Genomic DNA, 57,671 nt, shown 5'->3' on the forward strand with positions numbered 1-57,671 from the left:
CCGTAACAGTGAGTTCGGCGGCATCTCCTGCAGCATTCTCACAAACGCCGTCACCGCTTACGGTCACATAATAGGTAGTCGTTGTTGCAGGGGTTACGGTAAGATTCGTAATCAAAGTGGTCAACGCTTCGTCCTCATAGAACTTGAACACCGGGTTGGTTACCGTACTGCTGCTTGCAGTAAGCGTGGTGCTCTCCCCTTCACAGATATCAACATTAACAGGGTCGATATCCGCTTCTGTTGCCGGAGGCAGTACTGTCGCCGCAATTCGGGTACGGGTTGCGCTCTCACAGCCTGTGCCGCCCATCACTCCTACAAAGTATTCCACATCGGAATCCACAGCCTCAAGGATGATTTCGTTGCCTGTAATCTGGATGCCGTCTGTCACTATATTTCCTCCTGTTGCAGCGTCATAAACCGTGTAGGTCAGTCCGCCCGCAGCATTCGAGATTTCAAAGGTCACATCGATTGGGATGCCACATACCTCCATTTCGTCTTCTACAAACTCCGGTGCCTCCAGGCTGTTGGTAACCGTCACACTCACGGACTTGCCTGTTTCATTTTCACAGAAGCCGTCACCGCTTACCGTTACAAAATATTCGGTAGTCGAGTCTGCAGCAAGACCGCTCACGGTCAGTGAACCGTCGGCTCCTATCGTATAGGTAACCCCTGCTGTCGTTCCCGAAGTAATCGGGGAAGCCTTGGCAGCATCGAAGTACCAGGTAAATGTTGGGTTGGCAATATCGGTAGTAGGTGCAAGAACCACGTCCTCACCCTCACATTGGGTTACCGTTTCGTTGATGTTGATATCTGCATCAACGGCATTTGGATTTACAGTTACCACTACCTCAGCCGCTTCGCCTGCTGCATTCTCACAAACTCCGTCGCCGCTTACGGTCACATAATAGGTAGTCGTGGAACCTGGATTTACAGTTAGATCAAAAATCTCCATCGTCAGGTTCTCATCCTCAAAGAATCTGAATACCGGATCCGTCACCGTGCTGCTGCTGGCGGTTAGTTCAAAGGTATCCCCGGCACAGATCGTGCCGCCATCTGCTGTAATGTCCGCCGCCGTTGCCGCAGGATTAACCGTCACATCAACAGGGATTCTCACAGGATCCTCGCAGCCGTCCCGCAGTACCGCTATATAATAAGTTACTGTACCAGGCACCTCCAGTGCCGGGGTCGTGTAACTGTTTCCTTCTATCAACAAGGTGCCTCCCGTAGGCGCATCATACCATCTCAGGCTCGTGCCCGCAGATGGAGTAGCCTCAAGTATCGCTGTTCCTCCCTGGCAGGCTTCCGCATCTTCAGTGACCGCTGTAGGCGCAGGATAGTTGATCTCAGCCTGGTAGATTTGCCAGCCGCTTTCCAATAATCCCGCCAATGCACTATACGCAATCCTTACCCTGTCATATGAAGCTCCTGCGATAAACCTTACCTGCCCTTTGTCATCTCCTCCAAGTAAAGAAAGGCTTACTAAACTGTTGTCTACTTCACCGCCATCTCCATTTGCAGTAGATCCATTGTAGGATTCGAATGTAAGTCCACTCAAAATCCCTACGTCAAGCAGTGATCCGCCTGTTCCCAATGTAACCACAATAGTATCCCCTGCCTCACCAGTTTGTCCAAAAATCAATTCCTGCCATACGCCTCCTTCAAGTAATGACACAGGTGCAACCAATCTTGAATAGGTATCCACATTGCCGTCAACCGCATTGCCAGGGTTCTCAACTGAGCAGAATGCACAAACAGGCATTACCCCGTTACTCTGCGCATTCGCCACCGTACAGTCAGAATCATCCGTCACCGGAACCACCGTTACCGTAACCGCTGTAGTACCTATTGAAAGACAACCAGTGTCTGTATTTATTGTGCCTGCATAGTAAGTATATACACCTGCCGCAAGTACTCCAGTATTATAAGAGTCTCCTCTAACCAGTTCCACCATGCTTTCATTGTACCATACAATCTCAACGCCTGCAGGCTGTGGATCTACCGTCGCTGTCAATACCGTACCGAAGCCTTCTGAGATGATCACATCTGAACTCGTAGATGGAACCGCAGGAAGTTCATTTACCGTAACAGTGAGTTCGGCGGCATCTCCTGCAGCATTCTCACAAACGCCGTCACCGCTTACGGTCACATAATAGGTAGTCGTTGTTGCAGGGGTTACGGTAAGATTCGTAATCAAAGTGGTCAACGCTTCGTCCTCATAGAACTTGAACACCGGGTTGGTTACCGTACTGCTGCTTGCAGTAAGCGTGGTGCTCTCCCCTTCACAGATATCAACATTAACAGGGTCGATATCCGCTTCTGTTGCCGGAGGCAGTACTGTCGCCGCAATTCGGGTACGGGTTGCGCTCTCACAGCCTGTGCCGCCCATCACTCCTACAAAGTATTCCACATCGGAATCCACAGCCTCAAGGATGATTTCGTTGCCTGTAATCTGGATGCCGTCTGTCACTATATTTCCTCCTGTTGCAGCGTCATAAACCGTGTAGGTCAGTCCGCCCGCAGCATTCGAGATTTCAAAGGTCACATCGATTGGGATGCCACATACCTCCATTTCGTCTTCTACAAACTCCGGTGCCTCCAGGCTGTTGGTAACCGTCACACTCACGGACTTGCCTGTTTCATTTTCACAGAAGCCGTCACCGCTTACCGTTACAAAATATTCGGTAGTCGAGTCTGCAGCAAGACCGCTCACGGTCAGTGAACCGTCGGCTCCTATCGTATAGGTAACCCCTGCTGTCGTTCCCGAAGTAATCGGGGAAGCCTTGGCAGCACTGTAACAGAAGTAGAAGCTGCAGGAGTAGTGAAGCAATAACCATCAGCCGACACAGTAACATAGTATGTCGTAGATTCTGTTGGGAACACCTCATATTCAGCCCCCTCAAAAACGGATCCTGTCAGGTCTTCATTGGTGTACCATCTGAACACGGGATCTGAAATCGAAACACCAACCAATGAAGCGGTAAGCATTGTACTTTCTCCTTCACAAATAGCATCTTGATCTGCTGTCAACTCAATGTTTCCTGCATCAAGTGCGGTACAATCCGTAAGCATAGTATGCTGTGCAGTTTCAGATGCACTGTCTCCTGCCTCATCCGTATAAAATGCCTCTGCATTGTTTATGATTGGATCTGAACCAGTCACTGCATCCACCTGAACAGTAAATGTGAATTCTTCCTCGACACCAACTGCCAAAGATGAAATATCAAAAGTCAATGTGCCTGCTCCAACAGTTCCTCCTCCATTATCTACTACGGTGGTATTTGCAGGAATCTGATCCACTACTGAGATATCAGTAAGTGTTTTGTTCCCGGTATTGGTAACTGTCAATGTATAGGTGATGATATCTCCGACTATGGCTTTTCCATCACTCTCTGCATTGTTGCTCAGTCCTATTTTATCAAAGTCAATCGCATGTTCTGGAGTAACATCGACTACAGTTCCTGGTTCAGCGGCTGTATCAGGCTCAGTAGGATTGGTATTATCCACAGGAGGATAAGATTCAATTCCTATAGGTAAGTCAGAAGAGCTAAGAATTGCAATATTTCTGATCTCATCTATTCCAGTCAGATCTGAATCCACGGTTGCGGTAAATGAGCTAACAGAGGATGTCTCGCCAACTGCCACTCCTGCTACAGCGAATGTTACCGTATTCCCGGCTAAAGTTCCACCGGAAACGTATGTCACTCCTACTGGTAGCTCGTCATTAATGACCAGATCCGTCAGGTCTTGATTTCCTGTGTTTCTTACAAAAATTGTATAAACCAAAGTCTCTCCACCACTTACAGCGGTCAATGTTGCATCTCCGTCAACGGTAACTGATTTCCAGATCTCTGCTGAGAAAATAGGATCTACTGGAATATCCGTTCCTGTATCACCACTTTCGTCAGGATCTGTAGGATTTTCATTATCCAATGGAGGGAATGTCTCAGTTCCTGGATCTTCAGGAAGCGATTTAACCAAGGCTACATTGGAAACAAATTCAACATCTGTCAGATTTCCTTCAACCAACACACTGAAACTTACAGTCTCGGTAGCTCCAGGAGCAATGTCAAGGTTGCCAAAAGTAACAACGCCGGCATTAAGCACTCCACCACTTCCATCTACATAAGTAGTATGGGCAGGAATAGCATCCGTAACGAGATAGTCTGTCATCGTTACAGTTCCTGTATTTCTTACATGGATTGTATATTCTACTGTCTCGCCGCCTGATACCGAAGTCAATGCAGGATCCCCATCGATGACGTAGCTTTTCCAGCTTTGGAAATCAGGAGTCTCACAATCCTGCAAGATGTAAAACAATCTAATAGAAGGATTCACTGAAACACCGGCTAAGGATCTATATCGAATAGCTATTTCATCAACAGCCACGCCTAAAGAAACTCTGATTTCTTCATTCGTACCATTGTTAAAAAGATCTACCAAGTTGATATTTCCAATAACCGCGTTTTCCAATGTCTCATCATAGACTTCTTCTCCCTCCAGATACCCTACTACATCTATTCTTCCAATTAAACCTAAATCAAGAGTACCTGATCCTATACCAAGTTTGATTTTGAATGAACCGTCTGCAGGAATTGTTTGTCTGAACTGAACATTCTGCTGTATAGAACCTGCTACAGACAATGCACCCAGACTTATTTCCGAGTAATCATCATTATTGTTGTCGTCAAGTACTCTCTCCGGATTGGTTACACCATAGTTACCTAGGGAACCAACTCCCAAAGTCAATCCCGATCCATCAAAGGAGGTAGTAAATCCTGTAGCACAGGCTTCGGCTCCAGCATCGTAGCATAGGCCATAAATATTTATGCTGCTATCCTCTCCCAATAATGAACCATCGGTATGATCTTCTATTCTGATGCTATTGTAGTCAGCATCTGGAGTTATGGCTAAATAATATCTCCCCTGCGCATCCTGAACAATTTTTATCTGATCAATACTACCCGCGAAGCTGTTATCACTACTGGCAGTAAGAATTGGATTTCCTCCTGTGTCATTTACCGAAACGGTGAAATAATGGTCTCCAAGTACGATGTTATCCAATAGGTCACTTAATATCCCTCCTACACTTCCACCTAATAATGCATCCAGCAAGCCAACTTCTGCATCTATTCTCATATAAGACGTGGTCCCCGCAGGAACAATTACCCCGTCACCAAATCCTAAAGTTACATGTCCCGAAAATGCACCAGCTCCAGTTCCAAGTAGCCCAGCACTTGAGTTAATGGTCGCAAAGCTGTTGAAATTACCATCAAATAAATTTGAAAGATTATCTGCAAACGCTGCATCTATCAATTCCTCAGCACATACTGGACTCAAATATGGTGGTTCTGCAACATCAGGATCCGGACAGTTATCTGAGATTCTGGAAACTCCATATAGTCTGATTGGGGCACTTGTATTGATAGCAACTAGCGCATCAAGTCCAAAGCTTACCCGATCATACACCACTCCCGGCTCAATCAATAATTCCTGAATACCTCCGGAATTAAGCAGTCCCAATAAATCTATGTTATTAATCAGTGCATTCTGAAGGGTTTCATTATAAACTTCCTGATTACCGTTGTAGAGAATCACACGATAAGAGCCGGCCAAATCAAGATTTAAGATTCCTGGCTGATCCAATTGAACTCTAAGACGTAAAGCGTCAGTTGTTTGAGACTTTGTTTTAAAGTAAATATTCTGATATACAGAGGCTCCTACTCCGGCTACACCTAGGTTGATGGTAGAATAGTTTGAAGTATTCCCATCGATCGCATTCTGTGGATTAAATACTCCTCCTTTAGTGATATCCACCAAATCCAAGGCAATTCCTTCTCCATCAAAATCAGTAAAGGTAGCCTGCTCGCAAAGGTTAAACTCCGTTTCTCTACACATGCTATATACCTGCATGGTTGCGGTATTTTCCAATCCGATCAATGCAGTCAAGAAATGATCAATTCTTACAGACTGATAAGCCTGATCGGCAGTGAAAGCAATATAGAATCTACCGGAAGCATCCTGTACTACACGTACATCCTGATTCCCAAAACCGTTTTGGCTGCTGGCGGTATAAAGGTCTGTTCCACCGGCTGTTTTAGGAGTTACAGAGAAATAATGATCACCAAGTGCCACCGTCCCGAGCAAATCTGCCAAAGCAGAACCCAAGTTTCCACCAAGTAAAGCATTCAGTTCATCATTTTCGAATTCTATCCGCACATAGGAAGTTTCACCCGCCGCTACCGGAGCTGCGTATCTCAATTCTATATGACTGCTGTACGCTCCCAATCCCAAGGTCGTACCTGCACTTGCAGATAATGTTGCATAGGTATCGTTATGTCCGTCAATCGCATTCAGCGGGAAGTTGGTATTTTCCCAGCTTACTACTTCTCCGGCGCAATCAGAAACATTAAATGGTGGATCCGTTTCCGCAGGAGGAGTCAATTCAGGATCAGGGCAAGCTGCACTGAAACGCTCTATACTAAATACACGTACCGGATTCTCAGCTAGATTTAAACTTATTATTGACTCTATCCCAACTGCAACTCTATCGAAGGCAAGTCCCGGTCCAAATGGCAGATTAAGCGTTCCTCCACTTTGAAGTAAGCCCAGTAAATCCAGACCGGAGATCAAACCATCCCTTAGTTCTTGGGAGAATACTTCAGTCTCTCCATCAAATGCTTTGATCACTATACTGCCAAGCACTTCTGCAGTCAGTGTGTTTTCTTCTTCCATTGCCAGTTTCACTCTGAAATGATCCTGCGGAGCAGAAAGCGAATGGAAATCTACAAACTGGTAGATGCTTGCCCCTACTCCCGCAGCTCCAATGCTAATCTTGGATGCGGTGAGTGGATCCCCGTCAATTGCAAATCCTGCATCAGATACTCCTACTTCTCCAAGTTCTAGAATATCGAGGCTAATGCCTGTTGACTCAGAATAAGTCGAAAATGCCTGCTCGCATTCTTCAAAACCGGTAGAGCTACATACATGGTAGACGTTCATGCTACGCACTTCGCCCAATCCCAGTAATGCATTAAGAGATTCTGTAATACGGATACTTGTATAAGGGCTTTCAGGAGTTATCGCTACATAATAATGGTTGTTCTTGTCCTGAACTATCTTAACTGGCTGATTGAAAAAGCCGTTATTGCTTGAACTTTCAAAAACTTGCGATCCGTTGTTTTTCACCTCGACGGTGAAATAATGATTACCAAAGAGAACGTTATCCACCGCTCCACCTAACAATTGTCCTACTGTGCCATCGATTAACCCCAACAATACTTCCTCGTCAAAATCAATCCTCACATAGGAAGTAGTCCCTGCACTTCTAGCATCAAATCCCAATTCTACAAAACCTTCATATCCTCCTACTCCATTACTAGCACTTAAGGTTGTATAGGTGTCATTGTAGCCATCTATTGTATTAAAAGGGAAATTTGCATTTTCAAAAGAGATTAATGTTGCTTCGCAATCACTATTGCTCAACATCGGGTCAGTGGCTGTTGGCAAAGGAATAGGATCAGGATCAGGACAAAGGTCACCAAATCGTTGCACATCATAAACCCTAATCGGCGAATTAGAAAGTGCGCTAAGTGAGACTAAAGAATTGTATCCTACTGTAATTCGATCAAAGGAAACGCCCGGACCAAAAGGAATCGTAACTGCTTCTCCACTTTGAAGTAAGCTCAGAAGATCAAGACCTGTTACTAATCCACCCTGCAGCTTTTGGGTATAAACCAGCTGTGTGCCATTATAAGCACGTACTTCAATACCTCCAATCAAATCAGCTGTCAACACGCCACTATTTGCTACAGCAAGTTTAACTTTAAAGTAATCCTGAGGTATTGAAGGAGATCCGAAGTAGACAGACTGGTACATTGAAGCACCAACACCCAACGTTCCGATACTAATTTCTGAATAAGAATTCTGATCTGCATCAATTGCATTTTCAGCATCGCTGACACCAGATCCGGCTAAATCAAGAGAAATCCCCTCTCCATCAAAAGAGGTAAATCTGAATTCCCCGCAAGGATCTTCACCATCTATATAGAAAGCATTATATACATCTAAATTAAACTCTGCTCCTGCTCCCAGAAGAGAAAAGATAGATGTGTTGGTAACGCGAAGGCGGTCATAGGTTGCATTTGGTCGAATAGCTATGTAATAATTTCCATTGCCATCAACCTTTAATTTCACTCTATCTGTGTCAAAACCTTGGGCGCTTGTGCGTGACAATACGGGAGAAGCCCCGTTTCTTGCCTCTATTCCAATTACCTGATGCCCTCCGACAACTGTTCCCAACACATCGGTAAGCAACTCACCGAGACTTCCTCCCAATAAAGCATCTAAAAGTCCTGTATCACCGTTCAGTCTAACATAAGACCAAGTGTCTGTAGGAAGTGCAGAAGGAAACTTCAATTCAATTACCCCATCATAATCACCAATTGTCGCCAAGGTCCCGGGGCTTGCCAATAACCGGGCATACTGCTCGTCATCACTTAAAGCATTATTTGCATCAATCACTGTAGGCTCACAAGGAGGTTGCAACAAACCTCCACATGCAGATTGCTGGTTACCACTGGTGAAGGTGACTTCATTGGCTAAGATTTTCGTCTGTCCATGGGATTCTATCCCTATGCCCAGTATCAAAAGCACTAAAAAAAGCATTTTGAAACGCCGGCTTTTTGTAATTAGTAAACTATTCATCATCATATAATTATGAGGCAAAATTGAAATTCAAATCCAATATTTAATGAATTCAAGCACTAATAAAAAGAGCCTTAATAAGCTCCACATTACCAAATCAAGAATCCAAAAAAACCAAAATAAAATCTAAGGAAACATCCAAATAATCCTTCGAAAAAGGATAGTCTACTACCTGTGTAGCTGTAAAAAAATACAAATAGCACTTCTCAGAACCCCAAAACCTGGAATGAAAAATGCACTATATTTTTTCGTAAATATGCTCTTTGAAGTAGTTAAAAATATCCTCAAAACAAAAATAACGCATTATGAGAGCATAAAATATGAATATCCTACATCTGTAATTAAACAGTAGTATAGTGTTACCCAATGTAGTCTGAGTGTAATCTAAACTAAACTAGAATTTCAAGTAAACAAGAGCTAAAAAGTGATTGAGGGATGTTCTAAAGCAAAACTGCTATATCAAAAAATAAGAGTGAGAGTTAAAAATTTAAATTTTATAAACCCATCACCCATTTTACAGAAAATATCATGCCAACTAGAGAGAATTCCAAATAAAATATCACTACAAAAAAAAATTATTGGAATCACAGAATGTATAAAAATAATGACTAAACTGGGCAAAAATACACCCCATCAGAGAAACGCTAGGAATAAACTGTTTTAATAATATAGGAAATAGTAAATTAGCCCTGAAAAAAATACAATTAATCCGAGATGAAAACAAAAATACTCCTATTGGAAGATAATTATAGTATATCGGAAAATGTAGATGAGGTTCTAACAATTCATGGCTACGAATTAACAGCCATCCTAAGCCAAGCAGAATCAGCTATGAAGGTGATTCTCGAAAACAAACCCGATTTAATCCTTGTTGATATAAAACTCAAAGGAAATAAGAATGGGATAGAATTATCCGAAGAAATCAGGAGAACCACAGATATACCGATTGTATTTTTAACTTCCTCGGTCGGGAAAGATATAATCAAAAGAGTTGAACACCTGAAGCCTGATGGATTCATAACAAAGCCTTTTACTATGGAAGGACTTATAACGAGTGTTGAATTGGCTCTCGCTAATTCAAAAAAAAATAGGAATAATTATAATTTAGAGCAGCCTGTTTACGAAAAACCAGTTTTATTCATTAGAGAAAATGGTTGGCTACGAAAAATAATAATTGATGAGATAGATTGGATCAAGGCGGAAGGAACCTACACTCATCTTAATGTTAACAATAAACAATACACCTTGAGAAATACCGTCAAGGAGTTAATGAAAAAACTACCCATTGACCAATTTGCCCGTGTACATAAATCCTACATTGTTAATCTTAAAAATGTGGAAGCTATCAATTCAACTGGTGTAAAAATAAATAATACTGAGATTCCCGTAGGAAAGCAATACTATCAGGATTTTATGAAGAAAATCAATAAAATATCTGACTAAGACCTATCCGGAATTAACATCAACCTTATTATTCCTTATAAGAGGCATTGATAAACAAATATATCAATTTCACTTTTCTAGGGTTCTTTCAGAAAAAACTTCAATCTTCCCGTCTAACTCTTTGATTTCAGTGTCGATTAAAGAAAAAATCTCAAAAGTTGACAAACGAGAATCAAAAATACCCTTTTCGTTATTGACCAAATTCATCAAACCACGAATATTTGCCACAGGCTTTCTAAATACATGAGAAACTATCCATGGGGTACTTTTCTTAATCCAATCATTTTTAAGAGAATTAACGAAATCGCCTGTGACATCACTTAAATAGATGAGATGATTATTTGCAATGACATGGTGATCAATTTTTTTGAATGAGATTTCAAACACATAGTAAACTGACTCATTATTCAGTTGAAGAATGATCTTTTTTGAAATATCTTCAAAAACAGAGGTCAAATCATTCCTTAAAATATTAAAAACCAGTATCATACTATCTCTATCAACTGCATTCTTAAGAAATAATACAAGTTCCAAATACGTGTATTGCTTTTTAGTAAAAATTAGGAAACGCTCTAAAAATCTATCATTAAATATTACCTGTTTCTTAAGAATATCAATTTCTAAGAAATATGAATTTGGTACTCCATTTAATCTCTTGAAATTTTCAAATGAGTTCATAAGTGAATTTTTCATTTGAAAAAATTTCGAAACATTTAATCCAAATACAATCCCTCCTTTTGTAACAGTATTATCATGAATTGGATAACACATAAATTGAAAATTATCATTTCTTATTTTTTCCTCAGATATCAGCACTTCATTATCCTTTACAGAATTGTTCCAAGAAGAATTAGATTTCAAAAATTTTGAAACAGTATCCAAAAATTTAGACCCCTCCTTAAAATTAAAGATGGAATTAGTGTCTGGGTAATAGTTTTTAAAAATTCTATTTCCATATGAAATAGAACCCTTATCGTCAAATATAAAAACGATAGAGTTGATCTTGTCAAAGATTGAATTAAAATTCTCATTTTTAAAATTCAGAAACATGAAATTTTCTCTAAAAATAATCAAAGAAAAAAATGAAAAACCAGATAGTAGTATAGTTGCCCCTGGGATTTCAAACCCATGAGAAAACGGGAAATATATTTGAAAAACCAATTCGTACGCCAAAGGAATTAGTAGTCCTATAAAAAACAATTTCAATTTTTTAAAATTGGTCTCATCTACTAACAGAGCATACCCAACTATACAAATTGATACGGTTATACCAAGCCCGATCCAGATCCGTATTAATTTATCCAAGGATCCTTCCCTAAAACCTAAAACTAATCCAAAAGTCTCTGATTCAAGAAAAATCCTTGGTATTGGAAATGTTATATAGGATATAAATAAAAATAAGCTAATTATAAAAAACAGGAACCTTATCCAAAAAAAATACTTGATTACCACCAATTTTGTTTCGTATACAGCATCTAAGAGAAACGCTCCTAATGCTATCCAAAAAAAAGACAGATATAGATCTACCTGATTTATCACCTCAATAGAAATCGACAGTCTTAAGAGAAGATACTCTACCTGGCACAATAGCAATACAACGTTAAACACAAGGATTTTTTTCTCAAACGAAGTCCCTAACCCCTTAACAATTAATATGGCAATAGTCACCACGTTAATTAGAATGCTGAAAAAGGTTAGGTATGCTAGTAGTGTCACGTAAATAGGTAATCCCCTTAGCGTTTAGTAATTGTTCTGGGGGTATTTGTTGGTGAAAAATTATAAAAGCAATCTACTACCTGCTTTGCTTTGGTAATTTCCAATGGTTTTGAAATGTAACAATCCACCCTAGGCTCGGTCAATGACATAGAAATATCATCTTGATCTATTGAGGAAGAATGCATAATCACCCGTATTCGTTTTTCAGGGTCATAAGTATTTAATCGTTCTAAAAATTCAAAGCCATTAATCTGCGGCATATTTATATCCAGAAGAACCTTCAAGGTGCTTCCTCTAGTTTTATCATCTTGAATTAAACGTTCAATGTGTGCCAACCCTTCCTGTGGATACTTAAATGAAGTGAGCTTGATTTTTTTCTCTGAAGCAAATAATTTCTCTAATAAAAACCGGGACAACAGAAGAGAAACCGGATCGTCATCAACTAATATTATCTCTGTATCCATTATTCTATCACCTCCTGCACTATCATTTGTTTGATTGACACCTCTCCTTGTTCCTTTTCCATTATTAAAAATACTATCAAATGGACCTATGTGCAAGCCAAGAAAAAAAGGGTAACTGACAAATAATTTTCACATACCTGTTTTTTTACTTTCACATACGTGAAAATATATTTTGATATTTTTAAAAATAATGATTAAAAGTAATGACATAACATTACTGTTCAATTGAGTAACAAATCTTACACTAGCCATAACAAAAAAAAGACTAGCGACTCATATAATTTCGAGACTTAAAATCTGTGTTCATGCCATCCTATAAACAGCTGATAAAAACTACATTTCTCCACTAATTGGGGCAGCAATTCCACATCAGCCATCGTTTTGCTTTATGACCCGATATGCCTTACTCCCTCTGGATGTTTCCATCCTGAGAATATAAATTCCCTCAGGCAAATTACTAAGATCTCTAAATTCTATTAGTTCTCCATAGGAAAGCCTGTCCATCCGAAGCTGTCGAATGACTACACCATTTGTATTCAGAAGAGAAGCTACCACCGGCACATCCAAATCAAGGGTAGATTCCACAGTAAAGTTTTCTACAAAGGAATTTGGAAATACCAAAAAAACCGGAAGATCAAAACTATCGATTTCGGCCATCCGTACCTCGCTATAAAAATCGGAACCCTCAGTCCCCTTGATAATAAAAAGCCTATAGTAATTACGGCCTGGCAGCGGGTGTTGATCTGTAAACTCCATAGGGATTTTCTCCATACCTGTATCAATAGGCAAACTGCCGATGGCAGTAAATTCAAGATTTGAAGAAGCCCGCTGGATCATGACAGATCCCTCAAGCTGCTCATTACTCAGTTCCCAAACTAACTTCACCTGTCTCCCCTCTTTTGCCTGAACATTAAATGTATGGACCATAGAAGGTAGGATAATAAAGTTATACAGCAAAAAGTCCTTTATTGCTTTACATTCTGAAGATGATTCGTATTCAAGTGATAACTCATAGCCCTCTACAGCAGCAGTAGTATTGCTTATGGTTAGCCGTCCATTTTCATCCACTTCAAAAGTACCTCCATCAGTCTCAAGACCATCCAACTGAACCCCCTCTTTATACCATGTAAATGTTCCTGTTCCTAAAAATGGTGCAGCGATATTAGGATCTATAACAACGTCCGAGCCTACAGGATAGCTAATCTTATTACCTTCACCCATAGTACCTCCCTGAGGATATATTGATATGTCATCTTCCTGAGGAAGCGGATTAACTATAACTTGTATTGAGCTCAATTTAGTTTGATTAATACATCCTGAACGTTGGGTTCCAAGTCTGAACTGGTGAATTCCCGGCGATAGGTTTTGGGAAATTGTATAATCAGAGACATTTCCTGATAGTAAGTCTCCATTTTCATCATACCAAAAAAATTGATCACCAAGTTCAACAGCTGAAGGCTCAAAAGTCAACTGCTCTCCTTCACATATAATCAAAGACTTTCCATCTGATTCTAAAATGGAAGGTGAAGTCAATGTCCTTGAGATTTCATATACTTCTAAATTATTAAGAGCACTTAACAACCCTTGACCTAAAGAGACTTCAATCCGATTAAAAACAGCCGATGCAGGGTAAGTCAATTCATACTTGTTTCCAGCTCCTCCTAATAAGGTAAGACGTAGAAATGATGCATCTAAAGCCAAGGGTTGAGCTAGTGAACGATCATTGTAAGTAGTGATAGCTAAATTTTGAGAAATTAAGTTAGCATCTAACAATCCTCCTGCCGGATTTCTAAGAACAACTCTTATCGAATCTCCAGCCCTACTAAGGTCATCAAAAAGTGCTGTCACATGAGTTTTATCTGACAAAAGAGAAACATTTGACCTCAAGTTTGCGTAAGTACCCGCATTACCATCAATAGCGAGATCTGAATCCTCCACAGGATTCAGTCCTCCGACCAGAGGAGCTGTGCTCCCGTAAATCACATCTTTCACACCTTCGCAATTAACTGAGCCTGCTGTAGTCAAGTAATATGCAGCATAAACTCTAAAATATCCACCCAGGCTCAGTAATGAAGAAAAATTAATTCTTATTCGATTAAAATCTGGTCCAGTGATAGCTGGATTTAAAACAATTTCCTGCACATTATCTCCTCCCAAAACACTCAGTAAATCAGAAGCAGGATATTGGGGACTAACTGATATCGTATTTCTATATGCTCGAAAATTTATGTTACTAAGAAGACCAGCCAACCCAGGCGCATAACCTACCTTGATTCTAATAGTTGTACCGGCAGGTATTGGATTAGTAAAACTTAGTTCTAAATACCTTGACCCTAATAGTAACGGGAGGTTAATTTGGGCGTAGTTTTGAAGGTTGTTCCCAATTGCATCTTCAGGATTATCTATCACAATAGGATTACAGGTCAAACCATTTAAAATATTACATAATTCTCTCGCACTATTTGAAGCATAAACCCTAGTCGTTTGCCCTGACACCTTACCAAAACCTCCTCCAAAAAACAAAGTCCCGAATAAACACAGTGCTATAAAAGCAGCTTTCAAAAACAGCTTCTTTAGAAAGATCTTGCGAGGCTTTTCAAGAGCCCCCTGCCATCTCCCAACGCGAAATTTCTCTGCTCTAAGTAGCATCATCCTTGACCCTTGTATTTGCTTTAAGGCACTTGGCCTTATAGTAAAATACAAAAATACAGCAGGCTAAAAGCATATTATTGTATAGCACTTAAACGAATCAAAAAACCGCTAGTACAAATACATTTTCAAATAACTAAAATACATTTATACTGTTTTAAAAAAATATATCAAGAAAGATAAATACATTAAAACAACATATTTAGATCTTTTGATAACAAAATACTACTTTTAAATTACGTTTATTGATATATTTGAATCAAAACCAGTAAAAGCTTCACATCCTCAATAACGTCAACAGAATTCCCACCAAACAATCAATCGAAACCGTCGGAAGTATGATCTCCCTGAAAGGTAACAACTACAATAGTCCCTTTATTCAGTTTGGAATATATCGCAACCTTTCCTCCGTGCATCTCCACAAAATTCTTCACTGCTACTAACCCAAAACCTGTACCTTCTATTCCATTTACATTTGACCCTCTAAAAAACGGCGTAAATACATACGGTAACTCTTCCTCTGCTATCCCTAATCCAAAATCTCTCACTTCAATTCCAAAGGTGTCAGTGGTTTGGAACAACCGGACAACAGGTTTTCTGATATTCCCACCGTATTTCAAAGCATTGCCTACTAAGTTGATTATACTGGTTTCAATTAAAAACTTATCCCATTCCACAGTAAAATCACCTTCAATCTCCGAAATATATTCGACCTCATTAAGATAGCCCTGGGTTCGCAATGCGCTTTCTACAAAATGACCTAGATAGACTACCTCCTTCTTCAACGCATAATTATTATTCACAAAGCGCTCATAATCAAGAGAATGAATTACCAACTTATGAAGATTTTCCAGTTCTCGCTCAATTTTTCCATAGTGTGTTTTCATCTTGGCGGTTCCAAAACTATCAGGTAAATTCTCCAGGTAATACTTAGAAAGCTCCATACTGGAGATGATGGTCGCCAAGGGAGTTTTGAATTCATGAGAGACAATATTCATAAAATCAGAGACAAATGAACTGAACTGTTTCTCTTTCTTGAGCGATTTGACTAGTTGTTGCTCAAAATCCATCTGGGATGAAACATCCCTTATTACTGCAATTACCTTTTGATTGCTTTCTTCATGTAGGATATTGACATTGGATTCCACCCAATAACCACCATTCTTTTTACTGTTTAATTTAAGCCGGGATCTGTATCGGTCTTCGGTTAGCTGGAATTCGGAGGTGATCGTCTTTTTCAACAGGGTACTGATCTTGCTTTGAATTTCCTCAGGTCTAATCCCCTCATCAAAAAACTGAGAGGCTGCAGGGGAAATAAATTCAAAATCAGAAATGCCGTCCATAACCACTATCAAATCGGGACTATGGTCTGCCACCTTCGCCAGTATTTTGGCTTTTACTACAGACTCTTTCTCAAATCGTATTTTATTCTGTTCTGATTTAAATGCTTCGATAATTACTGAATAGGTAGAAATAAAAGGTTTCAAGTCGGAAATGTCCTGATCCGTGAAGCCACTGGTTTTATTTCCCAACCCAATCAAGCCAATAACTTCGGTCCCTTTGAAAATGGGAACACCCAGGAAATTATCAACTGAGGGGTGTCCAGGGACATTCTTTCCTTTCGTATGAGGATTTGATCTGGGGTTATTTTCCAGAATGATTTTAGATTCCACAATACAGGCACCAAATAGATTATCCAAATGACGGAACAAAAAATTATCTTTAATATGATTGTGGTACAACTTTCTTGCAGCTTCTCCTTGATGGGAGAAATCAGTAGCCGCATGAATCTTCAAAACTTGTTTTCCTTCAGAATTGAGATTTACCTTCCCCACAAATCCAAGTTTGGCATCTATTACCTTTAGGATATTAGCCAATAATAAATCATATGGATTAGCCCCTTCGGATTGGGACAAAAAATGATTTTGTACCTCTACTACTCTGGACAGCAATTCATTTGTTCGTGTCAGCTTTTCTTCTGTAGTTTTCTGAATTGAGATATTCTTAAAACTGCAAAAAATCAACACATCTTGCTCCGGGATGGTTTTATACAAACTCAGCTCAAACCACGTTCCTTCCTCTTTTCCTGAATAAAGCTTGGTCTCAATGGAAAAGGTAGAGGAACTCGCATCTAATACCCAGTCAATCACTGCATTGAATTCTCGTTTGTCCACAAAAAAATCTTTTATGACAAAACCTGTAACCAATTCCGAAGCAGGTTGACCCAGAAGTGAGGTAGCAGCAGCATTCACCACTATTGCACGCGTAAGCCCCTTATCAAACAGAATAGCGGGGTTATCCATTTTCTCTATGACCTCTACCAGTGCAGGGTATGAGACCTCAAAAATATTTTTTCTTACCAAGAAATTGAGTACCGTGTGAAAGCTATTACTTTCATGATTGACCCAACTCAACTCATTTATCTGGAATTTCACCCCTTTCCAATGCAGGGTATAGTTAAAAAACTGTTCTCCTTTTTTATGAAAATTTCTAGATATAATGTAATTTTGATCAAGGGAACTAGCTAAAGTAAATTTTTCGAACTCATCTAGGGATTTTACTATAGAAGTAAACTCTTTGCCAAAATGTTTTTCAAGGCGATTACTGACTTTGAGGAGTCTTCTTGACCCTAAATCGAAAACTAAATCCTCATTTTTAAAAACTGTAATTTGTGATTCGTTCTCACTCATTTTCTTTATTATCTTTTGGCAGCAAAGTCTTAAGTAAAACCCAATATTTAATATATTTTGTTTAAAAAATTCTTACCAGCTACATATGCTTGAAACATTTACCAAGACCAAAATATTATTAGTTGAGGATAATTTCAATCTTTCTGAAAATATCAGGGAAATCCTAAGCCTAAACGGGTATGAAATATTGGAAATCTTAGATGAAGCTGAGACCGCCTTGTTAACTATAGAATCAACTTCACCCGATGTGGTATTAGTGGACATCAAATTAAAGGGAACAAAAACAGGAATTGAGCTGGCTGAAGAACTTCGCCAGAGTATGGATGTCCCTATTGTTTTTCTTACTTCGGCTTCTGGGTCTGATGTAGTACAAAAAGTGAAGCATATTCGTCCTGACGGTTTTATCACCAAGCCATTTACTACCAATTCATTGATTACAGCTATTGAGCTGGCAATGGAAAATCACAAGAGTGAAGCAACCGAATATTCTAAACCAGAGAAAAACAACTCTGCAGATTTATTTATCAGAGAAAACGGCTGGCTTAAGAAAATCATAATTAATGATATTCACTGGATAAAAGCTGAAGGCACCTATACCCATATATTTGTCAATGGAAAACAGTATACCCTACGTAACACTGTAAAGGATCTGATGCAGAAACTACCTTGTGATCAATTCTCAAGAATTCATAAATCTTTTATAGTAAACCTGAATAAAATTGAGGCCTTTAGCTCTTCTATTGTAAAAATCGAAGATGGCGAAATTCCAATTGGAAGAAAATACTATCAAGAGCTATTGAAAAACATCAACAAGCTTTCAAATTAGTTTCTTTTCCGAGTGATCCAGCACACTCACCTTTCCCCTATCCGGGCCAATGGTTATCCCCATTTCAATTAATGGCCGGGCGATGGATTTTGACTGCTTTTTCCTTTAACCAATGCTTAATTTTTAATTTCGTTTTTAAAAATTACCACAGTTTAAACCTAAGCGCAATCAGCCTTTTAAAGAAGAGTCCAAGTGCTTTCCCAAGCTTCTTCCCCCATTTTCCAATTCATTTTATGCTTAATCTTTCCCAAGAAAGTATCACTTCCATTTAAACGCAAAATAGGAAGTAGGCAGGTCTGCCGTATTGCGAATACCATGAACCAACTGGGATTCTATAAAATAAAAGTCTCCTGCAGTAGCACTGTACTCCTTGCTGTCTATTGTCATTGTTGTCTCGCCGGATATCATAAGTATCATCTCCGACTCTCCATGTGCATGCGGTTCGTGACTTGGTCCTCTTTTATCCAGTGTCGTCACATGCATCTCTAACCTCTCGCACATGGCTGTAGACCTGTCAAAATAAGATCGGCTCCCACCATTTTTACCAGGTTTGAATGCCAGAGAATCTGCATTTATCATCAGGGAATTCCCAGAGACAATACCTCTTTCTATATCCATTTTATTTTTGGACCGATATCTTATCACAAAATAGGTAAGAGGGCCATCTCCGGCATTAGAAAGGGAATGCATCTGCTGTGGCATTAAGGACACCACCCCATTTACTCCCAATATTGTACTCTTCCCCTCAATGGTTACTTTCATAAGTCCCTCCTTTACGATAATAATCTCTTCAATATCTTCATTGGCATGTGCAGTACTGGGCTTGGCACCAGCCATCTGTGTGGTCGCATGCATTTCGAAGTATTCCAGGTGAGGGGATACACCCTCAACTATAGGACGGGACACCCGATCTCCATTCGAAACCACCTCGTGGTCACTCCATTTGAATACACCTGATTTGATTGTTGGGAGTTGTGCAAACGTAGAGAGTGTCATAAGGCAAAAGAGGGAAACAAATAAATATTTCATAACAAAAATCCGAGATGGCATCAAGCTAAATATAAGCAATAGTATTAAAATAACTGGCATTTATGATAATCAGACAGGTGCATCAACTTTTACTGCCGCATAACACCTAAGAACACATCTGGAGTAACAGCACTATAAATGATAATCAATCAGAACCTTATACCATCTTGTTCCGTCTTATTTTACTCTTACCAAATCACTTTATCAACCAAACATCTAATACGTATGAAAATCTTTACTTTACTAGCCACATTGGCTTTTACAGCATTCTCCCTTACACCGGAAGTAGCAACAGTGAATACCGCAGAAAGCACGATCACCTGGACAGCCAAAAAAGTTACAGGTCAACATCATGGAAAAGTGCCTATCACCTCCGCAACACTGGATTATCAAAACAGCAGAATCCTTGGCGGTACTTTCGAGATGGATATGACCGGCTTGACCGTAGAAGACATTACCGATCCAGATATGAACAAAAAACTAAGTGACCATCTTAAATCAGATGATTTTTTCTCTGTAGAAAAGCATAATAAGTCAACTTTTAAAATCACTGATGCAAAAACAAGTAATGGAAAGGACTACGATATCACCGGAGATCTCACCATCAAAGGCATCACCAAGCCCGTTACTTTTCCAGCCACAGTGGAAGTAAATAGTGGTAAAATCACTGCGACAGGTAAACTGACTTTTGACCGTACGCACTATGACATCAAATTCCGCTCAGGATCTTACTTCGAAAACCTCGCCGACAAAATGATCTATGACGATGTGGAACTGGATGTGAAACTAGTTGCCAGCGAGTAACCATCATTCGAGTCCAACAGGAAAGGCCGGGAAGTCTCGGCTTTTCTTGCTTAAAATTTTCGCTAACTAATGCATTTGAAACCCCTGTTTTCTAAAGCTTTAGACCAAAACCTAAATAGAATCAGCTAAAATACTGGCTATAAGTCCTGTCACGTCCTGATTTTACCAATACGACACCTACTTAGACATTCCAACTCCAAGCCTTATCAAATATTCCACTTTACTGTGAACAACCCATATCTCGGCTGGACCAAATAGGAATAGGTACTGATCAAATTCTCAGTAAAACTATCCCGCCGGATAGATCGGGTATCTAGAATATTCCAAACTGTCAGCCTAAATTCCCATGGACTTGACTTGCCCTGATAGCTGAGAAAAGCATTGAAGAAATCAAACTCGCTTTTCGTATTCGAAGCCTTGTTCAAATAGGTATTGTAAGTATAATCGGCATTAAGTTTCAGTCCATTCCAGATATCCCAGTCAACTTCGATTTTTGGACTGTGCGTGCTAAATGTATTTCTGGCATTGGTGGATTTATAAAAGTTCTGATCCCAGGAATAGCCCAGATCTACTTCTACAGTTTTCATAAATGTACTGGTGAATTTAAAAAAGTACGAGTGCGCAAACTGGCTGTTATTGATCAGAATATGATCCACAAGGCTATTGGTAGAATAGTTGTTCCAATTCCCTCCACCGCTGATTTTGAACGATTGAAACCGCTTATCTGCCTGCAAACTGGCCGTCAATGTCTCGTTAACAGGAGCAATGTTCTGGATACCCAATATACGATTGATGCCTATAAAGTTTGTGGTATTGACTAAGTCCTGATGCTTTCTGCTCCAGGTGAGACTACCAAATAAATTAAGCGCAGAAAAGAAATCAAAATGGTTGTATCCCAGCGTCTGGGTGAAAAACAGCCCATTGTCCAACTGCCTGTTTCCCCTGAAAACAGAATTGTAATCCGATATCACCAGTCCTTGGGCAAGTTTCTGAATATCCATGAAATTCGCATGGCTACTAAACCTATATGTCAGCGATCGATTTGATTTGATGCTCCATTTGGCATACATCCCCGGAAGCAGCAAGAATTTGTCATCGCCCAATTCCTCTTCCATTTGTATGTCATTCCAGGCATATCTATGCAAATAAAGCGAAGGGCTGATCACCACTGACTTCCATTTGGTTTTGTAAGTCATACCCAGATACAAATCCTGAAAATCAAACCGGGAATCATTCTCAAATCCCCCCATATCTACTTGAGTTGAAGTTTTTTCCTGCACCACATTTCCCACCAGCTCCTGACGTGTTTCAGTATAGCCCAGACTCCAGTTGATATGATTGGTAGGATTGAGGATCGCATAGTAGTTGATGACACCTTCGACAGTCCGGGTTTTGATGTCCTGATTTTGCAGAAAACTATAGGTCTCCTGATCCAAAACAGGCATTATCCCCGCAAATGGTTTTTGGTTGGTTGTCAGATCATAAAGTGGGTTTTGGTATTTTTTCTCCCAGTTCACCTCCATGGAAAAGACGCTTTTATCTGAAGGTGCATGGTACCATTCCGCTTTTTGCTGAAGGGTATAGGGCTGTCTGCTTTGGTAACTTATGATCTGCTGGCTGATTTGCCCAAAATCAGAATCCAGAAAGTTCTCATTGGCTATATCTGCCCACTTCCCGAAAGCACTATATTTCACGTAAGTTTCCTCCTTCGGAGTGAAGGTCACAGCATACTTTATCAGGCCGGATTTATTCTCCACAGTACTTGCCGAAGCGAGCGTTTCCTGATTGTTTTCATCCGTTCTCAAATAAGTTCTCTGGGATGAAGAGCCCAGTTTATTTTCAGATGACGAGCCTATCGCAAAGCCAGAATGTCTCCATCTGGAAGATGGATTGAAATTCAGGTTTACGGCCGCAAGTTCTGTCTGTAAACTAAGGGCATTATTCCGCTGCGCCATGGGAATCCCCAGATCATCTGGGCTTACATTAAGCGTGGAACCTGACTTTCCAGCCAAATCTGCCAATCCTCCGCTGAACCTAACATAATCCTGTAGGGTAAAAGCCAGCTCTCCTACGTTATTGGCATCGGCGATCAGATTGATGTTCATTTTTGGAGAATAGTAAAAAGCATTCGCATGCCCCAAATAGCGTTCTTCTGGCCCGGCACCAACAGACAGATCTCCAAAAACCATGTTCTTTTTACCCTCTTTCAACTGGATATTTAGTGCCAGACTCTCATCATTATCCAATCCACGAACTGGCGCTATTTCATTGAAATTCTTAAGAACCTGAACCCGGTCAACCGCATTTGCCGGTAGGTTTTTGGTAGCAAGCTTGGTGTCCCCATCAAAGAAGTTCTTACCGTCCACCATCACTTTATCTACCTTCTTGCCCTGGACTTTCACTTCCCCATTGTCATCTACTTCGAATCCGGGGAGCTTTTCCAATACGTCTTTGAGCTTCCGTTCCGTACCCGTCGTAAATGCATCGGTCTTGTAAGTAAGCGTATCGCCTTGCATGGTGATGGGTAGTTCTGTCACGACTTCCACCTGGTCCAACATGGTTTCATCCTGGCTAAGAACGATTTTCAACTGTTCCTGATCTGACCATTCGGTTATCTTCAGTTCAAATTGCTTATACCCTACAAAAGATACACGCAACAAATATTCCGAACCCGGGACCAATCCTATCTTGAATCTCCCCTCCCCGTCGGTAATACCAAATCCCCCGATCTTTTGGGTTGTCTGATTGATAGCTACCACATTGGCATAGGCTATTGGCTGATTGAGGCTATCCAGTACCTGACCTATGAGGTTTTTGTTTTGGGAAAAAGAGGGCAAAGCAATCAGAAGGAAACATCCGATTGACAGAAAGTGCTTTAGAAATAACATACGTATGATTTTCGAAGCGGTTAATTCCCTATTCTGATAGTCATCTTGTTGCCCTCTCCTGGTTTGCCAGAATACCTCTTCATCATCTCATTCATTTTTTCCTCTGAAAGGGCCTGATAATCCTCACTACTGATCATCTCCCCTTTTTCGGGGATTTCTAGTCGTACAGGCTCATTGGGATTCAAGACTATCCGTTCAGCAATGTAGGTTATACCCTGGTTCTGAAGCTCCAGAATTAGCCCTGGCAATCCCCAAAAATCTTCCGGTCCATGGCTTACCGGAATCTGCATGGCAAACCACGCCGTCACATTCACTGTATCAATACTTGCTTCCATTTCATCCTTTCCCACAGAAAAAACCTTGCTCTCCATAGTTCTGGAATAGACAGCCTTTTGACAGGTATATTCCCCGATTTTCTTGCTTTCTCCAGTCAACTCCCAGTTGTAATTCTTCAGACTGTCTTTCACCAAAAAAACTTTTCCCATTAGGTCTTCTTCCCTGATGTAATTTTGCCCGGCCACATTTTTATAGAGTAATCTGTCTTCATTTCCTGCCTGAATTACGATTTTAGCTCCGCCTGAAGATGCTGTAGCGGGTCCGGAGCCCAGGCTTTCAACTTGTTTCCAGTTGGATTCTGTCTGGGAAAAAGTAAGCACATATTCGCGTTCCATCTGCTTTTTCAATTGCTTTTGGAGATCAGCCATGACTTCTGGAGCCATTTTGGTGCTGTCCATGGAAACTTTGAAACTGGAGGAAGATTTGTAAAAAACCCTACCGGTAAGACCTTGGGCATTTACATTGGTAATAAAGCCCATCAGAGCAAGGGAGAGAACTAGTATCCGTATGTTCATAGCTGTAAATTAGTTGCTACAAACCAAGATAAACTGATCCTAGAACTCAGTTAACCAGTGTTAACGTGTGTTAACATTCGATTTTATGTAGTTCATAGCATCTACTTTAGTCCTGTGAAAAAGCTACAGTTCAAGCGGATAGGAATACTTATTGCCCTCACATTGACGGTGAGCATTGCTGTGCAGATTTATAGAAATTACACACAGTTTAAGCAAAATGAGACACAGCTGGCAGCTGATATACAGCAGAGCCTGGACAATGCTTTGGAAGTATATTATGCCGATTTGGCTAAAACGGATGTGATTGCACTGACCAGAAAACGGGGCGCAAATTTAAACCTGCCTAACTTCAGTAAAACAACAATTGACAGTCTTGGCGATACTTTCTTTAAAAAAAGAGGCAGAGGCCGCAACTTGTTTATTACCCTTGATAAAGAAGAAAAAGATGGGGAATTGAAGGAAACTGAAAGCCTCAGTTTCCAAACCCGTATAGATACATTGAGAAATATTACCGGAATAGGGGAATTTCATACCATCAATATTATTAAAGGCATGATTGCCTCTGACAGTGTCAATAATCTAAAAAACCTGACCCATCAAATCATCATATCGATGGCAAGGGATTCACTTGATTTTGACAAAATAAATACGCTGGTAAAAAATGAGCTGGACAGACGGGATATTGCTGTCAAGTATGGCTTACTCCACTACGAGGGTGACAGTATAGCGGGATCGTTTAATTACCCTGCATTGAAGAAAATGCCTTTTTCCACAGTTTCAAAATCGACTTTCTTGCCGCATGGCCAAAAGCTGGAAATGTACTTTGAGAATACGGCTCTGACTGTCATGAAACGGGGAGCCGTGGATATCCTGATGTCAGTCATCTTTCTGCTGATCATTGCAGGGGCTTTTTATTACCTGTACCAGACCATCAAAAACCAAAAGGAAATCGCTGAAATCAAGGAGGATCTCATCGGAAATATCAGCCATGAGTTCAAAACACCTATTGCCACAACGCTCTCGGCGATAGAAGGAATCGAGCAATTCAACCCAGAAAACAATCCGGAAAAGACCAAAAGATATCTGGGGATTTCAAAAGGACAATTACTCAAGCTGAACCTGATGGTAGAAAAACTGTTGGAAACTGCCGCACTGGATTCTGACCAGTTTCTATTGCAAAAAGAAGAAGTAAACCCTATTTCTATTCTTAGCACATTGGTGCAGAAGTTCCAGACTTTATTTCCGCAAAAAGAAATTGAACTGGTAGTACCAAGCAAAATTTCTCCTATACATGTAGATCCTTTTCATTTTGAGAACACGCTCTCCAACCTGATGGACAATGCGCTCAAATATGGTGGTGATGAAGTAAGAATCACCATAGACCAGAGAACGACTACCCGTATCAATATCTGGGACAATGGAGGGAATATCAGCGAAGATCAAAAAGAAAAGGTTTTCGAACAGTTCTATAGAATCCCTAAAGGAAATCTCCATGATGTCAAAGGCTTTGGCATAGGGCTATACTATGTGAAGAAGATCATCGAAAAACATGGAGGAAAAATCGAGCTGGAGTCGGCATCAAAAAGCACCTCCTTTAACACAACTTGGCCATGAGCAAAATCAGAATTCTTTTAGCTGAAGATGAAATGGCGCTTGGCATGATCGTCCAAGAAAGTCTGGAAAGCCGGGATTTTCATGTCACTCTTTGCCCCGATGGTTTGCAAGCCTGGGAAAGCTATCAGCAGTCCAAACCTGATGTACTGGTTCTGGATGTGATGATGCCAAAAAAAGATGGATTCGCTCTTGCCGGGCAGATCCGCAAAACTGACCCTTACACGCCTATTATCTTTCTGACTTCCAAATCCCAGACCGAAGACGTGCTCAAAGGTTTTGGGCTGGGAGCAAATGATTATGTACGAAAACCCTTCAGCTTGGAGGAGCTTATCGTGCGGATCAAAGCCCAGCTTAACCGACTTCTGTTGCGCCAAAATCAATCAGACTGGGTACAACTTGGAATGTATGAATTTCATCCCACCAAACAGCTTTTAAAACTAGAAAAAGGAGAATTCCAGCTCACTTCCCGAGAATCGCAATTGCTGAAAATTCTTTTGGAGAATGCCAATCAGATCACTGACAGAAGTTTAATCCTTACGCAGATTTGGGGATCGGATGACTTTTTCAACGCCAGAAGCATGGATGTTTTTATTACCAGACTGCGCAAAAAGCTACAGGAAGATCCTCAGATTCAGATTTTAAATGTTCGCGGATTCGGCTATAAGCTGGTCTGCTAAACTGACAAAATCAAGCTTAACATTTTTTAAAACTTTTTTGGGGTGCTCCCAAAAAATTATCCTTCCAGACCGTACGTTATAATCCCGAAGAGAATCTTGACCCTACTAAGATTTTGTGTGGAGAAAAGTCAGGGGTAAGGCTGCGTGGATTTTCAAGAAAAAAAACCACTCAGCCCCTCTGCACCACGCGACAATCTTCACACAAAAGCCTGAAAATCCCGGTAGTCTCTCCTTGCTTTTATTCTATTTTCACCCATCGGGGAATGGCCTGCTCTGCTTTATCATATTCATTACTTTTTATGAGGTCAGGATAACGCGGCCCCTTGCGAACATAGGGAATTTCCCTAATTTAGCCTCCCAAACCAGTCTTCCCACGTAAACTTAGGTAATTGTAGAGAAACAAGTTACCCTTTAAAACAGCCACTTTTTATGGATAACAGCCACTTCGAGAATGAAGAAACAGTAAAAGAAGATTTGGAGGAAATCAAAAAAGTCTTTAACACGGATTCCATACTCAGGGAAAACTTTACTAATTCAAGGGTTCAGAAATATTATAAGTACAGCAGTTTCGCATACTCCAGGTACCATTCTAAGGAAGGTTCTGTACACATTGCTTTGAATTATGATGGGACTTATAGCCCTGAAGGACATTATAGACAAGCAGATGAAATCAATGATTTGATAAAAGAAAACAGCAAAGTCCTGGAACTGGGTTGCGGCAAAGGATTCAATACCTCCCGGCTGGCAAATAAAAACAAAACCTCACAATTTTACGGAATCGATATCTCTGATGCTCAGCTAAATTACGCCAGAAAAACAATTAAAAACACCACCAACTTATCCTATTTTAAAAGAGATTTTCAAAACACTGAGTTTGACAATGATATGTTTGATATCGTCTTTGCGATAGAAAGTGTATGCTATTCCGAAGATCTTGATGGCCTGATAAAAGAAGTAAACAGGATTATTAAAAAGGGCGGTAAATTTATTATTTATGATGCTTTTAGAACCCCAAATCTTGAAAACAGAAGCAATACAATAAAAGAAAGCGTTTCACTATGTGAAAAAGCGATGGCAGTCAATAGTTTTTTTCCGGTTTTGGATTGGATAAAAACCTCTGAATCAAATGGTTTTGAAGTCACCCAAAACGAGGATATATCGTTGGCCGTAATGCCTAATCTTAAGAAGCTTTATACTAGCTGCAAGAATTTTATCAAGAATAAATTTAAAGCCAGGATTATCTATAAAATTGCGCCTTCAGACATTATCAAAACCTCAATCTCAGGCATATTTATGCCTCATACTATCATGCAAAAGACAGTAAGCTACAATAGAATCATAATGACCAAGGTCGCTGAGAGCAAATAATACCCCAGATCCTTCATCTCATTTCAAATTACCGAAAAGCCACCTATTTCAATACCACTTCCTCCACTTTAGATTCCGGTTCACCAAAGATAGCAGTGTAATCCATGATCATTTCTTCCAACTTTTCGGGGTTAGACTCGGCAAGGTTATCCGTTTGTCCAATATCATTTGTAAGATTATACAACTGGTAGTTTGGATCATTTCCGATTTCGATATTAACTGACTCTATTTTAGCCGCTCCCCGGTAGGGAGGGATCATAATCCACTCGCCTTTTCTTAGCGCAGTTCTTCCAGTAGCTTCCAGCACCAATTCAGTTCTTCCTGTCTTTTCCTTTCCTAGAAAAGCAGGCAATAGATTTTGGCTATCATCAGTAAGCGCTGCACTTCCTGTCAAAGATGCCAAAGAACTGAAAAAATCCACCTGACAAACCAATGCATCAGACACCATAGGCTGGACTTTCCCTTGCCAGTAAACCACAAATGGCACCCGGGTTCCTGCTTCAAAAAGACTGTATTTACCACCTCTCAACGGACCCGCCGGAGTATGGGTACCCAGCTTTTCTACCGCATCATCATAGTATCCATCATTCAGAACAGGACCATTGTCACTGGTGAAAATTATCAAGGTATTGTCAACTAAACCTTCTTCTTCCAAGGTTTTCATAAATTCCCCTACCATCCAATCAGCCTCCAAAATCACATCTCCTCTGGGCCCCATACCTGATTTACCTACAAATCTAGGATGTGGGGTTCTCGGCACATGCGGCTGCTGAAACGCATAGTAAAGGAAAAAAGGCACTTCTTTATGTGACTTCACATAGCTTTGTGCTTTCTCCAAAAAATGGTCTGCCATGTCCTCATCCTTCCATTTGGCCGACTCTCCGCCTTTCATAAAACCGATTCTGGGAATACCGTTCACTATGCTGTTGTTGTGGCCATGGTGCCATTTCATTGTAGTCATTTCAGGATTGTCCTTTCCGGTGGGTTCCCCTTCGAAATTCTCATCATAACTCACTTCTATGGGATCATTAGGATCTAAATTTACCACATTGCCATTCTCGATATACACCGTAGGCACCCGGTCTTGTGTAGCTGCCATAATATAGCTGTACTCGAAGCCTATTTCATTTGGCCCTGGACTGATGTGTTTATTCCAATCCACACTTCCACTACCAAGTCCCAAGTGCCATTTCCCCACAACTCCGGTTTTATAGCCTTGGCCTCTGAGCATTTTTGGGAGAGTAAGTTGGGATGTGCTGATCAGCAGAGGCGCTGTACCGGGAAGGATCTTAGCATCCTTATTTCTCCAGGGATACATGCCAGTAAGCAAGCCATATCTACTAGGTGTGCAAGTTGCCGATGTTGCATAGCCATTGGTAAAACGAACACCGCCATCTGCAAGCTTGTCAATATTGGGCGTAGAAATCTCAGTTGCCCCATAGGAACTCAAATCCCCATAACCCAAATCATCCATGTAGATGATCACAATATTTGGTTTGGTCGCTGTATCTTCCGCTGCCTTCTCTTGGGCAGAGCCGCAACTAAAAAAAAGAGCAGTACCCGCCACCCCAACTAAAATCTCTTTAAAACCCATAATCTTAACTTTATTAGTATTATTAATCCCTAAAAACCTACTCTGTAAAATTAACTTGAATTACTTCAGACTGATTACTTTTGGTTGTAAGTCCTGCATACGTTTTGATAAGGCTTTTATTGCGATCTGTCACTTCTATCCTATGCTTATCTGCAGAAAACACTTTTGGCTGAAAGCTTTTCGTATTTACGGGCAACCCATATTCAAGCTCTCCTGTGGACTCATTAAAAACTGAAACAACCGGATTTTCAACACCTTCTAAATTCAAGGTGGGTAAGTAACCGATGGCTTTTCTGGCATAATTATCCTTTTGGGCAACAGTAAGTGGCCACCCGTCGTATTGCCCGTTAGGATTGGAAGTGGGATCGACATTTCTTGGCCAGCATTCGATTTTCATCGTGCGCTCATTCTTGTCGAAAGTAATCATGCCATATCCTGTACCCCTATCATAAATTCTTGCGGGTTCCAACCCTGTTTTATAGGGATTTGCTACAGCCATGATGGTCATTTTATTTCCGAATCCGTCCTCAAAGTCTCCCGTATTTTTTGCCCCTGCCTGATAAGGTTTATGCCCTTCCTGTATTTGAGGCCACCAGCGTCTTGGCCATAAATTATTTAGGGCAGGCCCGGCAAAAGCAAATCCTGAATCACCGAACTCCTCCACCCCATAATGCACAGTACTTGCCAAATGCTGATCTCCGGCGATATGCAGGGCGAAAGCTTTGCGGATAAGTCTCACGGCCTTATCTCTCCCTATTTGCGGCCAGCCATTCGAATCCATGTCTGTAGTAGGCGCATCACCAGCTACATATTCCCCCTTCTCAGGGGTGGGCAAACTTGGCACCATACTATCGATAATACTTCCTTCCGGCAAAGTGGCAACGGTACAGAAATTCGTCTGGGACAACACAGCTTTCATCTGCACACCAGCCCCCCATTTCTCTGTCCAGGTTTCGAGAAAATCCAGCTGTCTTTTCCCCAGAAGTTCTGCATCAATATCATAATATCTTTTAATGTCAAAATCAGGATTTTGGATAAAACCATTCATAACTTTTGCCTCCTCAGGCAGAACATTTTTTGGAGCAGACTTAAATTTTCTGTCCTCCAAAATAGCAAAACTCACTCCTCCGTATTCCCAGTCCGTATAATAAACATTTATCCCTTGCTCCACAGGAGTCGGGTCAAACGCATCAGGCAAGTGGCTGGTCTGGCACTCCTGAATCATATTCACCCACTCGGGAGGCATTTTGTAGCCTCCTTGATCCTGAGCCACATAGCCCCACCCATCATCAGATGGCGCATGCTTACCTCCTTCGCCCCATACATTGCCATGGTATACATCATGGTCATCCGGGATAATTGCCGCAGGGATAGTCCTGAAAATATCCCGGTATGACCAGCCAAACATATACCATTTGTGCAGATAGTCCAGGTAAGATTTCTCCAGTGGGCTGGTTTGGATCCCAAATCCCCCAGTCCCTTCATAAAACTGGTCTCCGAGGAATAAAGCCATATCAGGCCGGTGCTTTTTCACATGAACCACCACTTCCTGATCAGGAAACCCATGATCGGCATTACAGCTAAAAACAGCCACTTTCAAATCTTCATAAGATTTAGGCTGGCTGGCTATCTCCCCATAATAACTAAATTCCTGGGTTTTATCCAAAAGGGGCACCCTCATCCAAACTCGATATGGAATCATTTCATCATGCTCCCAGCCATCTATTCTAAACTTTGCAATTCTTCCATTGGGGTCTAGCGAAGCGGTCTGCACCATCTCCCAATCGTTTTCCTTTTTAACCTGTAGTTCAATTTTAAGGCTTCGAATCGACTCAAGCGGGGCAAGTTGTGCCGTTAACTTAAGTGTGTTTTTATGAAGGGTATATTGGGCAAAGAAAATCGGTCCAAAGACCTGATCGGCAGATTCTACAATTTTATCCCCTTGAAAAACCCAATCAGAGAAAGCTGCTAAAGCAGTTGAAGTCTCTTCCTTCTTCGGGCAATTTGCAATCAATGCCAAATTACCTTGTAAATCCAAAGCAGCAATGTCATCAGTTGATAACACAAGTGTATTCTTTTTATTTTTTCCTGCAGAAGCTGAAAGTGCCAGCCTATGTTTTCCTTTATCGGATATACTGGTTAAACTCAAAGAAACCGGTTGGGATAAATCCAATTTCTCCTCGCTCAGCTTATCTCCGATCATCAATTGACCGGTACCGGTGATTCCCACATCCAGCCCCTTACCGAACACAGCGGCAGAACGGTAGTCATCGAAAATTCCTTTTGAGCCAAGTCTAAATCCGACATAAGCCGCCGCATTGCCCTCTAATTCCGAATTCTTCCACTCAACAACCACAGTTTGTTGAAAATCTTTATTTCCGGTTCCCAGCTGGTGCGTAAGTATATGTAACGCCCTGTTTGGTGCAGAAATGTTACAGAGAGCCTTACCTTCGACGATCTCCCAATCCTGTAACCTATTGCCCCAAAATTCCGGGCCGATCCATTTCATATCAGGCCAGTTCTCCCAGTTACTTTTGAAGCCTCCAGCGGTATTGGTGAGTATTTTTTTGATACTGGTAAAGCCTTGTGAAAAGAAAAAAGGAGTTGAAAAGGTAGTCAAGGCCACTGCCTTGACTGCAGATCTGCGTTTCATCGGTTATTAGTTTAAATGACGATGGCTGACATTTGCAATTTACATTCATCAAATGCCAGCCGATCTCAAATTAGGCCTATTGTTCTAATCCATAATTAACCAAATTTTCTCATTTTACCCTCACAAAAACATTTTTGAGCAATCTTTTTCAAGATCTAATAGTTAAGATTCAATATTTACTTTATGATAACCTTCTCCAATTGAGTTTCACCAAAAACCATTTTCTCCTGATGTTTCTTTGCCAATACTTCAATTTCTTGAATTACTTCAGGGTGCTTGTCTGCAAGGTTAAATCGCTCTGAAGGATCCTGCACCAGATTATAGAGCGTAACCATTTCTAATTTCTCAAGTTTCTCAGGGTATCCTGCTGGATTATTGCTGTAGTAATAAAGTTTGAAATCCCCTTTTCGCACTGCAAACAAATGATCCCCATGATAATAGAACATCTCTTCTCTCGGAGATTGATTTTCTCCTTTTAAAACAGGACTCAGATCAAACCCGTCATAAAGTCTATCCTGTGGAATCTTTGCTCCAGCTAAACTGACAATAGTGGGCAATATATCCAACGTACTTCCCATCTTGGATACCACACCAGGCTTCACATTACCCGGACCCCATATCACAGCAGGTACACGTACACCGCCTTCATAACTGGTCCCTTTTCCTCCAAACAGCAATCCTGAACTTCCCCCTTGTCCATCAAATACTAACCATGGTCCATTGTCGGAAGTGAATATCACATACGTGTTTTCTGCCAATCCATTTTCCTTAAGCGTAGTTAAGATCTCGCCCACACTCCAATCTATCTCTTCAATCACATCTCCATATAGGCCACGCTCACTTGTACCTCGGAAATCATCGGAAGTAAATAAGGGAACATGGGGAAGTGAATGAGCCAAATACATGAAAAATGGCTGGTTCTTATTTTCCTTAATGTATTTTACCGCTTCTTCAGTATACCGCTTGGTAATGGTGTTTTGATCCGCTGGACGCTCAATTATTTCTGTATCCCGCATGAGCGGCACATTGAAATTTTGGTACTTTGGATCTATGAATACCTCTTTATAATCGATATCATTTACCCTATCCATATCATTGCTATAAGGAATTCCGTAGTAGGTATCGAACCCATGACTGGTTGGGAGGTACTGAGGTAGATGCCCTAAATGCCATTTTCCAATTGCAGCGGTAGCATAACCCACTTCTTTGAGCAACTTAGCAATGGTATTTTCATATGCTGGAAGTCCTCCATCTGAATCGGGAAACAAAACACGTCTCTTATTGCTATACATCCCCGTTCGGACAGGTAATCTTCCTGTCAAAAGTCCCGAGCGGCTTGGAGTACATACATTGGCTGCAACATAGAAGCTGGTCCATTTTTGACCTTCGACAGCCATTTGATCAATATTTGGAGTTTTAATAGTAGGATGTCCAAAGGTTCCTAGATCCCCATATCCTTGATCGTCTGTAAAAATGACGATAAAATTGGGTTTTGAATCCTGCCCCAAGGCGTGATTGCCCAGGCATAATCCAGTCAAAAGACTAACGACTAGCAGTGCTTTATGGAAATTTATATGCTTCTCGATTATATTCATTTTAGTAATAATTAAAAGTGGATGTAACATTTTATAAGGTTGGTTTCTGCCAAGGTACCCGACCTCCTTCTTGGATGTGGCGCATAAGTACCTTGTTCAATTTTTCATAAACCTCCGGATTCTCTTCAATTACATTTTTTGATTCCTGTGGATCAATTTCAAGATTATATAATTCCATCGGTTGGGTTGGAGAGTTTTGTAGTAGTTTCCAGTTGCCCAGTCTAAGCGCGTGATAGGCTTTCCCACCATACTTTAGCCCTCCTTCTCTTCTTACAAAATACAACTCCCGCTCTTCACTCAGATTTTTTGAACCTAAAAGCGTCCTTAAGAAGCTTCGCCCCTCAATTTTAGATGAAATAGGAGTTGCTGTCAGTTCCATCAAGGTCGGAAAAATATCCATTGTCAAATTAATCTCGGAAGTTGAAGAACCTGCGGTAATTTGACCTGGCCAGGTTACAAAAGTTGGTACTCGTAGACCACCTTCGTACATGCTCTGCTTCCCATCTCGCAAATCACCGTTATTGGCCATATCCGGCAGATGCCCCCCATTGTCACTACTGAAAATGATCAATGTGTTTTCATATTGGCCACTTTCCTTCAAAGCTTGGATTACGCTCCCTATCCCATCATCCATATGCTCAATTAAGGCAATCAAGTCCGCTCTTTTTGCAGGAAGTGATGGATCTCGGTTTTGCACTTTTTCTTTCCACTCTGTCGGGGGTTGTACTGGAAAATGGGGTGCATTGTATGCTAAATAAAGAAAGAATGGTGCTGCTACATTCACTTGAGAATGAATGTAATCTCGAGCCCATTTCGAAAATAAATCTGTAGCATGTCCCACTGGATCTATTTCATTTTCATTAAGCCGCATATAATTTTTTCCAAATCTCGTATGTGCCTCATAATCCTCCATCATATCTTCCAACCAGCCGTGAAATAGATCAAATCCTTTTTCATTTGGAAGATTTGGACTTTCTAGGCCAAGGTTCCACTTTCCAATATGAGCAGTGTTATAACCTGATTCTTTGAGTTTCTGCGGAAGTGTGATCGCTTTAGGATCGAGAAAACCCCAATTATCCTCCGGATGAGATCTGATTAACCCCGGAACACCTACAAAATCAGGATATCTTCCCGTCATCAAGGAAGCACGTGTAGGTGCACAAACAGGGGAATTGGAATAGAAATTATCGAACCGCATTCCTGCTTTACATAATTCATCGATATGCGGAGTTCGAATGTCCTTGGTACCATAATATGATACATCATGATAACCTTGATCGTCCGTCAGGATAATCAGGATATTTGGCTTTGCATCCGGTAGTTGCTGACACAAGGCATTGCTTTGATAAAGCATCAATAACGGTATAAGCCAACCTTTAACTAAGCTATTGTACATTATTTGAAGTTTATCTACCATCCTGGATTCTGAACTAAATTATCGTTCAGTGACAGCTCGCTTTCCGGTATTGGTAACAAGTCGTAATATTCCAGATAGCCATTCGGAAATTTACTTTCGATCAATCCTCCTTCGTGATTTTTCACCTCAACTGGGTAAATATCCTTACCAATATCCCAACGTCTTATATCGGACCAATACAGTCCCTCCAAAGCAAATTCGACTCTTCTTTCTTTCCTTAGTTTCTCCCTTGCAATCGCTTGAGACATGCCCATTGGTAATGTCTCTAATTTTACATCAGCTCTTTCAGTTCTGATCCTATTGATAAGCTGGATTGCCTCATCTATATTTCCATTTGTCTCAATAATGGCTTCGGCTTTGGCAAGCAAAACGTCTGCATACCTCATTACAATGTAGTTGAGATACGACTGACCAGAAGGGGGCAAATCTTTTAATTCTTGTATTCTGTATTTCCTCGTAGTGAGATGTTTAAGACGATTTCCAGGATGGTTGAAGGCACCACCGGGATAGATGTAGTTGGGAAACTGGTGATCCAGGATAAATGATCCAGGAATAACAATGGTGAACTCCATTCTCGGATCTCTTCCTTCGTACGGATTTTGAGGGTCAACTTCTGAGCCGTCTATTTTCTCGTATGCATTGACTAAATTATCGGTGGGAACGTATCTTGTACCCCTTGTGAAACTGCCGGTGCCTGTGCCGCAATATTGATCGATAAAAGAACCTTGGGCGTTTTCACCGGCAATGTATTGCACATCAAACATTACTTCTCTATTATTCTCATTTTCAGGCCGAAACAAACCTTCATAGCTATGGTATAACCCATATTTCCCCAGAGCCTCAATTTCATTGATCACACTTAATACTTTCTCATATTTGCCCTGATACAGGTATGCTCTCATCTTCAACCCGAGTGCGGCCCCTTTGTCTGCTCTACCCACCTCTACTGCTTCAGCATTAAGATTTGCGATAGCAATATCATAATCAGAAATCACCTGACTCCAAGTTTCTTCCAGACTAGCTCTGGATATATTCCTGGCTTCATCTGCTGAGATTGCTCCACTGATCAATGGCACCCCACCATAGGCATCAGCTAAAAGTGAATAAGCCAAACCTCTTAAAAAATGTGCTTCCCCGATATAGATGGTTTTAACATCTGAATCCAGTTCAACAAGGTCAAGAATACTTAAGAGATAATTTGCCCGATATATAATACCATAGCACCTTGTCCATCTGAAAGTAACTATATCTGCGTCACTTGATGATAACTGTCCATTTCCTGCTTTGGCTATTGGCGTATTGCCCCAATTGTAAGCATTTGGAGTAGCTCCATCTAATATCCCGAACCCAAACAGGCCTTCATTATAAACTGAACTTTCTCTTAACAAGGCATATACTCCATTGACCGCAAGCTTAATATCAGCTTCATTTTCCGGGAAATTTGCTGAAGTAATTTTATCTTCTGGCAACACATTCAATAGCTCATCTCCACATCCAGAGAAAAGTAATGATATGATTAATATAATTATATATTTGATTTTCATAAGTTTAGAAATTAAGGTTAACACCAAGTGAAACAATTCTCGGAACCGGATAGTAATTGTATCCAGAATCGAAGGTGTTCCTTTCGGGATCAAAGCCTTCATAATCATCAGTGACTAACGTAAAGACGTTTTGCGCATTGATATAAACATAGGCTTTCTGTAACCCTACTCTGGATATTAAATTATCGTCCAACGCATAGCCCAACTGGATGTTTTTTAGCTTGATATAGTTAAGCTTCTGAACCCAATACGAGGATTCAGATTGATCCCACGAGTTATCAAACCGTGCACTTGGCACTGTGGTATTCGTATTATCTGGCGTCCAAGCGTCTAACCAGGTTGTAGAAATCACCCGGTTTTCAAAAGTTAGATTTGTGAAGTTATTCTGCGTATATACACTTACTCCCAATACTCCTTGAAACAATAAATTCAAATCGAAGCCTTTGTACTTAAAGCTTGGAGACATGCCAAATGTTACTTTTGGTATAGTGTTTCCAAGACTCTTCTTATCCTCAAAAGTAAGTCTACCGTCCCCATTAATATCTTCAAATTTCAGGTTTCCAGCTTTTGGCTTAAACCCATTCGCATACATATGCTCTAAAGCTTCATCATCCGATTTATAGATCCCTACTGCATTAAACCCATATAACGTTCTAAAAGCATATCCTTCCCGGATCAGGTACAATTGGTCGGGTGATTTACCGGCTGCAAATTTGGTGACCTCATTCTTTATATAAGTGAAATTTAACCCCATGTTAAAGGCCAGCTGATCTCTCCTGAACTTGAAATTATTATAGTTGAAAATAAACTCAAATCCATCGTTTGACATCTCACCCAAATTTTCAAAAGGTGGATTAAGGCCTCCTAAAAGGCTGGGAACTGGGAGTTGAACAATAATATTTTCGGTTTTCTTTTTGAAGTAATCAGCCTCAATTGTGATCTGATCATCCATGAACCCCAGTTCAAGCCCAATGTCTAACGTAGCGGTGGTTTCCCAGGTAATATCTTCATCAACCAATGCAGTAACCCCTGCACCTGCGGCAAATGCTCCCCCATAATTATAACTTAACCCATTGTTCTGATCAATTACAGTTAAATATGGCCAGAAGCTTGAGATGTTTTGATTGCCTAGTTTACCCCATGATGCCCGTAACTTCAGGTTCGAAAACACCTTTTGATTCTCCATGAAAGATTCATCTATGATTCTCCACCCAGCAGAAAAACCTGGAAATACTCCCCATCGGTTTCCTGACTTAAACCGGGAGGAGCCATCAGCGCGAACATTTGCCTCAAATAGATACTTATCGCTTAAAGAATAATTGATTCGTCCAAAATATGAAAGCATCTTAAAGCTGTTCAAATTACCATTTGACTGAATACCAGAGGTTCCCGCATCTACTTGGGTCAGCCCTTCTTTAGGAGGTTGGGATCTTCGGGCAAATACATTGCGGATTTTATTTGATTCCAACTGCATCCCTGCAATCGCAGTAAATTGATGATGCTCTCCTACTTTCTTATTGAAATTAAGCGTAGAGAATAAATTATTGTGTATACCTATTAGACTAGTTCTGTTTATTTCAAGTCCTTCCCTATTAAAGTTTTTTGTAATTGTTTCAATACCAGTATCTGTGTATCCAAATACACTGGTGTTGTATCTATCTACTAGATTAAAGTTGATATTTGAAGCAAAAGTAGTTTTCCAAGATAGGTAATCAGTGAATTTTACATCAGCAGAAGTGTTGATCGTGATAACATGATCCTCAGTAAGTGTTTTACCGTTGGCTGCATCGATTAATGGATTCCTGTTATCATACAATAAGCTACCATTCTCTGCAATAGCCTGTACAGACCCATATCTGCCATCACTGGTATAAGGTGCTATATAAGGAGCGGCACCGCCCAACATTTCAAAAACCCGGCCCAAGGAACCGTAGGTTATATCAGCATATGGTTCTTCTGATTTTCTGGTAAGATAATTTAATCTACCGCTGACATTTAGCCATTTATTTACTTTGGATTCCAAGTTTGCACGTAGCGCATACCTGCTTGACTTTGTGTTGGCCACCATACCGTTTTGATCCAAATAATTTAAGGAGAGATATGAAGACACGTTTTTTGATCCTCCTGTTATTGAAAGATTATGCTGCTGGATTGGAGCTGTCTGAAAAAGCTCGCTAAACCAATCAGTACTTGGATATCTATATTTATCTGTTCCATCTCTAAACGCATTGATCAATGCATTTGAAAAAAGCGGGCTTGACCCATCATTAATAAGGGCTTTATTACTCAAATCCATGTGGACCGCGCTATTATCAATTAATTCATACCTTCTACCCAAAGACTGGATGCCATAATAAGAGTTTAAAGAAACCTGCATTTTCTCTTCATTATTACCCATCTTCGTAGTCACAAGCACTACTCCGTTTGCCGCCTTAGATCCATAAATCGCAGCACTTGCAGCATCTTTTAAAACTGACATGCTTTCTATATCGGCAGGATTTATTTGATCAAAACTCCCTTCTACTCCATCTATTATAATCAGCGGATTGGAGTTGTTTAGAGTTCCCCAGCCCCGTACCCGGATTTGTGCACCATCATCACCAGGCTTACCGGAGTTCTGACTCACCCATACGCCCGAAGCAGTTCCTCCCAGTGCCTGTGAGGCGTTTGTAATTGGTCTATTATTTAGTTCATCATCATATTTGACTGTAGAGATTGCTCCAGTGGTATTTACCTTTTTCTGCTCCCCGTACCCCACTACCACTACTTCATCAAGAGCCTGCTCATCTTCCAGCATTGTCACGTTGATTTCCGCTTGATTACCCACTGTTATTTTTTGTTGGGTAAAGCCTATAAATGAAAAAACCAATACGCTTCCTTGTTCAGCAGCAATGGAAAAATTTCCATCTATATCCGATACAGTACCTTTAGTAGTTCCTTCTACAAGGATAGTTACCCCAGGAATCCCTAGTCCTGTTTCATCGACTACTTTGCCTATCACTTCAATACCAGCTGTTTCTTCTATTATCACGCTTTCAAGAGTTTCGAACTGACGAGCCTTGACATGGATATTGTCATTGATTTGTATGAATTTTAAGCCAGTATCTATGCTCAAATCCATCAAAAGAGCATAGACAGTCTTATTTTTCACATCCACATCTACCTTCTGGTTAATATCTACGTTACCAGTATTATAGGTAAAAGCTAAGCCTGTTTGTTGCTCGATATTTTTGAACACTTTCTCAAGAGGAGTGTTTTTTACGCTTATCCCTACCTTAATCTTTTCTATGTTTTTTCGCTGTGCATTGCTGGTATTTGCCAACAAAACAGAGCAAAATAATAGCTGAAGAGTGAACCCGTAAAGCAATCTTTTAGATAACATGATGAGTTGTCCCCGTATATTTTTTTTCATACTATTGTAATGGTTTAAGTGATCATTCGCTTGAATTTTTGCCTGAAATGGTTAGCGCTACTACAGGCAATTTGAATTAGGCAGTTAGGAATTCTCCCCAGAATTTCTTCTGCCTTTTTTTAAGGGCTATTGATTTTTGTCATATTATTTTCAGTTTCCTTACTTGGTTACATACACTTCTCTTCCCTGGATTTCATAGTTGATTCTCGAAGTTTGAGCTATTCCTTCCATTACATTTTCTAAAGACTCATCATAATAAAGCCCTGTATAGGCCCAGTTACCTCTATTTATTCCAGTGGCATTAACTTTTACACCATACCAGCTTTCTATTTTTTCAACTACAGAATTAAAATCGTCATTGGTGAACACTAAATATTTATCCTTCCACCCTGTGACTTGCATCAGGTCAAAATTCTTTTTGGACATATGCCCTGTCTCCTCCAGCTCAATCATTTCCATCGGGTTCAGCACTACTTGATTGCCCTGATTGTCATTGACTTTCACTTTCCCCGACACTAAAGCCACCTCAAGCTGCCCTTCCCTGTTGTTTACATTGAAGCTTGTACCTAAAACTGCTACTTTTGCCTCATTTACCTGGACTACAAATGGCCTACGTTCTTCCTTGGCCACATCAAAAAAAGCTTCTCCTTTTTCCAGAATTACAAATCGTAGTGAATCTGTAAACCTTTCAGGATATGAAATTGTCGAGTTGGAATTAAGATGAATAACCGTCCCATCATTAAGATGAACCACCCTTTTCTTGCCACCTCCATTTTCCTTTGTGATCCAAGCTATTTCTTCAACCATTTTGGGTGATTCTGGGATGTTGAACAGTATTAAACTGGTAAATCCTATGATAAACACCGCCGCGATATTTCGAAGCGATAGCAGCATGTACCATTTTGACTTTTCGGTGGAACATATTTCCGGAATATGGCCATCTTCCTGATCTGCTTTCAGTATATTCTCAAACACTTCGATATAGGCATCATCAGAAAACTCGACATTCTCCTTGTAATCGATGGAACGTACTAACCCTGCAGCTTCTGCTACCACTTCCTTTTTATGGGGGTTAGAAAGCAGCCACTTTTCCCAAAAATGAAGGTTGTTTTCGTCAGGTGACTTTACCCATTGAACAAAGAATTCATCGGCAACAAAGTCCTCAAACCCAAATTCTTCATATTTTTTATGTTTTCTAGAAGTAGACATTGCAATTAATAACTCGTTGGTTTAATAAGTTCTTTAAGGGTTGCTAGCGCTCTATAGACGATTTTTCTAGCTGTTTTCACTTCACTAAAATTCATTATGTTAGCTATTTCCTTATAGCTCAGTTCTTCCACGTAAAATAGTAGGATTACTTTCCGTTGCTTGGTAGTCAGTTGATTTAGACCTCGTTGGACTTTCTGTTTAAGTTCAGTTTCAACCTCCCGTTTAATAATGCTCACTTCTGGGGAGACTTCAATGAGAAAATGATTCTCAAAGATGTTATCTTCCAATGTCTCCACAGAAGCTTCCGTCTTGAGGTTCTTAATTATTTCTCTTTGAATTGATTTAAATAAGTATCCTTTGATATTGTTGACCTTGCTAAGGCTGCCCCGCTTCTTCCGCAGGTATATGAAAAGATTCTGGATGCTATCTTTCACCAGATAGGAATCGCGTGAATATTGACTACTGAATCGAAATAAATCCTTCACGTAGGTCCGATAGATATAATTAAAAGCCATTTCATCCCCTTTATCAAAGGCGTTCCAGATATCATAATCCGATTTCTTGTCAAAAACCTTAATTATTTCTAGATGCTTCGATGAGATGAAAGTAGTTTCTGGCTGTTTTTTTGGGTTATTGTTCATTGAAAATTGGAATTTCTTCTCCTTTCTAAAATAATGAGGGTGTAAAAGAATAAAATGACCCCATAATATTCTAAAATATTTTCCAAAGCCATCAATGCGTTAACTTATCGCTATGGGTACCCATTTAAACAGTTAATCCCCTAGCTGCGCATGCATGGAAATAGATTTCCAAAAAACATGAAAAAAGAAAAAACCAATGAGTTTACACCCATTGGTTTCTTTCAAGTGAAATTAAAGCAGAATAAGTTATCCGATTATGTTAGCCTCATCATCCCACTGGACTATAGTGCCCCGATCCTCAGGTTTTAGATAAAGTGGAATGTATTTTTCTTCCAGTTTAAACCCATGCTTGTCCATAACCTGCTGAGGTATCCCGTCCCAGGCATTTGGCTTATTTCCTACGTATCCAATATACTTCCAGCCTGCCTCTGTTGAGAAATAGCCTGAGCACGTAAGGTTACGAAGCATATTGAACCAGCGAACAGCCCCTTCGTATTCAGGCTTTGCTTTATCCGGCCAGGCAACTTCATCCACAATAGTAATCACTTCAGACTCGCTAAGTTCATTGAATGGTTTAGCGAATTTCTCTTCTGCTTCGAAATCCAGCCACATCAAACCTCCACGCATAGGGGTTTGGTTGTCCGGCTGATCTTTCATCATAAATTCCATGAAGTCCACTACCCCTACTTCACTGGCTGCTGGCGATTCCTCATCTTTCGGCAAAATGACATCCACCAAAGTGGTTAGCTTCTTACGCTCTTCATCTGTGAAAAACGTGTCAGAAAGTAGCTCCTGATCCCGTTGTTTTTCCTCTGCAGTTCTCCCTCCAATTGTACCTCCTGAAAGCAAATCCTTTGGAGGTAAAGCCTGCTGTTCAGGAGAGCAGCCTGTCAGCAATAAACCTGTACCGACAGAGCCTGTAAAGAGCAGTTTTAAATTTTCTCTTCTGTTCATGGTTTAGATATTTTTCTTTTTCAATTCAGAAACTATGTAATCGGAAGTTCTCCAAGCTAAAGCCAAAATCGTCCAGGTAGGGTTTTTATCTGCCTGGGACACGAATGGTCCTGCATCCACTACAAACAAGTTGTCACAATCGTGGGCTTGGCAATTGGAGTTCAGAACTGAAGTGGAAGGGTCATCTCCCATTCGGGTTGTACCTACTTCATGAATAATTCTGCCCGGAGCCAAGAGTCCATATTTCGTTTCTGGCCCTGGCTTGGAACCCAGCAGGATCCCACCGGCTTCTGTCAGAATCTCTTCAAAGGTATCATGCATATGTTTCGCCTGCTTTACCTCTTGGTCTGTCCAGTTATAATTAAATCTTAATACCGGAATACCGTATTTGTCCACGGTATTTGGATCAATCTCACAATAGTTATCATACATAGGCACACTTTCTCCCCTACCAGACATTCCCATAGTAGAGCCATATAGCCTGCGGATGTCCTTTTTCATACCGATTCCATAACCACCGTTTTGGCTTGGCTCGCCAAATTCATCCTTTATATACTGGCGCATGGAATTCATGCTTCCACCGGTTCCGTAAGCTGGCTGTGTCATTCCGCCCCAGTATTCTATGTGGTATCCCCTTGCAAAATCCAGCTTCTTATTATCTCCCCACCAAGGGGTGTACATGTGCATTCCTCCTACACCATCCTCATTGTACCGCTCACGGTCCATCATGCTTGGCACTATGGCCATTCGGTCAGTCCCTGTGGAATCATGCAGATATCTTCCTACCATCCCTGAGCCATTCCCTATACCGTCGGGATGGGTTTTGGATTTAGAATTCATCATGATTCTGGCAGATTCACAAGCCGAGGCGCCTAACACAACCACCCTGGATTTCAGTTTGTATTCCTTCATGTCCACTTTGCTCACAAAGGAAACTCCAGTAGCCTTACCCTTTTCATCTGTGGTCACTTTCCTTACCATAGAATGGGTGTAAAGATCCACTTTGCCTTTTTTCATCGCAGGATGGACCAGGCAAGTACCTGCTGAGAAATCTGCATATACCTGACAGGCTCTATTACACTGGCGACAGAAAAAGCAAACCCCTCTCTCCTCATTGATTGGCCGTGTAAGCATAGATAAACGTGCAGGGATCATGGGCACCCCCATTTTGTCTGCACCCTTCTTCATATACAATTCATGCAGCCGTGGCTTTGGTGGAGGGAGGAAAAAGCCATCCGGCTCATTATAAATACCTTCCTTGGTACCAAAAACACCAATTAATTTATCAACTTTATCATAATAGGGCTTCAGGTCATCATATCCTATAGGCCAATTATGCCCCAGCCCATCTATACTGGCACGCTTGAAATCATTAGGTCCAAACCGGAGCGAAATACGTCCCCAATGGTTTGTCCTACCTCCGACCATCCTGGATCTGAACCAATCGAACTCAGTCCCGTTTTTTCTGGTGTATGGTTCTCCATCTATATCCCAGCCCCCTATTGCTGCATCAAAGTCACCAAAAGGACGAATACGGGTACCAGCTCCTCTCCTAGGAGATTCCCACGGCGGTCTTAGTTGTGTTCGATCTTCCTCTTTGGCCGGGTCAAAATCCCCTCCAGCTTCCACTACAGCTACAGATAAACCTGCTTCGGAAAGTATTTTGGAGGCCATACCACCTCCTGCTCCAGACCCTACAATAATAACATCATAGGCTTCACCGGAATTTTTAATTTGAAAACTCATTAGATAGAATTTACTTTTTGATGTGATTCAGTTTGAAAAAGAGAAGTCAATTGCCTCTATTCAGCCAGCGTACTTCTTCCAGTCCTAAAATAACAAAATAATTTCTTCCCAAGCGCCTGATTTACCTATTCAGATTCAATCCAAAAAGCGTCTAAACCCAGTTAAAAAAGACTTTGTTGAAATATAATTGCCTTTTGCAGCTAAAAAAGGGACATTAAGCATTACTTCAGACACCTGTCAGCGCTTCAAACTCAGATTTACGACTTTCTCTATTTTTTTATAAATGGATTTTAAACGTTGTGAACTACCCGCCCACGGCAGAGATGGGTTGGGTTTCGGGGGTCATAGACTCGCCCAATGGCAACGCCTCATCCCGTTTTTGTTTTGTGTCCGACTGCATTCCACAACCAGATAGTACGTTTACACCTTGCTTTAAGATGTTCTTTGCCGCATTGACATCCCTGTCATGGATTTCACCACAAGACCCACAAAACCAAGCTCTTATGAAAAGGGCTAAATCCTTTTTTATCCATCCACAAGTTGAACAACTTTTGCTTGATGGGAACCATCGGACGATTTTAACGAATGGCCTATCGTTCCAATTAGCCTTATATTCAAGCATACTGTAAAATGCACCCAACGAAACATCACCTATTGCCTGTGCAAGGCAATGGCTCTTCATTATATTCTTTACGGCAAGGTCTTCAACCGATATCACCTCGTGGTTTTTTGACAATTTCAGTTGATACCTTATGCAGGTAAACCTTTCTGATATCCGTTAGTTGTTCGTGGACAGCTGCAAGTTTTTGTTTTTGTCTGCCCCTTGACCCGCTTCCTTTTGTTTTTACCTGAGGTGATGGGCCCTTTGTTTGTCCAATAGGTGAAAATCACCAGAAACCATTGGACAATACATCCTTACACAAGGTTAGCGTTTGTCGCCTACATCCCATCCACGCTAAGGCGATGGATGGGTTTTACGCTCCATTGTATAAAAAAGACAAAATGTTCCCCCCACATTTGGTATTTTATTTAAAAGGTTATTCACTTGTATCGCTTTTTTCCAAATTTTGCAAACAAACGACCTAGAATTCTTAAGCTGCATGTCAATCGGAGTAAAGTCAAAGCTGGAAAGTGAAACTCTCATTAAAGTATCGCGGATGAAGCCAGTCATTAAACCGACTGTCCCGCACCGGCATGCAGGATATCATGAATTGATTTTTCTTTCCAAAGGGGCAGGCTCGCATACGATTGGAGATGAGAAATTTGATATCATTCCATATACAGGGTATTACCTCGGACTGAGTGAAGTGCATTGTTGGGATTTCAGTAAGATTCCTGACGGATACGTAGTTCTATTCAAAGAAGAGGCCTTGGCACAATACCCGAATTCCTTCAACAGCCTTTTTCAATTGACTAAAACCTTTGAAATAGGAAACCCGAACGAGCAGATATTTCCTCTTTTAGAAACCTTTTATAAGGAGTACAAAAAAGGAAGCTCCCGTGAAGTACTTTCTGCCCATCTCAATGTACTTATCCTGACTACACTCAATCTTCCTTCCTCCTCTCCAAAACTAGACTCCACCGTCATCGATCAATTGGCATTATTTAAAAGGTTAATCAATGAGCATTTTACGCAACTTAAAAATGTCCAGGATTATGCCGCGCTGATGAATATCCCGGTAAGGAGACTGAATTCGATCTGTAAAACCACCCTCAACACTAACGCCAGGGAAGTGATCAAAGAACGCATATTGATAGAAGCTAAAAATTCGTTGACACACACAAGTAGTCAGGTAACAGAAATAGCCTATGCGTTGAATTTCACTGACTCTTCTAATTTCGTAAAGTTCTTTAAACAACAGACAAATCTTACGCCCTTACAGTATAGATCCAAAATAAAAGTCTGATTATACCATTATTGGTATTTATCTACCGTAAGATAATACAGTAGCACTGGTTCTTTGTAGTTAAACAATAAACCTCCAATGACCAGAATATTACTGTTGCTCTCAGTTATCTTTTTTACTGGAACTGCCTTTTCTCAAACCGGAGTAAAAGGAAAATTGATCGATCAGTCCGAAAACAATCCTTTGGAATATGCCAACGTAGCCATTTATCAAGTCAAGGACAGTGTTTTGATTGCCGGGGCAGTAACAGACCAGAGTGGCACCTTTTCTCTGGAAAATCTGAAAGCAGGGGACTATTATCTTTTAGCCCAGTTTCTGGGATATGAAACCAAGCGCATTGCAGAAATAGCTATTTCAAAAAACCAGCTAGTTGATCTGGGTACAATTTCGCTAAGTCCTGACCGCCAATTACTGGCAGAAGTAGAAGTATCGGGCAAGAAATTCACAACAATGAATCAAGTGGACCGTCAGGTTTACAATTCTGAAAATTTCCTTACCAGCCAAGGTGGTACGGCTGTAGACGTACTAAGAAATCTTCCTTCTGTGAGCATAAATGCACAAGGTGAACTATCAGTAAGAGGTACAACTGGCTTTGTGGTCATGGTGAATGGCAAGCCTACGCAATCCAGCCCGGAAGCCTTGCTTTCACAGTTACCTGCAAATGCCGTAGAAAAGATAGAATTGGTCACCTCTCCATCTGCCAGATATGACCCCGAGGGAAAAGCAGGAATCATCAACATTATCACCAAAAAAGGTGTGACTGACGGCACATTTGTACAAATAAATGCCAAGATCGGAACGCCGAGTATCGAGCCATACGACAACAAGGACAACCCCAAGCGCTATGGAGCTGACTTCACCATCAATCATAAAAAGGGAAAATGGGATCTCTCTGTAGGCGGGAATTATCAAAGAAATGACATCAATGGAAGAAGAGAAGGGAATGTCTTTACAATAAGCGGTGATACAACCACTCATTTTCCATCGGATGGGGAACGAAGCACCGATGCTGAAACCTATTCGGGAAGATTCACACTGGGTTTTACCCCTAATGAATACAATGACTTTAGCATGGGATTCTATGCCGGAAAAAAAACCAGTGACAGGACTGCAGATATTCTTTATTATGACAATCATGCAGAAGTGAACGGTGAACGTCTTTACACGATGCAGTATTATAACGAAAACCTCAGGATCCGAAGGGGGGATTTCATCTTGGGAAGTTTGGATTACAAGCATGTTTTCCAAAATGAATCCCAAATTTCCGGTTCTTTACTTTATGAGTACACGATGCTTGGTGGACCGACCACCAACCGGAATCTGGGCTATCCGGACACAGGTATTACCTATCAGGACGAGTATAACACAAACGACAACCCTCTCCATGGCACGCGGATTCAAGTGGATTACACTGCTTCTCCAAAACCATTTGGAACACTGGAATTTGGCTATCAATACAGATTACTCAATCACACAGGAGACTTTGTCTATGAGAGAAAAAACAGTGAAACCGGCGAGTTTGAACTGGTTTCTGAATTTTCCAGCACAGTAGATCTGAACAGAGTATTACACTCAGGGTACGGTCAACTGAATGGTACAAAAGGCAAATGGAGTTATTCGGCCGGGGCAAGAGTTGAGTTCATGGACCGAACCTTGGACTTGACCGACAGAGCCGGGACAGTGGATACGACTTATCTGTATGAATTTGTAAAACTTTATCCGGCTGCAAGTCTTCAGTATTCCTTAAATGACAATCTGCAACTCAAAACCTCCTATTCCAAACGGGTAGAAAGAACAACTACTTTCAAAATGAACCCGTTCCCGGAAAGAGAGCATTCGGAAACCCTGGAACAAGGTGACCCTACGCTCCTACCTGAATTCGTGGACTTACTGGAAGTGGGAGTTGTTAAAAATTTTGGTGACAATTTGTTTACCGCCACTACTTACTTCCGGAATGTTCAAAACCTGGTAAACCGGGTGAATACGGTATATAATGACACCATTCTTAACAGAATATATTCAAATGTCGGCACTGGAAAATCAATTGGACTGGAAGCAGGATTAGAACTTAAGCTAACAGATTGGTGGCAAATTTTCGCCGGCGCAAATGTATATCAATACACCATTAAGGGCGAATTTGACAACGAACCGATCGATTCCAAAAGCTGGATTTACTCTATAAATGCGAATACAAGTTTCAACTTCGGGAAGAACTGGGAGGCTCAGTTGGCCGTAAACTACCTTTCCCCTACCAACACCGCTCAGGGTGAGGACTCGCGATTTCTTTCACCTAATTTGAACATTAAGAAAACCTTCCTGGAAGGCAGGCTAAGCGCTACAATGCAATGGCTAAATATAGATATGGGACTACTTCCCACAAACGAACAGCGGATCAGTACTTGGAGAGAGGGAGAATTTTATACCACCACAAATTATGTCTACGAAGTAGATGTAATCCAATTCAATCTCAGTTATACGTTCAACAAGTTAAAAAACAACGCCAAGTTCATCAAGAGTGAATTCGGAGAGCAGGAGTTCTAGAGCCAGATTATTATACACAAGACAGTAGCATTTGATAGACGAGCTTCGTATTCTACTCGAGCTCAACTTGATAACCTTATGAAATCGAACATGTCGAAAACGACACACACGGGAATGATTATAAAGTAAGCGAGATTCCATATGGCCTGAAATAAACAATAATTAACAGATGAAATCGAGCATGACTCCAGCGTCACACACTGGGATGATTATAATGCATGCGAGATTCCATATGACCTTTAAAAGACAAATTATAATCATATGAAAAATCTATTCACTCTCTTTTTAGCTTTATTCTTGCTTACTTCTTGCTCTGATGAAACAATCCCGGAGGGGATACTTATCCGAGTTGAAAATAGTTCTAATGTAGATTTTAAAGACGTTTTAGTAAGCTCTGGATCGGGGAATATGGAATTCGGAGCTATTAAAGCCAGAAAAAAATCAGATTACAGAGAATTTGAAAGCGCATATCGATACGGCTTTGTAAGTGTACTAGCTAATGGAAAGGAATTAAGAATTCAACCCTACGATTACGTAGGAGAAACACCGCTCTCCAAGGGTTATTATACTTACAAACTTGATTTGGAGACTTCTGATCCTGACAATCTATTCTTGACATTAGAATTGGTTGTTGCGTAAGATTAGATCAATAGGAAATTTATTCAATAAATTCCTGAATTCTAAAAACCTCATTATCAATACAGTTTACAAAAGGATGATATAAAAGCAATGATTTTTCCATAATCATTTCAAAAAAAAGATTTGTCAGAAAGAAATTTTGCTACATTTGCATCCGATTCAAGAGCAAGTCAAGAATCAATAATTGAAGTTCGGGGTGTAGCGTAGCCCGGTATCGCGCCACATTTGGGATGTGGAGGTCGTAGGTTCGAATCCTGCCACCCCGACGAAACCTGTTTCAAGGGAAATCAAAAGCCTGTAAATCTACTGATTTACAGGCTTTTCTGTTTTTTAGCCTTTAGTTCATATCAACAAATATCAAAAAAAATGTGTCTTATTCGGTGATATAATTTAATCCTTAAATTTAAGACCCAGAAAGTAACTTATCAATCTGGTAATCAAAATTTTGTATTAAAGTAATTAAACCTTATTTGATGCATTTTAGGGCTATTTGTTGTGTCTTATTCGGTGACATATTTTAAGGTGATGTAAAAACCTTTAAAACAGTTCAATTGTCATGAAAACAACTAACACGTTTGGAATCAGGTTTTTTATCAAAAACAACCTTATCAACGACGGAGAGGCTCCTATCTATTCAAGGATAACCGTTGATGGAACCCGGGTGGACGTCTCATTAAAGAGAAAAATAAATGTCTACGATTGGAACCCTGTGCTGGGATCGGCCAAAGGATCCAAAGAATCCTCCAAATCCTTAAACCACTATTTGAAAGAATTGGAAGCCCGGATTATCCAGATTTATCAGGAGTTTCAACTCAAAAAAGTAACTATTACAGCAGATGCTATCAAGCATGAACTTTTGGGCACCCAAACAAAAGAACATACCATTTCCATGCTCTTTGAATACCACAATGAGAAGTACAGAAATGTATTAGCCTGGGGTACCCTTAAAAATTACTTCACTACACAAAAATACGTGATGGCCTTTTCCAAGTCACAGTATGGAATAGAAGATTATTTCCTTCAGGACATTAATTACCGCTTTTTGAATGAGTTCGAGTTATATCTGGTGAATTATGAGCCTCAGGACCATCATAAGCCGCTGGGAAATAACGGCGTCATGAAGCACCTTGAAAGATTTAGGAAAGTGATCAACTTAGCCTTACGGATGGAATGGATGGTAAAGGATCCATTTGCAAAGTTTAGTTTTCGGTACCAAAAAGTAGAAAGACTATGTCTCAATCCTACTGAGCTCAGCAGAATAGAAGAAAAGCAATTTGATATCCAGCGATTACAATACATCAGGGATCTGTTTGTCTTCAGCTGTTACACAGGTCTTAGCTACATTGATACGATGAACCTGATGCATGATGACATTGTATTAGGCATGGATGGAGAGTACTGGACATCCATAAGCAGGCAAAAATCACAACAAAAGTCCAAAGTCCCCCTATTGCCTAAGGCCTTGGATATCATAAGACTTTATCAAGATAGGGAAAGACCTTACTCCAAAGGGAAAATTTTCCCGCTGATTTCCAACCAAAAGTTGAATGCCTACCTGAAGGAAATTGCAATCATTTGCAAAGTCAAAAAAAACCTGACTTTTCATTTGGCAAGACACACGTTTGCTACCACCGTTACTCTTTTAAACGGTGTCCCAATTGAAACGGTAAGTAAAATGCTAGGCCATGCGAGTATTAAAACTACGCAGATCTATGCCAAAGTGGTTGAGAAAAAAGTCAGTGATGATATGAAAAAACTCAGGAGGAAGCTGGGAAAAGCAAAATAATCCATTCACCACCTTCGGGTGGTGATGTGACTTTCTGTTGGATATTAGCCTGATTTTGTGACTTGTTCACTAAAATCAAAGATAAATGGCAGCAGAAATCATCACATTAATTGACTTGGAGAAATTTGGTAATGAACTGAAAGCAGAAATAAAAAAGATGCTTTCAAGCCTGAATGGCCAACCGACCAAGAAATGGCTTAAATCCCATGAAGTCAGAAAGTTGCTTGATATTTCTCCAGGAACCCTTCAGCACTTGCGTGTGAACGGCACTATGCCGTTCACTAAGATTGGAGGAGTGATCTACTACGATCATGAGGATATAGTCAGGCTATTTGAAAAAAACAAGCGAGTCAACAAATTTCCAGATGATGGAATATAGGAATGCCAACATGGAAAAAAGTCTAAACCTTGGATATGGAACTGAAGTCCCTCCTCTCCTTGATCATGTTAAAATTATTTTTGACCAACAGGATCTTCAGGAAAAAGATGCCATTGAATTCTTTGATCATTTTGAAGAAAGAGGATGGCAAACCAAAACCGGGGTTTCAATCAAAAACTGGAAACAAGTAGCGGATCAATGGATATGGGATCTGAAGAAAGGGATTAAATAAAGTACCTAATTCACAAAAATAAATTGGAATAGCATATGGATTTAAGGGTAGTCAATTTTGGAATTACTCTTGAAATCACAACGGGGAATCATTATAGGTCGAATAAAAAAGGGGATTTCCCCTTTTAAAGCTCCCCTTCATCCGCAAAGGAATAATACCCATCTGCAGTAAGGATTACATGGTCTAAAACGGGTAGATCCAAAGCTTTTCCAATTTTCACTAGATTAGCTGTCAATCGTTTATCCTGTTCTGATGGAAGTAGATTCCCACTCGGATGGTTATGGGAAATCACGATCGACTGGGCGGCTCCCTTTAGCGCCGTAGCAAAAACCAGTTTGGCATCTACCACTGTACCGGCAGTTCCACCTTTTGAAACCGTACAAATTCCAAGTACCCTATTGGCTCTGTTTAATAGCATGACCTGAAAATGTTCAGCCAATTCCAAGGTATCTTTATCCCAAAAATCATACAGGACTTCATATACCTGTTTGGAGCAACCCACTTTTGGACGTTGGCTTGATTTTACTTTTGGATGGTATCCCAAGGTGATTTCTGCTACCTGGTGAAGGTTGTTTACTTGATTTACAGCTTCCATAATGCATTCATTTAAGTTAGAAATTATTTAGGATGCCGTATCCAGGTGCTGCGGGAGCAAGGAAGCAGGAAGCGGAATAAATAGCGCAGCGGCTTTATGCCGAACGCTGCTGAACGCCCCGACCGGAGCGCCTATCTTTGTACCGAAATAATAAGAACTAAAAACCCAACCCATTCCAGGAGTTGAATCTCCGTTTGCGTATTCAATAATTGAAAGCTTATCAGAAATAGCTTTTCCCTGTTATTGGAAAGGTGATTGATGGATTTCAGGTGATAAAAAAATCCGGCAGGTCAAGCGATCCACCAGATTCAAATCAATTGCATCCCAGTATTTCTACCCCATCAGCCGAAACAGCCTGACAGAGATTAAATGCTTTCTGGCCTTTGGTTTGGGCAATACCTCCGAAAAGGATAAACTTCATTTTCTCCTCTTCTGTTTTATAGTCTTTGGAATTCTGAACGTATCCCATCACTGCCTTATAAGCACCGAAAAGCGTACTTTCCGTGGTCGAGCAAGAAAAAAAAACATTATCATTTGAATATCAATTAGTGGGAGTGTTACAACACCATCTATGAGGTTCTAATTTTTGGAGCTGAAGGTGCATTTCACTTCTTACAAAGCATGCGCCTTGATAAGCTTTTCTTGAACTACCATTGAATTCCGTCTACCTTTGAACTATGAGCCTGCGCTTTGGAAATTATTTAAAAAGGAACATGGGCGTAACTGATGCCGAACTGGAATCATTACTCCCCCTCATAAAAATAAAGGTCTATCCAAAAAAAACTTTTTTATTACGCGATGGCGAATTAGCCAAGAATTCTTTTTACGTGGAGAAAGGTCTGCTCTGCAGCTATTCGGTCGATGGGAAAGGGAAGCAACATATAATCCAATTTGCTCCGGAGGACTGGTTTATTAGCGAGCGGAGCAGTGTCTATTTTAAGATAGCCTCCCGATTTACGATAGAAGCACTTGAAGAAACGACAGTGGTGGTTATTGACAAGGAGTATACAGATTATGTCTCTGGGTGGCCGGCCTATCAGGAAAAAAACGAATTGTCACTACAGACACATATACGGCATTTGCAGGCTAGGATTAATATGTTGTTAGGCGCGACAGCGGAGGAAAAATATCTTGAATTTATCAGGCTCTACCCCGGCCTGTATCAACGGGTTCCCCAATGGAGAATTGCATCTTACCTTGGAATTACACCCGAAAGTCTAAGTCGGGTACGTAAGGAACTAGCTGAACGCTCCCACAGATAGTAACCTTTTTTCTTACCATAGATCAATGAAGTCCTATGTTGTTGGGCATAGTTTTGTCTAAAAACATTTTAAATCTATGGAATACGATTTTATAATAGTAGGAGCCGGATCAGCAGGAGCTGTGTTGGCTTCCAGACTTAGTGAGCTACAATCAAACAATGTCCTGTTAATCGAAGCCGGTCCAAATTATGAGCCGGACAGTTATCCTGAGATACTGGCAAGTAGCAACATTATAGGGGCACAGCTGGACCCGCGCTTTGAATGGGGATCAGTATCTACAGAAGGCTATATTGATCGTCCGGTAAATACATTAAGAGGGAAAGTAGTTGGCGGTACCTCTGCCATCAATGCCGCTGTAGCTTTGAGGGCTACTCCAGCGGATTTTAAAGGTTGGGAAAAGAGGGGGATTACTGGATGGTCCTTTGATGAGGTACTTCCTTATTATAAAAAAATGGAATGTGTTAAAGCAGGGGATGATTTTTGGAATGGAAATACAGGACCACTGCCAATACATCAATTGACCAATTTAGATTTAACCCCTGCTCAAAATGCATTTATAGAGGCTGCCAATTCAATTGGTTTAAGAAAAGTGTCAAGTTTTAATACTGGAAACCAACATGGAGTAGGACCTTATCCAATGAATGTGATAGATGGTGTTCGGATGAATACCGGCATGACATATTTGGACAGGAAAGTGAGAGATCGGCCAAACCTACATATCATGGCAGATACGCTGGTGGATAAGGTGCTATTTAATGGAAAATCGGCTATTGGAGTTCAGCTTGCTGACCGCAAGATTATATTTGGGAAGCAGATAATATTGTCTTCAGGAACTTATGGAAGTCCGGCCCTGCTTCTCAGGTCAGGGATCGGCCCGGTAAATCACCTTCAATCTCTTGATATCCCAGTGGTCAAAGAGTTGCCTGTGGGTGAGAATCTTTCAGACCATGTGTTTTACTTTAATGTGTATAGTGTTGATCCAAAGACCATCGGTAAAACAGAACCGGTGATCGGTTCTATTGCATGGACTCAAAGCAGCTTCGCTGAAAATGGAGAACTGGATCTGCAAATAGCTCCCTCCCATCAGTTTGATCCTTCCATGAGTCCAACGGGGGCTGCGCTTGTTATTGCGGTTGGATTGACCCGTCCTGAAGCAACAGGTTCCGTACGGTTGGCAGATAAGCGACCTGAAGTTCCTCCCCTTATCGATTTGAACTTGTTGAATTCTGAGAAAGATAGATTAAGGGTTTTGGAGGGGGCTAAGCTTGCCAGAAAAATCGCCAGCCAACCTCCAATGAAAGACCTGTTGATTGATGAACTTATGCCGGGTAGATCATTACAAAGTGATGGGGAACTTATCACTAATATTTTAGAAACGGCCACTACCTTTTTGCATCCCACCTCAAGTGCACCGATGGGGCCTGAGCAAGACCCTAGATCCGTTGTGGATATGACAGGTAGGGTGTATGGAGTTGAAAACCTACGGGTAGTAGATGCCTCTATTTTTCCTGAAGCCTTGTCCACAGCAACCAATCTCCCTGTGATTATGGCGGCAGAACTGATTGCCGACCAGATAAAAGCGGGCCAATAGATTAAGTGAATCTGATAATCGGAAGGTGTCCCAAAAGGGCACCTTTTTTTGTAACTGAGATTTAAATAAAGTAATCCTACCCTCTTTTTAAGTATACCCCTACTAAGGCGGGCTGACTTTTCCATAAAGAACACCATTCAGTGAAATGTGTAAGTAGTCCTGTGAAAGATACAAGTCTATGGATCAGACAGTACTGACCTTTGGTGTATTAAAACATACACAAAATGAATACAACAAATCAACAATCAAAAATTGGCCTGATCACCGGCGGGAGCCGGGGTATAGGGAAAAGCATCGCATTACATGCGGCAAAACGTGGAATGGGAGTCATTCTTACTTACAACAGTAATCCGGAACAAGGTGAAGCGGTTGCTAAAGAAATCATTGATAACGGTGGCAAAGCTGTTGCCCTGAAACTTGATTCGGGTAAGATCGGATCTTTGGAGGGCTTTATTAACCAGGTCACCGAGGTTCTGAAAAAGGAATGGAACCGGTCAGATTTTGATTATCTGGTAAACAATGCCGGGATTGCCCAACGAACCCTCATTAAGGATACGACCGAAGAGATCTTTGACGAGCTCGTCAATGTGAATTTCAAGGGTGTTTTTTTTCTCACACAGAAAATAATCCCATTGATAAAGGAAGGCGGTCAGATCATTAATATCTCTTCCGGTCTTGCCCGCTTCGCATTTCCTACGGTTGCGGTATATGGCTCACTTAAAGCGGCCACCGAAGGACTGACCAGATACTTTGCCAAAGAATACGCAGGTAGAAAGATCCGTGTGAACAGTGTTGCCCCAGGTGCTATCGATACGGAGTTCGGTGGTGGAAAAGGCGATGAAGCACACCGTCAGCAAATCGCCACTATGACTGCTCTTGGCCGTCTTGGAGAAGCTGATGATATAGGCGCTTTCGTTGCATCCCTGCTTTCAGACGACAGTCGGTTCGTAAACGCACAGCGGATCGAAGTAAGTGGAGGCATGTTCATCTGACAGTTCCGGCGTCAAGATTACTGATTTCACAACAAATAGCTAAGAGCGTAGCACAAAAGATATGCTCTTAGCTTTAACATCATAACATCATGAACACATTAAAAAATAAAGTAGCTCTGATCACGGGTGCATCAAGGGGTATTGGTAAGGCGATAGCTTTACGGTATGCCAAATTAGGTGCGGATATCGTAGTAAATTACAACAGCAACTCAGCAGCAGCTGAAAGTGTTGTAAAGGAAATTGAAAGTTACAATTGCAAAGCTATAGCGGTAAAAGCGGATATTTCGAAGCCTGAGCAAATCAATGCTATGTTTGGATTGGCAGTAAGTGCATTTGGCAAAATTGATATTGTTGTGGTAAACGCAGGTTTGGAACTTGTCGGAATACCGGTTACAGGTTTCAGCGAATCTCAATTTGACAACCTCTTTAATACAAATACCAAAGGTGCTTATTTCACTATGCAGGCAGCTGCCAGACATATTGCAGATAAGGGCAGGATCCTTTACATTGGGTCAAGTACCGTAGGATTTGCCAATCCGGGTTATGCGATTCATGGCGGTAGCAAAATTGCTCCCATGTATCTTGTCCAGGTAATGGCAAAAGAATTGGGAATGAGAGGAGTTACTGTAAATGCTATCCTGCCTACTGCAACTGAAGGGGCAGGTATTCATACCGTTGTTGATGCGGATTCACCGGTAAGAAAAATGATTCCGGCATTCTACCCTATGGGACGGATGGGAACACCGGAAGATGTGGCAAATGTCGCTGAATTCTTCGCAGGTGAGCTGTCTTCCTTTGTCAGTGGGCAACAATTGCTTGTAAGCGGTGGCGCACAGGCATAGTTACTAATCATATTGCTTTAAATTGGGTCATTAACCTATAGTAATGGAATATTTCGATATAAATTCCATCTCCGAGCTGCATAGTTTCTTTGGATACGGGAAACCTGTGCATCCGTTGATAACCGTCATCGACCTGACAAAAATTGACCGTTCCAAACGGAAGCCAGGGTTCTTTTACAGGTTAAACCTTTATTCAGCTTCCTGCAAAAAGTTTGATGGCGAGATCAACTATGGCAGGGGAACTTACGATTTTTCAGAAGGCTCTATGATGTTTACAGCTCCCGGCCAGGTACTGTTACCTGACCCTACTATTGTGGTCCATGAAGGTTGGGGATTATATATGCATCCTGACTTTCTGAATTCATCACTGAAAGGCCGTGAAATTACTGAGCTTTCGTTTTTTGGTTACGACATAAAT

Annotated in this window: 39 protein-coding genes and 1 tRNA gene (1 of these 40 running past the window's edge); 18 read left to right on the plus strand and 22 right to left on the minus strand. The window is 40.8% G+C overall.

The features are described 5' to 3' along the window. A partial coding sequence (locus tag AS141_RS23785) for an Ig-like domain-containing protein (RefSeq protein WP_157243569.1) occupies positions 1–2,827 on the minus strand: 2,827 nt, incomplete at its 3' end. Then, positions 2,731–8,664, minus strand: a complete 5,934-nt coding sequence (locus AS141_RS23790; RefSeq protein ID WP_198293603.1) for a DUF7507 domain-containing protein — start codon at positions 8,662–8,664, stop codon at positions 2,731–2,733. The genes AS141_RS23785 and AS141_RS23790, both read right to left, overlap by 97 nt. 753 nt (positions 8,665–9,417) lie before the next feature. On the opposite strand from AS141_RS23790, the gene AS141_RS23800 reads away from it, so the two are divergent. Next, on the plus strand, positions 9,418–10,146 hold the full coding sequence (locus AS141_RS23800) for a LytR/AlgR family response regulator transcription factor (protein WP_057940219.1): 729 nt from the start codon (positions 9,418–9,420) through the stop codon (positions 10,144–10,146). A gap of 69 nt (positions 10,147–10,215) precedes the next feature. On the opposite strand, the gene AS141_RS23805 is transcribed toward AS141_RS23800, so the two are convergent. From AS141_RS23805 to AS141_RS23820, 4 genes are all read right to left on the minus strand, one after another. Further along, positions 10,216–11,352, minus strand: a complete 1,137-nt coding sequence (locus tag AS141_RS23805; RefSeq protein ID WP_157243571.1) for a hypothetical protein — start codon at positions 11,350–11,352, stop codon at positions 10,216–10,218. 527 nt (positions 11,353–11,879) lie between these two features. Continuing rightward, positions 11,880–12,422, minus strand: a complete 543-nt coding sequence (locus tag AS141_RS23810) for a response regulator (protein WP_057940221.1) — start codon at positions 12,420–12,422, stop codon at positions 11,880–11,882. A 273-nt stretch (positions 12,423–12,695) separates the two neighbouring features. Beyond that, positions 12,696–14,978, minus strand: a complete 2,283-nt coding sequence (locus tag AS141_RS23815) for a T9SS type A sorting domain-containing protein (RefSeq protein ID WP_057940222.1) — start codon at positions 14,976–14,978, stop codon at positions 12,696–12,698. A 314-nt stretch (positions 14,979–15,292) separates the two neighbouring features. Next, positions 15,293–17,665: a sensor histidine kinase gene (locus AS141_RS23820; RefSeq protein WP_057940223.1), complete on the minus strand. Its 2,373-nt coding sequence runs from the start codon at positions 17,663–17,665 to the stop codon at positions 15,293–15,295. Between the two features lie 85 nt (positions 17,666–17,750). Between AS141_RS23820 and AS141_RS23825 the strand changes: the two genes are divergently transcribed. Beyond that, positions 17,751–18,491 (plus strand): LytR/AlgR family response regulator transcription factor, encoded by a 741-nt coding sequence (locus AS141_RS23825; RefSeq protein WP_057940224.1) that lies wholly within the window; start codon positions 17,751–17,753, stop codon positions 18,489–18,491. Between the two features lie 258 nt (positions 18,492–18,749). Here the strand turns inward: AS141_RS23825 and AS141_RS23830 are convergent, their stop codons facing one another. Continuing rightward, entirely contained in the window at positions 18,750–19,520 is a 771-nt protein-coding gene (locus AS141_RS23830) for a cupin domain-containing protein (protein ID WP_198293604.1), read from the minus strand. Between the two features lie 225 nt (positions 19,521–19,745). Between AS141_RS23830 and AS141_RS23835 the strand changes: the two genes are divergently transcribed. Then, positions 19,746–20,324 carry a YceI family protein gene (locus tag AS141_RS23835; protein WP_057940226.1) on the plus strand — a complete coding sequence of 193 codons (579 nt, stop codon included), beginning with the start codon at positions 19,746–19,748 and terminating at the stop codon, positions 20,322–20,324. A 206-nt stretch (positions 20,325–20,530) separates the two neighbouring features. On the opposite strand, the gene AS141_RS23840 is transcribed toward AS141_RS23835, so the two are convergent. Both AS141_RS23840 and AS141_RS23845 read right to left on the minus strand, forming a co-directional pair. Further along, positions 20,531–23,212, minus strand: coding sequence for a TonB-dependent receptor (locus AS141_RS23840; protein ID WP_057940227.1), 2,682 nt, complete (start codon positions 23,210–23,212; stop codon positions 20,531–20,533). Between the two features lie 20 nt (positions 23,213–23,232). Further along, the gene (locus AS141_RS23845) at positions 23,233–24,063 is read right to left on the minus strand and encodes a GLPGLI family protein (RefSeq protein WP_057940228.1); all 831 of its coding nucleotides are present in this window, start codon (positions 24,061–24,063) and stop codon (positions 23,233–23,235) included. 114 nt (positions 24,064–24,177) lie between these two features. Between AS141_RS23845 and AS141_RS23850 the strand changes: the two genes are divergently transcribed. From AS141_RS23850 to AS141_RS23860, 3 genes are all read left to right on the plus strand, one after another. Next, entirely contained in the window at positions 24,178–25,677 is a 1,500-nt protein-coding gene (locus tag AS141_RS23850) for a sensor histidine kinase (RefSeq protein WP_057940229.1), read from the plus strand. Beyond that, the gene (locus AS141_RS23855; RefSeq protein WP_057940230.1) at positions 25,674–26,354 is read left to right on the plus strand and encodes a response regulator transcription factor; all 681 of its coding nucleotides are present in this window, start codon (positions 25,674–25,676) and stop codon (positions 26,352–26,354) included. Before AS141_RS23850 ends, AS141_RS23855 begins: the two co-directional genes overlap by 4 nt. Positions 26,355–26,783: 429 nt before the next feature. Further along, complete coding sequence (locus AS141_RS23860; protein WP_057940231.1) at positions 26,784–27,722, plus strand: class I SAM-dependent methyltransferase; 939 nt, start codon at positions 26,784–26,786, stop codon at positions 27,720–27,722. Between the two features lie 43 nt (positions 27,723–27,765). Here AS141_RS23860 and AS141_RS23865 read toward each other — a convergent pair whose 3' ends face one another. The 11 genes from AS141_RS23865 to AS141_RS23915 all read right to left on the minus strand — a co-directional run bounded on the left by AS141_RS23865 (position 27,766) and on the right by AS141_RS23915 (position 45,223). Next, a complete protein-coding gene (locus AS141_RS23865) occupies positions 27,766–29,316 on the minus strand; it encodes a sulfatase family protein (protein ID WP_057940232.1) in 1,551 nt (516 codons plus the stop codon). Between the two features lie 37 nt (positions 29,317–29,353). After that, positions 29,354–31,969, minus strand: a complete 2,616-nt coding sequence (locus AS141_RS23870) for an alkaline phosphatase D family protein (protein WP_057940233.1) — start codon at positions 31,967–31,969, stop codon at positions 29,354–29,356. A 176-nt stretch (positions 31,970–32,145) separates the two neighbouring features. After that, positions 32,146–33,564, minus strand: coding sequence for a sulfatase family protein (locus AS141_RS23875; protein ID WP_057940234.1), 1,419 nt, complete (start codon positions 33,562–33,564; stop codon positions 32,146–32,148). A gap of 31 nt (positions 33,565–33,595) precedes the next feature. Continuing rightward, entirely contained in the window at positions 33,596–34,960 is a 1,365-nt protein-coding gene (locus AS141_RS23880) for a sulfatase family protein (protein ID WP_082632419.1), read from the minus strand. Between the two features lie 14 nt (positions 34,961–34,974). Continuing rightward, positions 34,975–36,525, minus strand: a complete 1,551-nt coding sequence (locus AS141_RS23885) for a RagB/SusD family nutrient uptake outer membrane protein (RefSeq protein ID WP_057940235.1) — start codon at positions 36,523–36,525, stop codon at positions 34,975–34,977. Between the two features lie 4 nt (positions 36,526–36,529). Beyond that, the gene (locus AS141_RS23890) at positions 36,530–39,937 is read right to left on the minus strand and encodes a SusC/RagA family TonB-linked outer membrane protein (RefSeq protein WP_057940236.1); all 3,408 of its coding nucleotides are present in this window, start codon (positions 39,935–39,937) and stop codon (positions 36,530–36,532) included. Positions 39,938–40,096: 159 nt separating this feature from the next. Then, positions 40,097–41,146 carry a FecR family protein gene (locus AS141_RS23895; protein WP_057940237.1) on the minus strand — a complete coding sequence of 350 codons (1,050 nt, stop codon included), beginning with the start codon at positions 41,144–41,146 and terminating at the stop codon, positions 40,097–40,099. A gap of 5 nt (positions 41,147–41,151) precedes the next feature. Beyond that, positions 41,152–41,787 (minus strand): RNA polymerase sigma factor, encoded by a 636-nt coding sequence (locus AS141_RS23900; protein ID WP_057940238.1) that lies wholly within the window; start codon positions 41,785–41,787, stop codon positions 41,152–41,154. Between the two features lie 246 nt (positions 41,788–42,033). After that, entirely contained in the window at positions 42,034–42,741 is a 708-nt protein-coding gene (locus tag AS141_RS23905; RefSeq protein ID WP_057940239.1) for a gluconate 2-dehydrogenase subunit 3 family protein, read from the minus strand. A 3-nt stretch (positions 42,742–42,744) separates the two neighbouring features. Next, complete coding sequence (locus tag AS141_RS23910) at positions 42,745–44,487, minus strand: GMC family oxidoreductase (protein WP_057940240.1); 1,743 nt, start codon at positions 44,485–44,487, stop codon at positions 42,745–42,747. 304 nt (positions 44,488–44,791) lie between these two features. Continuing rightward, a complete protein-coding gene (locus AS141_RS23915; protein ID WP_057940241.1) occupies positions 44,792–45,223 on the minus strand; it encodes an RNA-guided endonuclease InsQ/TnpB family protein in 432 nt (143 codons plus the stop codon). A 421-nt stretch (positions 45,224–45,644) separates the two neighbouring features. Here AS141_RS23915 and AS141_RS23920 point away from each other — a divergent pair, with 421 nt between their 5' ends. The 7 genes from AS141_RS23920 to AS141_RS23950 all read left to right on the plus strand — a co-directional run bounded on the left by AS141_RS23920 (position 45,645) and on the right by AS141_RS23950 (position 51,971). Then, the gene (locus AS141_RS23920; protein ID WP_232424998.1) at positions 45,645–46,394 is read left to right on the plus strand and encodes a helix-turn-helix domain-containing protein; all 750 of its coding nucleotides are present in this window, start codon (positions 45,645–45,647) and stop codon (positions 46,392–46,394) included. A 78-nt stretch (positions 46,395–46,472) separates the two neighbouring features. Further along, positions 46,473–48,935: a TonB-dependent receptor domain-containing protein gene (locus AS141_RS23925; protein WP_057940243.1), complete on the plus strand. Its 2,463-nt coding sequence runs from the start codon at positions 46,473–46,475 to the stop codon at positions 48,933–48,935. A gap of 261 nt (positions 48,936–49,196) precedes the next feature. Further along, on the plus strand, positions 49,197–49,574 hold the full coding sequence (locus tag AS141_RS23930; RefSeq protein WP_057940244.1) for a hypothetical protein: 378 nt from the start codon (positions 49,197–49,199) through the stop codon (positions 49,572–49,574). Between the two features lie 192 nt (positions 49,575–49,766). After that, a tRNA-Pro gene (locus AS141_RS23935) sits at positions 49,767–49,840 on the plus strand. 290 nt (positions 49,841–50,130) lie between these two features. Continuing rightward, on the plus strand, positions 50,131–51,360 hold the full coding sequence (locus tag AS141_RS23940; RefSeq protein WP_057940245.1) for a site-specific integrase: 1,230 nt from the start codon (positions 50,131–50,133) through the stop codon (positions 51,358–51,360). Between the two features lie 85 nt (positions 51,361–51,445). Next, complete coding sequence (locus tag AS141_RS23945; protein WP_057940246.1) at positions 51,446–51,739, plus strand: helix-turn-helix domain-containing protein; 294 nt, start codon at positions 51,446–51,448, stop codon at positions 51,737–51,739. A gap of 10 nt (positions 51,740–51,749) precedes the next feature. Next, positions 51,750–51,971 carry a hypothetical protein gene (locus AS141_RS23950; protein WP_057940264.1) on the plus strand — a complete coding sequence of 74 codons (222 nt, stop codon included), beginning with the start codon at positions 51,750–51,752 and terminating at the stop codon, positions 51,969–51,971. A gap of 124 nt (positions 51,972–52,095) precedes the next feature. Here the strand turns inward: AS141_RS23950 and AS141_RS23955 are convergent, their stop codons facing one another. Both AS141_RS23955 and AS141_RS26720 read right to left on the minus strand, forming a co-directional pair. After that, entirely contained in the window at positions 52,096–52,566 is a 471-nt protein-coding gene (locus AS141_RS23955; protein WP_057940247.1) for a JAB domain-containing protein, read from the minus strand. A 313-nt stretch (positions 52,567–52,879) separates the two neighbouring features. Continuing rightward, positions 52,880–53,035, minus strand: a complete 156-nt coding sequence (locus AS141_RS26720; protein WP_157243572.1) for a hypothetical protein — start codon at positions 53,033–53,035, stop codon at positions 52,880–52,882. Between the two features lie 208 nt (positions 53,036–53,243). On the opposite strand from AS141_RS26720, the gene AS141_RS23960 reads away from it, so the two are divergent. From AS141_RS23960 to AS141_RS23980, 5 genes are all read left to right on the plus strand, one after another. Continuing rightward, a complete protein-coding gene (locus tag AS141_RS23960) occupies positions 53,244–53,828 on the plus strand; it encodes a Crp/Fnr family transcriptional regulator (protein ID WP_057940248.1) in 585 nt (194 codons plus the stop codon). A gap of 76 nt (positions 53,829–53,904) precedes the next feature. Then, on the plus strand, positions 53,905–55,419 hold the full coding sequence (locus AS141_RS23965; RefSeq protein ID WP_057940249.1) for a GMC family oxidoreductase: 1,515 nt from the start codon (positions 53,905–53,907) through the stop codon (positions 55,417–55,419). Between the two features lie 224 nt (positions 55,420–55,643). Continuing rightward, positions 55,644–56,411, plus strand: coding sequence for an SDR family NAD(P)-dependent oxidoreductase (locus AS141_RS23970; RefSeq protein ID WP_057940250.1), 768 nt, complete (start codon positions 55,644–55,646; stop codon positions 56,409–56,411). A gap of 89 nt (positions 56,412–56,500) precedes the next feature. Further along, positions 56,501–57,253 carry an SDR family oxidoreductase gene (locus tag AS141_RS23975; RefSeq protein ID WP_057940251.1) on the plus strand — a complete coding sequence of 251 codons (753 nt, stop codon included), beginning with the start codon at positions 56,501–56,503 and terminating at the stop codon, positions 57,251–57,253. Positions 57,254–57,296: 43 nt separating this feature from the next. Continuing rightward, a protein-coding gene (locus AS141_RS23980; RefSeq protein WP_057940252.1) for a helix-turn-helix domain-containing protein crosses the window boundary here: on the plus strand, positions 57,297–57,671 show its 5' portion. 522 nt of this gene lie beyond the right edge of the window; the window shows 375 of its 897 coding nt (coding positions 1–375); its start codon is at positions 57,297–57,299; its stop codon lies beyond the right edge, outside the window.

Source organism: Algoriphagus resistens, assembly GCF_001442615.1.
In the GTDB taxonomy this organism is placed as follows: domain Bacteria; phylum Bacteroidota; class Bacteroidia; order Cytophagales; family Cyclobacteriaceae; genus Algoriphagus; species Algoriphagus resistens.

Bases quoted from the DNA above. Each gene is read 5' to 3' on its own strand.
- AS141_RS23790 (WP_198293603.1), bottom strand. From the start codon at position 8,664: ATGCTTTTTTTAGTGCTTTTGATACTGGGCATAGGGATAGAATCCCAT.
- AS141_RS23800 (WP_057940219.1), top strand. From the start codon at position 9,418: ATGAAAACAAAAATACTCCTATTGGAAGATAATTATAGTATATCGGAA.
- AS141_RS23815 (WP_057940222.1), bottom strand. From the start codon at position 14,978: ATGATGCTACTTAGAGCAGAGAAATTTCGCGTTGGGAGATGGCAGGGG.
- AS141_RS23820 (WP_057940223.1), bottom strand. From the start codon at position 17,665: ATGAGTGAGAACGAATCACAAATTACAGTTTTTAAAAATGAGGATTTA.
- AS141_RS23825 (WP_057940224.1), top strand. From the start codon at position 17,751: ATGCTTGAAACATTTACCAAGACCAAAATATTATTAGTTGAGGATAAT.
- AS141_RS23830 (WP_198293604.1), bottom strand. From the start codon at position 19,520: ATGAAATATTTATTTGTTTCCCTCTTTTGCCTTATGACACTCTCTACG.
- AS141_RS23835 (WP_057940226.1), top strand. From the start codon at position 19,746: ATGAAAATCTTTACTTTACTAGCCACATTGGCTTTTACAGCATTCTCC.
- AS141_RS23840 (WP_057940227.1), bottom strand. From the start codon at position 23,212: ATGTTATTTCTAAAGCACTTTCTGTCAATCGGATGTTTCCTTCTGATT.
- AS141_RS23845 (WP_057940228.1), bottom strand. From the start codon at position 24,063: ATGAACATACGGATACTAGTTCTCTCCCTTGCTCTGATGGGCTTTATT.
- AS141_RS23855 (WP_057940230.1), top strand. From the start codon at position 25,674: ATGAGCAAAATCAGAATTCTTTTAGCTGAAGATGAAATGGCGCTTGGC.
- AS141_RS23860 (WP_057940231.1), top strand. From the start codon at position 26,784: ATGGATAACAGCCACTTCGAGAATGAAGAAACAGTAAAAGAAGATTTG.
- AS141_RS23865 (WP_057940232.1), bottom strand. From the start codon at position 29,316: ATGGGTTTTAAAGAGATTTTAGTTGGGGTGGCGGGTACTGCTCTTTTT.
- AS141_RS23870 (WP_057940233.1), bottom strand. From the start codon at position 31,969: ATGAAACGCAGATCTGCAGTCAAGGCAGTGGCCTTGACTACCTTTTCA.
- AS141_RS23875 (WP_057940234.1), bottom strand. From the start codon at position 33,564: ATGAATATAATCGAGAAGCATATAAATTTCCATAAAGCACTGCTAGTC.
- AS141_RS23880 (WP_082632419.1), bottom strand. From the start codon at position 34,960: ATGTACAATAGCTTAGTTAAAGGTTGGCTTATACCGTTATTGATGCTT.
- AS141_RS23885 (WP_057940235.1), bottom strand. From the start codon at position 36,525: ATGAAAATCAAATATATAATTATATTAATCATATCATTACTTTTCTCT.
- AS141_RS23890 (WP_057940236.1), bottom strand. From the start codon at position 39,937: ATGAAAAAAAATATACGGGGACAACTCATCATGTTATCTAAAAGATTG.
- AS141_RS23895 (WP_057940237.1), bottom strand. From the start codon at position 41,146: ATGTCTACTTCTAGAAAACATAAAAAATATGAAGAATTTGGGTTTGAG.
- AS141_RS23900 (WP_057940238.1), bottom strand. From the start codon at position 41,787: ATGAACAATAACCCAAAAAAACAGCCAGAAACTACTTTCATCTCATCG.
- AS141_RS23905 (WP_057940239.1), bottom strand. From the start codon at position 42,741: ATGAACAGAAGAGAAAATTTAAAACTGCTCTTTACAGGCTCTGTCGGT.
- AS141_RS23910 (WP_057940240.1), bottom strand. From the start codon at position 44,487: ATGAGTTTTCAAATTAAAAATTCCGGTGAAGCCTATGATGTTATTATT.
- AS141_RS23920 (WP_232424998.1), top strand. From the start codon at position 45,645: ATGAAGCCAGTCATTAAACCGACTGTCCCGCACCGGCATGCAGGATAT.
- AS141_RS23925 (WP_057940243.1), top strand. From the start codon at position 46,473: ATGACCAGAATATTACTGTTGCTCTCAGTTATCTTTTTTACTGGAACT.
- AS141_RS23930 (WP_057940244.1), top strand. From the start codon at position 49,197: ATGAAAAATCTATTCACTCTCTTTTTAGCTTTATTCTTGCTTACTTCT.
- AS141_RS23940 (WP_057940245.1), top strand. From the start codon at position 50,131: ATGAAAACAACTAACACGTTTGGAATCAGGTTTTTTATCAAAAACAAC.
- AS141_RS23945 (WP_057940246.1), top strand. From the start codon at position 51,446: ATGGCAGCAGAAATCATCACATTAATTGACTTGGAGAAATTTGGTAAT.
- AS141_RS23950 (WP_057940264.1), top strand. From the start codon at position 51,750: ATGGAAAAAAGTCTAAACCTTGGATATGGAACTGAAGTCCCTCCTCTC.
- AS141_RS23955 (WP_057940247.1), bottom strand. From the start codon at position 52,566: ATGGAAGCTGTAAATCAAGTAAACAACCTTCACCAGGTAGCAGAAATC.
- AS141_RS26720 (WP_157243572.1), bottom strand. From the start codon at position 53,035: ATGGGATACGTTCAGAATTCCAAAGACTATAAAACAGAAGAGGAGAAA.
- AS141_RS23960 (WP_057940248.1), top strand. From the start codon at position 53,244: ATGAGCCTGCGCTTTGGAAATTATTTAAAAAGGAACATGGGCGTAACT.
- AS141_RS23965 (WP_057940249.1), top strand. From the start codon at position 53,905: ATGGAATACGATTTTATAATAGTAGGAGCCGGATCAGCAGGAGCTGTG.
- AS141_RS23970 (WP_057940250.1), top strand. From the start codon at position 55,644: ATGAATACAACAAATCAACAATCAAAAATTGGCCTGATCACCGGCGGG.
- AS141_RS23975 (WP_057940251.1), top strand. From the start codon at position 56,501: ATGAACACATTAAAAAATAAAGTAGCTCTGATCACGGGTGCATCAAGG.